This is a genomic window from Bradyrhizobium sp. SRL28 (genome assembly GCF_018596315.1).
GTDB lineage: Bacteria > Pseudomonadota > Alphaproteobacteria > Rhizobiales > Xanthobacteraceae > Bradyrhizobium.
This window is the reverse complement of the sequence record NZ_JAHEAG010000037.1, coordinates 1-55,938: the sequence shown is the minus strand read 5'-3', so window position 1 is coordinate 55,938 and position 55,938 is coordinate 1. Positions and strand designations below refer to the sequence as shown.

Below are 55,938 nucleotides of genomic sequence, written 5' to 3'. Positions count from 1 at the left end.
GTTCGCGCGTTGATTCCGCTTGCTGTTTTTTTCCTGACATTGCCACCACTTCCCGTCGACCGGCACACCTTGCGCAGGCCGCGATCGCAATCGGGCTGGGCCTGGCGCTATCCTGCAGCGCAGCGCTTGCGCAGAGTCCCGCCAAGGGATCGCCCGAGCACATCAAGGCCGTCACCTCGGCAGTCGACGGCGCATCGATCAAGGCCAACACCGCGACCTCGAAGGACTGGCCGACCATCGGGCTCGATTACGCCGAAACCCGCTTCAGCAAGCTCAACAAGATCAACGCCGACAACGTCAAGACCCTCGGGCTGGTGTGGAGCTATCCGCTCGAATCCTCCCGCGGCGTCGAGGCGACGCCGGTCGTCGTCGACGGCATCATGTACCAGACCGCATCATGGAGCGTGGTGCATGCCATCGACGCCCGCACCGGCAAGCAGCTCTGGACGTACGATCCGAAGATTGATCGCGAGAAGGGCTATCGGGGCTGCTGCGACGTCGTCAATCGCGGCGTTGCACTGTGGAAGGGCAAGGTGTTTGTCGGCGCCTATGACGGGCGGCTGATCGCGCTCGATGCAGTCACCGGCAAGGTGGTCTGGGAGAAGGACACCATCGTCAGCAAGGAGCACTCCTACACCATCACCGGCGCGCCGCGCGTGTTCAACGGCAAGGTGGTGATTGGCAATGGCGGCGCGGAGTATGGCGTACGCGGCTATGTCACCGCCTATGACGCGGAGACCGGCAACCAGGCGTGGCGCTGGTTCACCGTGCCCGGCGATCCGTCAAAGCCATTCGAGGACGAATCGATGGCGGCCGCGGCCAAGACCTGGGACCCTGCGGGCAAATACTGGATCAACGGCGGTGGCGGCACGGCCTGGGACACCATCACCTTCGATCCCGACCTGAACCTCGTCTATATCGGCACCGGCAATGGCGCGCCGTGGAATCAGAAAGTCCGCAGTCCTTCCGGCGGCGACAATCTCTATCTGTCTTCGATCGTCGCGCTCAATGCCGACACCGGAAAATATGCCTGGCACTACCAGGAAACACCCGGCGACCACTGGGATTACACGGCTACCCAGCCGATGATCCTGGCCGACATCACGCTCGACGGCGCGCCGCGCAAGGTGATCCTGCATGCGCCGAAGAACGGCTTCTTCTTTGTCATCGACCGCACCAACGGCAAGTTCATCTCGGCGAAGAACTTCGTCGACGTGAACTGGGCGACGGGCTACGACGCCAATGGCCGCCCGATCGAGGTGAAGGAGGCGCGCGGCGACGAAGCCTATGACAGCATTCCTGGCCCGGCCGGCGCCCACAACTGGCATCCGATGTCGTTCAATCCGCAGACCGGTCTGGTTTACTTGCCGGCGCAGGGCATACCCGTCAACCTCACGCCGGAAAAAGCCTTCAAGCACAATGCCGTTGAGCCCGGCAAGTTCGCCAGCGCGACGGGCTGGAATATCGGCCACATGATGAATGCCACGCCGCCGAAAAACCCGGCGTTCGGACGCCTGCTGGCCTGGGATCCCGTCAAGCAGAAGGAAGCCTGGCGCGTCGAGCACGTGGCGCCGTGGAACGGCGGCACGCTCACCACCGCAGGCAATCTCGTGTTCCAGGGCACGGCCGACGGGCGCTTCGTCGCCTACAACGCCACGACGGGCGAAAAGCTCTGGGAAAGCCCGACCGGCACCGGCGTGGTGGCGGCGGCCTCGACCTACATGATCGACGACCAGCAATATGTGTCGATCGCGGTCGGCTGGGGCGGCGTGCTCGGCCAGTGGATCCGGGTCACCGAGTTGAGCAGCCCCGGCACCGTCTACACCTTTGCGCTCGGCGGCAAGACGCCGCTGCCCGCCTTCACGAAGTACCAGACCGAAGGCCTGTTGAAGGGCGTGAAGTATGACCCGAAGGATATTCCTGAAGGCACCGCCATCTATGTCGCCGCCTGCGCTGCCTGCCACAGCGTGCCCGGCGTCGACAACGGCGGCAACATCCGGAACCTCGGCTATGTCGCCCCGGAAACCATCACCAACCTAAAGGACATCGTGTTCAAGGGCCCGTTCCGCGACCGCGGCATGCCCGACTTCACCGGCAAGCTGAAGGAAGAGGATATCCCGAAGCTGCAGGCGTTCATCCAGGGCACGGCGGACGCGATCCGGCCGAAGTGACGAAGTCATCCCGGGCCGCACGCAAGCGCGAACCCGGAAGCACCTAGCGAAGCAGAAGGGCTGCGCGAGACGATCGCGCAGCCCTTTGTCGTCGGCGTCCCTTCGTTGACGCGACGTGCTCGTTCTCCGTCATTGCGAGCGAAGCGAAGCAATCCATAGCGCTACAAGCGGAGAGATGGATTGCTTCGTCGCTTCGCTCCCTTGCGCAAACGCTTCGCGTTTGTCGCAGGCAATGACGGAGGCGGCCTCACCACGGATCATCGCCGCAAAGGAAAAGGGCTGCGCGATCGTCTCGCGCAGCCCCTATGTCGTCAGCCGTTGCCGTTGGGAGTCAGCCGCTCCCTCAGAACATCAGGCCTTCCTTGACCAGCACCCAGCGGCCGTTCTTGATCTGCTGCACCTGGGTGATCGTGTTGGCCAGATGGTCGGTCTTGGAGAACTTGGTCGGCGGCGAGTTGAAGATGTCCATGAACTTCTCGCCGGACTCGAGCGAGGTCATCATCTTCTGGCCGGTCAGGTCCTTGCCGGCCTTCTCGGCGTAGAACGCAAACGTCATCATGGCGTTGTAGCCGATGATCGCCTGCGTGTTGGCGTCGGTGCCGAACATCTTCTTGTAGTTGGCGAGCCAATCCTTGACCTTGCCCTTCGCCGTGTCCTCGTACGGAATTTCGAAGCCGGAGGCCGCATAAAGGCCTTCGACCGCGTCCTTGCCGAGTGCCGGCACTTCGAGCACGTTGGTCGGCGTGGCGCCGAGGAAGGTGACGTCCCAGCCGAGCTTCTTGGCCTCGCCCATGGCGCCGATGGTTTCGCGGATGACCGTGCCGAGCACGACCATGTCGCAGCCGTCGGACTTCATCTTGGCGATCTGCGCGCTGAAGTCGGAAGCGCCGCGCTTGTAGCTCGTGACCGAAGCCGGCGTCAGCTTCATCGCCGCGACCTGCTGGGTGAAGCCGTCAAGCACGTTCTTTCCGTACTCGTCGTCCTGATGCATGATGCAGGGCTTCTTGAAGTTCTTGCCCTCGATCATGTATTTGACCGCCGCGCGCGTGCTCTCGACGTAGGGCAGCAAATTGTTGAACTTCAGCCTCTCCTGCGGCTTGGCCGGATCGAACTTGAAGGTGAATTCGGCGGCCGTCAGCGGGAAGAGCTGCAGGACGCCGGCATCGAACAGGATGTCCTGCGCGGCGAGCACGGTGGGCGAGCCCATCGGACCGACCATCGCGAAGACCTTGTCGCGCTCGACCATCTTCTGCGACGCCAGCACGGCGCGCTTCGGATCGTAGCCGCTATCCTCCAGGATCAGCTTGATCTTGCGGCCGTGGATGCCGCCGGCGGCATTGACTTCCTCAGCCGCCATCTTCATGCCGTTGGAAACCGGAACGCCCCAGACCTTGATCGGGCCGGACAGGTCCTGATGGGTGCCGATGACGATCTCGCCCGCCGAGATGCCTTGATCGGTAACCTTGGTCTGGGCTGCGGCCGGCAGCCCGGTCAGCGCAAGGGCGCTCACCGCAAGGCCCAACGCCCTAAACGATTTCGACATTGCAATATCCTCCTTGTTGGCCCGTGTTGAGCGAAGGGTAGGGCCTTGTTGTCCTTCGCTGCTTACTCGATTCTCGCTTTCGAACTTCCGTCTTCGCTACGCTACCGCCCGCTCGCCATACATGGCGTTGATTTCGGCGGCATAACGCTTGTTCACGAAACTGCGCTTCAGCTTCATGGTCGGCGTCAGTTCCTCGTCCTCAGGCGTGAGCTGACGTTCGATCAGGTAGAACTTCTTGATGGTTTCGACGCGCGCGAAGTTGACGTTGACCGCCTCGATCTCGCGCTGGATCAGGTCCTGGATCTCGGGCGCGCGGCACAGGCTGGCGTAGTTGGTGAAGGGAATGTCGTGGTCCTGGGCGTATTTTTCGACATTCTCCTGGTCGATCATGAGCAGACACGTCAGATACGGCCGCTTGTCGCCGATCACCACCGCGTCGGAAACATAAGGCGAGAACTTCAACTGGTTCTCGATCTCCGACGGCGTGACGTTCTTGCCGCCCGACGTGATGATGATGTCCTTCATCCGGTCGGTGATCCTGACGAAGCCTTCATTGTCGATCGAACCGACATCGCCGGTGTGCAGCCATCCCTTGGCGTCGATGGTCTCCGCCGTCTTCTCCGGCTGGTTCAGGTAACCCATGAACAGGAAATCGCCGCGGATCAGTATCTCGCCCTGCGGTGAAATCGCAACCTCGCCCCAGGGCGCGGCCTTGCCGACTGAACCTAGCTTGATGCGATCGGGCGGCATCACGGTGGCGACGCCGCAATTTTCCGTCTGGCCGTAGACCTCGCGCATGTCGATGCCGAGCGCGAGATACCAGCGGATCAGATCGGGTGCGATCGGAGCCGCGCCGGTAAAGGCCAGCCGGCAACGGTCGAGACCGAGCATGCGGCGGATGTTGCGGAACACCAGATAGTAGGCAGCACTGTTGGCGAGCCGCAGCAACAATGGCGGTGTATCGCCCTGCAGCTTGTACTCCGTCATGCGATTGCCGATCGCGAGCGCGTTGCGGTACATCCACTTCTGGAAGTTGGTCGCATCCTTCAACGCGATCGTGATTCCGGAATAGAACTTTTCCCAGACCCTGGGCACTGCGAGGAAGGCTGTCGGCTGCACCTCGCGCAGATTGTCCGGCACGGTTTCCGGGCTCTCGGCGAAATTCATCACCGATCCCAGGGCCAGCGAGACATAGTAGCCGCCGATCCGCTCGGCGACGTGGCAGAGCGGCAGGAACACCAGCCGCTCTTCATTGTCGGACGATGGAAACAGATCGTTGGCGTGGCGCATCTGATGCGTCACGCTGCGATTGGAATGCATGGCGCCCTTGGGGGGGCCCGTGGTGCCGGAGGTGTAGACGAGGATGGCGAGATCGTTCGCGTTGCGGCTTCCGACCATCTCGTCCCACAGCGCCTCGTTGCCCTGCTCGTGGTTGCGGCCGAGCGCCATGAACTCGGCCAGCGACAGCACCATCGGGTCGGTAAAGCCGCTCAGGCCCTCCATGTCGAACACGACGATCTTCTGCAATGTCGGGCACCGGGAACGGCACGACAGGACCTTGTCGAGCTGCTCCTCGTCCTCGGCGAAGATCACTTTGGTCGAGGAATCGTTGATCAGATATTCGACCTGCACGGATGAGTCGGTCGGATAGATTCCGGAAGAGACGCCGCCGGCACACAGGATGCCCATGTCGGCATAGACCCATTCAGGCACCGCGTTGGCGATGATCGAAGCGACGTCGCCGGGCCGGAAGCCGCTGGCATGCAGGCCGAAGGCGATGTCCTTGGATATCTGCAGCCACTCGCGCCAACTGGTCGGCTGCCAGATGCCGAACTTCTTTTCGCGGATCGCCGGCCGGTCGCCGCGGGTTTCCACGGACTTCAGAAAACTCTTCGCGATCGTGTCGGCGACTGTCAGCACTGCCGGTCTGGCCATGCTCTCTTCCTCCCTCTGTCGCCTGCTTCGCCGGTCTTGTCAGCCGGTCTTGCTTTATTGAAGCAGGGCCTGAATTTAGCTCTAACTCGTTCTGAATGCCATGCTTTTGACTGTGACGGTTAACGCCAGGTCTTCTAACGCCAGGTCCTCTAACGCCAAGTCTTCTTCTTTTTCCAGCGCCGCTCGCCACGGGCGCCCTCTTCCTTGGCGCCGAGATAGAATTCCTGGATGTCCTTTGAATTCATCAGCCGTTCGCAGGTGTCGTTCATCACGACCCGGCCGATTTCCAGCACATAGCCGTAATGGGCGGTCTCCAGCGCAACCTTGGCGTTCTGCTCGACCAGCAGGATCGACATGCCCTGCTCCTCGTTGACGCGCTTGATGATGGTAAAGATCTCTTTCACCAGGATCGGCGACAGCCCGAGCGACGGCTCATCCAAAAGTAGCAGAGTCGGACGGTTCATCAGCGCCCGCCCGATCGCCAGCATCTGCTGCTCGCCGCCGGAAAGCTGTCCGGCCGGCTGGTTAATGCGCTCCTTCAGCCGTGGGAAATAACCGTAGACAAGTTCGATATCCTGGGCGACGCCGTCGCGGTCCTTGCGTGGATAGGCGCCCATCATCAGGTTCTCCCGCACCGAGAGGAACGGGAACACCTCACGCCCCTCCGGCACGTGGCTTAAGCCCAGCCGCACGATCTTGTCGGCCTCCATGCGCTGGATCGGCTTGCCCAGAAATTCGATCGAGCCCTTCTGGGGATCGAGAATGCCGGAGATGGTCTTGAGCACGGTGGTCTTGCCGGCGCCGTTGGCGCCGAGCAAGGTGACGATGCGGCCGCGCGGGACTTCGAGGCTGATGCCTCTGATCGCCATGATCGGCCCGTAATAGCTTTCGATATTGCTGAGCTTGAGGATGGTGTCGGAAGCGCTCATGGCATCACCCTCATGCGCCGAGATAGGCGGCAACGACGTCGGGATGGCGCTGCACCTCGGACGGCGAGCCCATCGCGAGCACGCGGCCGTAGTTGAGCGCTATCACGCGGTCGGAGACGCGATTGACCAGCGTCATGTCGTGTTCGACCATCAGCACGGTGATGCCGAGCTCGGTCTTCATGTCGCGGATCCAGAACGACATGTCGTCGGTCTCCTCGACATTCAGCCCGGATGACGGCTCGTCCAGCAGGATCAGTTTCGGCTCCGAGCACAGCGCCCGTGCGAGCTCGATCACCTTGCGGACGCCGTAAGGAAGCCCGGAGATCAGCTTGTCGCGATAGGCTTCGAGATCGAGGAATTCGATCACCTGCTCGACGCGGCGGCGATGGACCTTTTCGCCCGCGCGCACGCTCGGCAGGAACAACAATTCCTGCCAGAGCTGCGTGGCGGAGTGCCGGTGACGTCCGACCAAGAGATTGCTCAGCATGGTCGCGTTCTCGAACAGCTCGATGTTCTGGAAGGTGCGGGCGATGCCGAGGCCCGCGATGTCGTAGGCCGGCTGCTCGGTGATGTCCTGGTCTTCGAAAAAGATCCTGCCTGACGTGGGCGGATAGATCCGCGAGATCAGGTTGAAGATTGAACTCTTGCCCGCGCCGTTGGGACCGATGATCGAGAGAATCTCGCCCTTCTCCACGGCGAAGCTGACGGAATCGACCGCCTTTAGGCCGCCGAAGTGCAGGGAAAGGTTTTCAGCACGGAAATAGCTCATCGGTTCCGCTCCGATTTCACGTAGATTTTCTGACGCTTGAAGGTGGCGCGCTTGTAGAGCGGGAACAGCTGGAAGAAGAGTTTTATCTTCAGCCAGCGCCCGTACAGACCGAGCGGCTCGAACAGCACGAACAGCACGATGATCACCCCGTAGATCGCGCCCTTGAGGCCGTTGGCGGAGGCAATGGCGGCAACGTTGCTGTGAATCTTCGACGCGGTCACGCTGTCCGCGCCGAACGTTGCGAAGATGCCCGAGATGATGCCGGGCAAATCATCCTTCAGATAAGTCAGGAACGGATCGATCATGACCAGGAAGATCGCGCCGAGTACCGCGCCGTGCAGGCTGAAGGTGCCGCCGATCAGGATCACGATGATGAACTCGATCGAGAGCTGCAGCGTGAACATTTCCGGGCTGATGAAGGAGAGCTTGTGCGCGAACAGCACGCCGGCCAATCCGGTAATCGCCGCACTGATCGCAAACGACTTCACCTTGTAGAGCGAAACGTTGACGCCCATGCTGCGCGCCGCCGTTTCGCTGTCGCGGATCGCCACGAAGGCGCGGCCCGTCGGCGAGCGCAGCAGGTTGAGCGTGCCGATGATGGTGAGGATCAATACGCCGAGACAGAGGAAATAGAAGGCCGGTCCGTTCTGCGGCACCGCCTGCCCGAACAGACTCAAGGTCTTGACGCGCATGCCCTCGTTGCCGTGGGTCACGCTTTCCCAGCGGGCCAGCACTTCCTCGACGATGAAGGCAAAAGAAATGGTCGCGATGACGAGGTAGATGCCCGTCAGCCGCAGCGCCGGGAAACCGACCAGCGCACCGACCACGCCGGTCAACAGGCCGCCGGCCAGGAAGTAGACCGGAAAAGGAACGTTGTATTGCTGCAGATAGGCCGCCGTATAGGCGCCGATCGCCAGAAAGGCGGCGTGGCCGAGCGAGGCCTGCCCGGTGAAGCCGGTGAGAATCATCAAGCCTACGCCGACGGTGGCGTAAATGCAGACGAACACCAGCTGGCTGACCAGATAGCTCGACAGCACGAACGGCGCGATCGCAAGAAACGCCAGCAGGATACCGTAGGAAACGACGTAGCCGCTGTGCGGAAACAGCCGGATGTCGTCTTCGTAATCCGTCTTGAAGAGGAACCGCATTAGACCTTCTTCCGCGTATGAATACCGAACAGGCCTTCGGGCTTGAGCAACAGCACCACCAGAAGCACGATGTAGGGCGCGACGTCCTTCCAGCCCTGCGGCAGGTAGAAGCCGGCCATGCTCTCGATCACGCCAATCAGCACGCCGCCGACCACGGCGCCCGGGATGGAGCCGAAGCCGCCGAGCACCGCGGCAGGAAACGCCTTCAAGCCCAGCACAAGACCGACATTGGAGTGAATGAAAGTGATCGGCGCCAGCAGCACACCGGCAGCGGTCGCGACAGCCGCAGAGATCGCCCACACGATCGACACCACGCGCTTGACCGGAATGCCCATGTAGTAGGCAGCCAGCATGTTCTCCGAACTGGCGCGCATGGCCGTGCCGAGCGTGGTGCGGTTGAAGAACAGATAGAGCAGCGCGCACAGGATGACGGTTGCCGCGATCACGGAGAGCTTGTCGTATGCCAGCACCAGCGAGCCGATCCGCAACACGCCGTCGCTGAACGGCGTCTCGATCTTGAAATCGTCGGTGCCCCAGATCATGCCGACCACGGAGCGCAGGAAGTATCCGAGCCCGATCGTCGCCATGATGATGGAAAACTGCGGATAGCCAAGGATCGGACGCACCACGACACGTTCGGCCAGCATGCCGAATGCCGCCATGGCGATGACCGCGCCGGCGAATCCAAGCCAGTAATTGAGACCGATCATGCCGATGAAGGTGAAGGCGAAGAACCCGCCCAGCATCATCAAATCGCCCTGGGCGAAATTGACGACCTCGGTTGCCTTGTAAACGAGCACGAAACCGAGCGCGATCAAGCCGTAAACGCAGCCGAGCGCGATGCCACTCACCAGCTGCTGAACGAAGTCCAGCATCATTTCCCTCCCCGATGCCAGGCGATTCTGTCGACCGCCTTTTCCGCATCTTGTGTCTACACGCTACCCCGCATCCACGATGCCGAACAGCTGCATATGTCCCGCTGCATTGAGCCCAAAGCGCCGACCGCTGTCAACAAAGCGCTGGCCGCTGTGTCGTTAAGAATTGCGCAGAAATGCCGCAACCCGGGAAGTTGCGGGGTTCGGCACGATTTGGGCCGCTCGATTCACCGTGCCGAAAGTTCTTCGGTCCATGTTTCGACAACGACAATGCGAACCGGACCGTCCCGTCATCATGCAGTCAGATCTGTCCGCGCTCGAAGTGCGAGGGTTAACGAAGCGTTTTGACCGCCCCGCGGTCGACGCGCTCGACCTAACCATTCGTACCGGCGAGTTCTACGCCCTGCTCGGCCCCAACGGCGCCGGCAAGACCACGACGTTGCGGATGGTCGCCGGCCTGCTGCGACCTGACACCGGCTCCGTCTCCATTTTGGGCATCGATGCGCTCGCCGATCCCGTCGCCGCCAAGCAGATCATGGCATGGGTCTCCGACGAGCCGATGATCTACGACAAGCTGACGCCGCTGGAATATCTCGAATTCGTGGCCGGCCTCTGGGGCATCGATCCCATGGTTTCCGGCCCCTCGGCGCAGCAGCTTCTGATGTCGCTCGGGCTGGAGCCGCATCTGCACGAACGCTGCGAGGGATTCTCCAAGGGCATGCGCCAGAAGGTCGCGCTGGCCGGCGCGCTGGTTCACGATCCCCGGCTGATCATCCTGGACGAGCCGTTGACCGGCCTCGATGCGCTGTCGGCGCGTCACGTCAAGGGATTGCTGCAGGACCGCGTCCGTGCCGGCTGCACCGTGATCATGACGACGCATATTCTTGAAGTCGCCGAGCGGATGGCGGACCGTATCGGCGTCATCGCCGCAGGCAAACTGGTGGCCGAGGGCACGCTCACCGAGCTGCGCCAGCAGAACGGCCGCAACGACACCAGCCTCGAAGACGTGTTCATCGCGCTCGTCGACGCAGACGCGGCCGCCGCATGAGTTCGGCCACGGCGCTCAGCTGGTTTGCCCGGCACGAGATCCGTCTGGCCTGGCGCGAATGGCTGGCGATGATCGCCGGCAGCCGCGGAAAGCGAAAACGCGCGATCATCGCCCTGATCGTCTTCGTCGCCATCATGCACCTGCCGGCCTATGCGGTGATCGGCCGCTTCGCCGATTTGCAAGCCCCGCTCGGCAAGCCGGAATTGATCGTCATCACGGCGACCATCTTCCTCGCCTGGGCCCTGATGCTGTCGCAGGCCATCGAATCCGTAACGCGGGTGTTCTACGCCCGCGCCGATCTCGATCTCATCATGTCGTCGCCGGCGAACCTCGCCAACGTGTTCTCCGTGCGGATCGCGGCGATCGCGCTGTCCGTGATCGGGATGGCGCTGTTGCTGTCGACGCCCTTTGTCGACGTTCTCGTGATCGGTGGCGGCGTCCGATGGCTCTCCTCGTTCGGTGTCGTCATCGCCATCGGCCTTTCGGCCGCGGCCGTTGCGATCGCGATCACGGTCGCGCTGTTCAGGTTGATCGGTCCGCGCCGCACCCGTCTCGTCGCGCAGATCGTGGCTGCCATCATCGGCGCCGGCTTCGTCATCGCGCTCCAGGTCGCCGCCATCCTTTCCTACGGTACATTGTCTCGCTTTACGGTGCTGACCTCCGATGCCGCCTCAGCCTATGCGCCTGCTCTCGACAGCCCGCTGTGGTGGCCGGCGCGCGCGGCGATCGGCGATGGCATGGTGCTGTCGTGGCTGATGGCCGGCGGGCTCCTGCTGCTCGGCGTCGTGATGGCGGTGTTCTCGCCGAGATTTGCCGACACCATCGTCAGTGTCGCCGCAACCGCCCGCACCATCCGACGCGGACCGCGCGCGACGGCATTTCGCGGCGGTTCGCGGCAACAGGCGCTGCGTACCAAGGAATTCCTGCTGCTGCGGCGCGATCCGTGGCTATTGTCGCAAAGCCTGATGCAACTGTTGTATCTGGTGCCGCCGGCCTTGATGCTGTGGCGAAGTTTTTCCGAGAGCTCGGACGCGATCGTACTGATCACGCCCGTGATCGTGATGGCGGCAGGCCAGCTTGCCGGCGGCCTCGCCTGGCTGACGATATCAGGAGAAGACGCCGCCGACCTGGTCGCGACCGCGCCGCTACCGCCGTCGCGCGTGATCCGCGCCAAAATCGAAGTGGTGCTTCTCTCAATCGGCGCCATCTTTGCGCCGCTGATCGCAGCACTTGCGTTTGCCTCCGTGACGCAGGCAATCGTCACCGCGCTCGGCGTCATCGTCGCAACTGTCTCGGCGACTGCGATCCAGCTCTGGTTCCGCGTGCAGGCCAAACGCAGCCAGTTCCGCCGCCGCCAGACCTCGTCGCGGCTTGCGACATTCGCAGAAGCCTTCTGCTCGATCGGCTGGGCCGCGACCGCAGCGCTCGCCGTCTCGATACCGATCGCCGCCGTGATCAGCGGTGCGATGACCGCGGCGATCCTGGCCGCGACGTGGAAGATCAGCCCGCGGCGGGGGTGAGCAGCTCCCTCTCGTCATGGCCGGGCTTGTCCCGGCCATCCACGTCTTACCCGCCCAAGGGAACGAAGACGTGGATGCCCGGCACAAGGCCGGGCATGACGAACTAGATGATAAAGCGTTCGACTTACTCGCAGTCAGCAGAGCGAGAGCAGGCCAAGCCAAAACTACTGCTTCTCCAGCCCCGCCCGCTCGATCACGTCGCGCCAGCGCACGATTTCCTTCTCGATGAACGGGATCATCTCGGCCTTCTGCAGCGTCATTGGGCGGGTGCCAAGCTTCTCGAAATGCGTGCGCACGCGTTCCGACGTCAGCGCCGCATGCGCGGCCGCCGCCAGCCGGTCGACGACCGGCACGGGCGTGCCTGCGGGCACCATGATCGATGACCAGCTCTGGGTGGTCATCTCTTTCATCCCGAGTTCGGCCATGGTCGGCACATCGGGGAAGGCACGCAGCCGATCCGGCGCGGTGGTGGCCAGCACCTTCAGCTTGCCGGCCTCGACGTGCGGGCCGACCGAGACCGGGTAATCGAACATGACATCGACGCGGCCGGCGATCATGTCGTTCAGCGCCGGCGCGCTGCCCCTGTAGGGCACATGCTGCATTTCGATGCCGGCAACCGTCTTGAACAGTTCGGCGACCAGATGCGTCGCGGTGCCGACGCCCGAGGAGGAGAACGTCACCTTGCCCGGATTCTGTTTGGCGTAGGCTATGAACTCGGACACCGAACTGTATGGCGCGCCATGATAGGCCACGAAGAGGTTCGGGCTTTCGCCGACCAGATGCACCGGCAGGAAGCTCGTCAGCGGATCGTAGGACAGGTTTTTGCGCAACGTGACGTTGGCCGCCATCGTGCCCTGCGTGCCGTAGATCATCGTGTAGCCATCTGGCTTGGCGCGCGCCACCTGTTCGGTGCCGACGGCTCCGCCGCCGCCAGCACGGTTGTCGATCACGACCGACTGGCCGAGCGTTCTCGCCATTTCTTCTGCGACAATCCGGGAAGTGGTGTCGGTGATGCCGCCCGGCGCGAAGGGCACGACCCAGGTAATCGGACGGCTGGGGAATTCCTCGGCCGGGGCCGATGTGACAGAGGCAAAGGACACCAGCCAGATCGCAAGCAAGACGTGATGCTTCGCCATGGAATTCCGCCCCGTAAAATTTTGTTCTTCTTGGAGAACTTGCGCGGGCAGAATGATTGTTTCCGCATCCGCTGACCATGCGGCAAAGTCGACCTAGGCCTTGACCAACTCCATCACCGCCGCCGCAAATGCTTCCGGCGCTTCCTGCGGCAGATTGTGCCCGGCGCGCGGGATCACGCGATGGACGCGGCGGCCGGTGAATTTCGATGCACTGGCGGTGCCATCGGTTGCGGGTGCAACGCCGTCGCCTGCACCGTCCAGCGTAATTGACGGCACTGTGATGGGCGGCAGCGCTGCCAGCCTGTGCTGGATTTCAGCATATTGCGGATCGCCCTCGGCAAGGCCGAAGCGATGGCGATAGCTGTGGATCACCACATCGACGTAATCGGGATTGTCGTGGGCCATTGCAGTGCGTTCGAAACAGGCATCGTCGAACGGCCAGTTCGGCGACCATTGCGCCCACAATATCCTGGCGATATCGCGCCGGTTGGCGGCCAGTCCCGCCCGGCCGCGCTCGAGCTGGAAGTAATACTGATACCACAGCGCCACCTCGCGTTCGGGACGCTGCGGCGCCATGGCGTTAGCAATATCCTGGATCAGATAGGAATTGACGCAGACGAGTCCGATGCAGCGCTCCGGCCACAACGCGGCACCGACGCAGGCCGCGCGGCCACCCCAATCGTAGCCCGAGAACACCGCGCGGCGGATGCCAAGCGCATCCATCAGCGCCATCATATCGGCGCCGACCGCAGCCTGCTCGCCCGAGCGCGGCGTGTTCGCGTCGCGAAACCGGGTCAGGCCGTAGCCGCGCAAATAGGGAACGATGACGCGGCAGCCCTGGGCGGCCAGCATCGGCGCGACATCTACATAGGAATGAATGTCATAGGGGAAGCCATGCATCAGCATGACGACCGGGCCGTCCGCAGGACCGGCCTCGTAATAGGCGATGCTGAGAACGCCGGCATCGACCTGGCGCAACGGCTCCAGCCGCTTCGATGACGGGGCACGCGGGGCCGAGGCGGCGGTCTTTTCAGTCACGGCGAACTCCTTGGGTGCATCTTACAATAGGGCATTTGTCCGCCCCCGATGAAGCAAATCCGGCACGCTGCCGTGCGCGAATGCCATCATGACGTTTCCAAAATTCGGCGATACAGTGTCGGCAGCGGCCTTTGCCGCGGATGGGTCATGCCATGTTGCGATCGCTGAACGTATCCCTTGCCGCCGCCCTTGCCTTCCTCGGTTCGCTGATCGCCCCGGCGACCGCCCAGCAGCAGCCATTGCGCAGCGAGTGCCTCGCGATGGCAAACGCGCCGCCCCGCGCGATCCCGGTCAGCCTCAGGCGTGTCGCCGCCAAGCCGCATGAAGTCGCGATCACCTATGTCGGGCATTCCACCTATTACATTGACACGCCCGAGGGCGTGCGGATCGGGACCGATTTCAACGGTGTCTACCGGACCGGGCGGCTACCCGACGTCGTCACCATGAACCGCGCGCACTCGACGCATTACACGCTGTTTCCCGATCCAAAAATTCCGCACGTGCTGCATGGCTGGGGTGAGAACGGACAAGCGGCGCATATCTCAACGCGCGTCGGCGACGTCTATATCCGCAACGTGCCCACCGACATCCGCCGCTACTATGGCGAGGACGCCAGTGGGGCGATGCTCAAGGACGGCAACTCGATCTTCATCTTCGAGGTCGCCGGCCTGTGCATCGGCCATCTCGGACATCTGCACCACAAGCTCGACGACACGCATTTCGCGGCGATCGGCCGGCTCGACATCGTCATGGTGCCGATCGACGGCACCTATACGATGTCGCTCGACGGCGTCTCCGAGATCACCAAGCGGCTGCGCTCTGCCGTGGTGCTGCCGATGCACCGCTTCGCCACCCCGCTCGACGAGTTCATGCGCCTGATCGGCCAGCAATTCGTCATCGATCAGCGGAGCGAGCGGACGTTGAAGATTTCGCGCGACACGCTGCCGGGCACACCGACGGTGATCATTCTGGACGGGGTATGATCGCGCCGGAGTTTCGCAGCGAAGATTGTGCAAGGGAGAGAAACTTGAGCGGACCCGTGCAGCGAATCATCGAGAGCAACGGTATCCGCCTCAATATCGCCGAGCAGGGCAAGGGGCCGCCCGTGATCCTGTGTCACGGATTCCCGGAGTCCTGGTATTCCTGGCGCCATCAGCTCACCGCGCTGGCCGCCGCCGGCTTCCACGCCGTCGCTCCGGATATGCGCGGCTACGGCAAGAGCGACCGGCCGGAAGCAATCGATCAATACACGATGTTCCATCTGATCGGTGACCTGGTGGGGCTGCTCGATGCCCTCGGGGCGCCCACTGCCGTTATCGTCGGCCATGACTGGGGTGCGCATATCGCCTGGCAAGCGGCACGCCTGCGCCCCGACCGCTTCCGCGCCGTCGCAAGCCTCAGCGTACCGCTTCGGCCGCGTGGTCCGGCACGCCCGACCAGCGTGATGCCGCAGACCGCGGACGCGCAATTCTATCAATTGTATTTTCAGGAGCCCGGCGTGGCTGAAGCCGAGATGGAGCGCGATCCACGCCGCACTATCCTCAGCATGCTCTACGGCGCGTCCGGCGAAGGCGCGGCGGCATTCCGCGCTGCCGCAACCCGCGGCGAGATCACGCGCGCTCCTGGCATGGTGCCGCGCGGCGAAGGCATGTTGCCGGGACCGGGGGCGCCGCCGCCGCTGCCCGCATGGCTCAACGAAGCCGACATCAACTTCTATGCCGGCGAATTAAAGCGTAGCGGCTTTCGCGGTCCGCTCAATTATTATCGCAACTACGACCGCAATTGGGAGCTGATGGCGGCGTTTGCAGACGTCACCGTGAAGGTACCGGCGCTCTTTATCGCCGGCGACCATGACATGGTGATGGCTGCTCCCCCCGGCATGGACCAGCATCTCGCCAACCTCAGGCAGTTCGTCACGACGCTGCGTGACGTGCGAATTCTGCCCGGCTGCGGACACTGGACCCAGCAGGAGCGCCCAAGCGAAGTTAATGCCACGCTCATTGATTTCATCCGTGGCCTGCCGGACTGACAGGTTGCGGCAACGACCGCCAATAACAAAAACCAGGGAGACAAAACTCATGGCCGCCAGCACTGCACCCGCCTCCAGAAGCGGGCTCTACGCCGATCCGCGCGAAGACTGGCTGGCACAGCACACCGAGGAGATCATCGATCCCGCCCGCCCGATCGTCGATCCGCATCACCATCTCTGGGACCGTGGCGGCCTGCGCTACATGATCGAGGAGATGGCGGCCGACATCTCCTCCGGCCACAACATCATTGCCACCGTCTATGTCGACTGCCGCTCGATGTACCGTGCGCACGGCCCTCAAGCGTTTCGCCCCGTGGGTGAGGTCGAGTTTGCCAATGGCGTCGCGGCGATGGCGGCGAGCGGCGGCTATGGCAAGGCCGCGATCTGCGCCGGCATCGTCAGCCACGTCAATCTGCTGCTCGGCGACGGCGCCAGGGCGGTTCTGGAGGCGGAGATCGTTGCGGGCAACGGCCGTTTTCGCGGCATCCGGCATTCCTCCGCCTGGGATGCCGATCCCAACGTCGCCGGCATGTATGCGACGCGGCCCAAGGGGCTGTTGCTCGACAGCACCTTCCGCAAGGGTTTTGCCTGCCTTGCGCCGCTGGACTTGAGCTTCGATGCCTGGCTGTTTCACCCGCAGATCGGCGAACTCACCCACCTCGCCCACGCCTTTCCGGACACCAAAATCGTGCTCGATCATTGTGGTGGCCCTGCCGGCATCGGCAGCTATGCCGGCCGGCGCGAGGAGATTTTTCCGGTGTGGAAGGCCTCGATCCAGGAAATCGCCAAATGTGAAAACGTCGTCGTCAAGCTCGGCGGGCTCGCGATGTGCCTGCTCGGTTATGATTTTCATCTGCGGCCCAAGCCGCCGTCATCCGAAGAAGCCGCCGCCGCATGGCGTCCCTATATCGAAACCTGCATCGAGGCGTTTGGGCCCGGTCGATGCATGTTCGAAAGCAATTTTCCACCGGATAAAGGCCAGTGCAGCTATCAGGTGATCTTCAACGCCTTCAAGCGGCTGGCCGCACAATATAGGGAAGCGGAGAGGACCGCGTTGTTCTCCAAGACGGCGACGGAATTCTACAAGCTCAAACTTGAGTGAGCTCTTGAAAGCAGGGGATGCCGTGTCACCGCGGCATCCGGTCCTTCGCCTGTGCAGCGCGTCACCATCGGCGACGGCAGCTTAATTCTTGTGCTTGACGATGTCGGTGTCGATCGCAGTGACATTCAAATGGACAGCCGCGTCTGATTTCGAATCCCGGTTTGCAAGAAGAAAAACTGTAATTCTGGCGTCAGTCGCGTCCGTAGCCTTGTATTTGAGCTGATGAACGAAGCCCTCCTTCGACTCGGTCGGCAAATCGGCGATCGACGACTGGTCATTGACGCTGAACACCAGGTGAGCGTTCGCGCCCTTTTCGGCGACGGCGAAGCCCGACACGAAGAACGGGATTTCCTGTCCGGGCTCGGCGTGGGCCAGCGGGATGGAGAAGGAGAAGACGCGTGTCGCGATCGGCGGCGCCGATTTGCCATTGATAATGGCCTCGAGGCCGCCAAATGTGGCCGTGAAGGCTTTCTTGTCCGGGCTGAGGGCGATATCGAAGCCGACGTCCGTGCTGAATGTGGGCCCGGGCCCGAATGTTGCGTCACCGGCAACGGTCTGAAGCATATCAACCTCCTTGCGAATGAATCCGACAACTTGAGATTGCCTCGGAAACATATCGCAAGAGAGTGCCGTGGCGTGTGAAACGCCTCTCACACAACCAGAAATTTTCTGCTTTTTGCCGCGACGGAGTGCCGCGTGCACATTCGCGCGATCGACTGCTAAGCGGCTCCGCGGGCCTGCATTCGTCTCACGCCCACTCGCCCTTGCGGAACACCGGCACGCGGCTTCCGTCGGCGTGAATGCCGTCGATGTCGGTCTCGCTTGATCCGATCATCCAATCGATGTGAATGAGGCTCTTGTTACCGCCTTGCGCCGCGATCTGCGCCGGCGTCAGCTTGTCGCCGCCGACGAAGCATTTCGAGTAGCACTGGCCGAGCGCGATATGGGAAGCGGCGTTCTCGTCGAACAGGGTGTTGAAGAACAGCAGTCCGCTCTTGGAGATCGGCGAGGAATGCGGCACCAGCGCCACTTCGCCGAGGCGGGCCGCGCCCTCATCGGTGTCGAGCACCTTCTTGAGCACCTCTTCGCCGCGCGAGGCTTTTGCCTCGACGATGCGGCCTTCCTCGAACTTGACCGCGATGTTGTCGATCAGGGTGCCCTGATAGGATAGCGGTTTCGAGCTGACGACATGGCCGCTGACGCGCCGGCAATGCGGCGTGGTGAAGACTTCCTCGGTCGGGATGTTTGCGTTGCAGGTGATGCCGTTCTTCGCGGTCGAAGCGCCGCCTTCCCATTCGTGGCCGTCGGCAAGACCGATCGTCAGATCGGTGCCCGGGCCGGAATATTTCAGCGCGTGGAAGCGCTGGCCGTTCAGCCAGTCGGTCCGCTCGCGCAGCACGGCGTTGTGCTTTTCCCAGGCGGCGACGGCGCCGTCCTGATCGACGCGCGAGGCCGCAAAGATCGCGTCCGCCAGTTTTGCTACCGCGACGTCCTCCGGTACATCGGGGAAGACCTGCTTCGCCCAGGACGGGCTCGGATAGGCGATGATGTTCCAGTTGGTTTCGAAATTGACGATCTTCTCCAGCGCCGGCTGATAGGCGATCGAATTGGCCTTGCTCGCGCGCGCCACCTTCGCCGGGTCTTCGCCCGATAGCAGCATCGGATTGTCGCCGACGATGGCCAGCCGCGCGGTGTTGGCGCTGAACGCCTTCGCCATGCCCTCATAGAGCCATCCGGCGGAACGATCGAAACTCTCGTTGTGGCCGTGGCGATAACGCGCCAGCGTGATCTCCTCATCCGACAGGAACGGGGTCACGATTCCAGCGCCGGCCTTGTAGGCATGTTCGGCAATCCGGCGCACCAGCGGCAGCGCGACCGAAGGCGCGGTCAAGAGCAGGTCCTGTCCCGGCTGCAGCCGCAAGCCGACCTTGACCGCGACTTCGGCGAGGCGGTCGAGTTTCACGGGATCGATCGAGGCGGAAACGTTACGCTGATGTGCGGTCATGATTCTTTCGGCCAATGCTCTTGGTTTTTCCGGCCTCGCAGCCTTCGGCGGTGATCACACCATCAAGCCGAAGCGAGCGAAGCGCCTGACAGCAGCAATAGCACCAAGAATGGTCCGGCGAAACCCGGCCTCGTTGATGTTCCGGAATGCAACAATGCCGAGCTTGGAACCTGCAAACACTGCTGCTCTAGTCGAACGGTCGCAACAGTCCCGGCTGCTTCACGTCCACCGGACGGACGAATTCGGCTGGAGCGGCGATCGATGAATTCGCATGCGAGCGACCAAGCATCTCGCCACTGGCGATATCCCCCGCACACGGATCAACCCAACGCTTCGACGTCGACCATGCGACATTCAATCTGACGAGACGGCTTCTGATTCATTCGCGGAGAACGACTCGGCTTGCTGAGCCGCTCAACCCAGGCCCCTTACCGCGAGCACGATGGCCTCGGCGCCCGCCTTCCGATCCACCGAAATCTCCTGATACTCCGGCGAATTCTGAAATTCCTGCGCGGCGGCGTCATCCGGAAACTCCATGATTACGACCTTGTCGCGCGGCCACTCGCCTTCCAGCACGACCGGATGCGCGTCCGCCACCAGCAGCTTGCCATTGAACTTGCTGAACACGCCCATGAAGCGCGATTGATAGCGGTCGTAGAGTTCGCGGCGGGTGAACTTCAGTTGGGCGATGATGTAGACGCTCATGACGGCTCCTCATCTGCGTGGCAGGTGAGCGCCGGCGCTTTCAGCGGTCGCGCCGGTCAGCCACGAAACTTCTTCTTTGCCTTCTTTCCGAATACCGGCTTTGCAGACGCCCCACTTTCATGCCGCGGCTTTCCCGCGTGCGCCTGCTCGCCTCGATCCCGCCTTTTGGTATCGTAATGCGCCTTCTTGTCAAACGCCGGCTTGTCAGAGGTCTTTGCGTTTTGGCCGTGCGGCTTTGGTGTCCATTCCTTCTCGCGAACCGCCTCGCGCGACGGGGCACCCGCGAGCGCCTCGATGCGGATGCTGTCTTCCTTGTCGGGACGGCGGATTCGCGCTGCGAAACGTTCGGCGACGCGCGCGGAAATCTCGAACTCGGTGGCGGTGTCGAGAATGCGGATGGCGCCGATGTCTTCCTTCTTGATGCTGCCGCGGCGGCACAGCATCGGCAGCAGCCAGCGCGCCTCGGCGTTCTTCCGGCGCCCAATCGCGGCGCTGAACCATACGGTGTCTTCTTCCGCCATGCGGTGGCGCGGCGATGATTTTGCAGGCTTCGATCCCTGAACGGTCTCGCGATCGGTCCTCTCCCGGACGCGTTCCGCACGAGATTTGACGCGATCCGCGCCGGGATCGACGATGTCCTCGGGCGATGGCAATCGCGCGCGATAGAGCCGCGCCAGCGCCGCGGCAATGTCCTCCGCCGACCGCTCGGCGAGCAGGGCCTGCGCCAGCGCCAGATCCTCTGATGTCGTCTCCTCCGAAAACAGCGCATCTTTCAGCATGCGCTCCTGATCGAGCTTGCGAATTTCGTCCGGCTGGGGCGCCGTGCCCCAGACCGTATCGATGCCGGCCAGGTTCAGCAGCACCTCGGCGCGCCGCTTGCGCGCCGGCGGCACCAAGATGATGCTGACGCCCTTGCGGCCCGCGCGGCCGGTACGGCCGGAGCGATGCTGCATGACTTCCGGATCGTTCGGAATATCGGCGTGAATGACGAGGTCGAGGTTCGGCAGATCGATGCCGCGCGCGGCGACGTCGGTCGCCACGCAGACGCGGGCGCGGCCATCCCGCAACGCCTGCAGTGCCTGGGTTCGCTCGTTCTGGGTCAGTTCGCCTGAGAGCGCGACCACGGAGAAGCCGCGCTCCAGCAGCGTGGCCTGCAGATGCCGAACGGCTTCCCGCGTGTTGCAAAACACCAGCGCACTCGGCGATTCGTAGAATCGCAAAATGTTGACCACGGCGTGTTCGACGTCGCCGGCGGCGATCCGGATCGCGCGATACTCGATGTCGGCGTGTCCGCCCTCGTCGCCCGCGACTTCGACGCGGAAGGCCTGCTGCTGATATTCCTTGGCTAGCGCCACGATGCCGCGCGGCAACGTCGCCGAAAACAACAGCGTGCGGCGTTCGTCCGGCGTGGCCTCTAGGATGAATTCCATGTCCTCGCGAAAACCGAGATCGAGCATCTCGTCGGCCTCGTCGAGCACGATCGCCTTCAATTCCGAAACGTCGAGACGGCCGCGCCGCAAATGATCGCAGAGCCGTCCGGGCGTTCCGACCACGATATGGGCGCCCGCGGCGAGCTCACGCTGCTCACGGCGCGGATCCATGCCGCCGACGCAGGAAACCACCCGCGCATCGGCATATTGATAGAGCCAGGCGAGTTCGCGATGTACCTGAAGCGCCAGTTCGCGCGTTGGTGCAACGATCAACGCCAGCGGAGCGGCGGCCCGCTCAAACCGCTCGGCGCCATCCAGGAGGTTGTTTGCGAGCGCCAGACCATAGGCGACCGTTTTGCCGGAGCCGGTCTGCGCCGAAACCAGCAAGTCGCGGCCGGCGGCGTCGTCGGCGAGCACCGCGGTCTGGACCTGCGTAAGCCGATCGAAGTTGCGTTCCGCCAAAGCTCGGGCGAGCGGCGGATGGGTGGGCAATAATGTCACGTGATGTCAGACCCTGGTTGGCTCTATCAGCCGGAAATGTTGAATACCGCCCCGAACCGAAATGGCTCGAAGCTGCGCGTTTTACGAAGCGCAGCCGTACGGCCTGACCGATTTCACTGAGGTGGGGGTGCTTTAGGCGAAAACCAACCAATACGCCATCCATTCTTTGCAGATCAGCCGATCACTTCTGCGACGGTTAACCTTTCACGCGGCATGCACCGCGACGCTGGGAATCCCGGAATGATCGGCTAGACTGCGGTTTTGAGGCGTTTCGCGCATGTTTTTGACATCAGCCGTCGTTCAAGGGGGCCGGACACTGTGACCGCGTTCAAAAGCATTCGCGCCCGGGCCGAGAAGCGCAAGGGCGGCCCCAAGGCGCTCGCCAAGCTGCTGCCGGCCAAGCCCGACCCGAAAGCGCTCGCCAGGCTCGGCGACGACCGGATTCTCGCCGAAATGACCAAGCGGGTATTTTGCGCGGGCTTTGCCTGGAGCGTGATCGAGAGCAAATGGCCGGGCTTTGAAAAGGCGTTTCTCGGCTTCAAGCCGGGCCCGCTGTCGCTGAAGCCGGACGAGTTCTGGGACGATCTGATGAAGGACACCCGCATCGTCCGCAACGGCGCCAAGATCATGTCGGTGCGCGCCAATGCGAGCTTCGTCCGGGACATCGCCAAGGAGCATGGCAGTTTCGGCAAGTTCCTCGAGAACTGGCCCTCGTCCGACGAGGCCGGGCTGCTCGAATTGCTAGCCAAGCGCGGCAGCCGGCTCGGCGGCAATACCGGGCAGATGATGCTGCGCTTCCTCGGCTGGGACGGCTTCGTCACGTCGAGGGACGTCGTGCTGTGCCTGCGCGATGCCGGGCTCGACATTGCAGAGACCGTCACCTCGAAGCGCGACCTCGCCAAGGTGCAGGCGCAGTTCAATGCATGGGCCGAGGAGACTGGCCTGACCTATGTGCAGATCTCGCGGATCTGCGCGCTGTCGATCGGCGAGAATTATGCGGCGGAGAAGCTCGCAAGCATGATGGGCGCGAACGACGACTGATGGGTATCGCTGCGCTCCACCCATCCTACGCGACTCAAATCACGAAAAATCCATGCGTGGCGTCGCGGCGGAGTTGCTCGACGAGGCCGTATTCCCAGTCGAGATAGGCCTGCATCGCGCTTTCCTTGATATCGGTGCCCTCATAGGGACGGCGGTAGCGGTGTGACGGATCGGGCTTCGGGATCACCTGCGGCGGGCCGATCTCGAGCGTGCCGTCATAGCCGCCTTCGAGCACGTAGGTTTCCCATCCCATCTGCGCGAGCCAGGACGCGGTCATGTCGGCGCGGACGCTTCTGTTGTCCGTCAGCACGATGCGCGCGCCGCGCACCGGGGCCGCCATGTCGATCTCCTGCACCAGTTGCCCGCCCGGGTAATGGCGAAAGCCCGCGAGATGGCCGGCGGTGTATTCCTCCTCCGAGCGGACGTCGAAGCGATATAGCGTACGATTGGCCTGCGCCTGCAGCGCCGCGATTTCCTTGAACCCGATGTGACGAACGCCGGCGCGATAGGCAACATCGCGTGCATTGGCTTCGCCGCCTGCGATGACGCCGATCTCGCCGCGCCTGCCCGCGCCATGTTCGAGATCCTGTTTGGCCAGGGTCCAGCCGATCGTGCCGTTGCGCAGCGCCCGCACCTTATTGGTGACGCCGGCATTGATCAGCGACTGGGTGCCGATGATCGAGCGGGTGCGGCCGGCGCAATTGACGATGATGGTGGTCTCAGGGTCAGGCGCAGCGCGGCCCGCGCGCAGCACCAGTTCCGCGCCGGGCACGCTGACGGAGCCCGGGATATTCATGGTCGCGTATTCGTCGAACCGGCGGACGTCGAGGATTTGAATGTTGGCGCCATCAGCGATCAGCGCGCTGACTTCCTCGGCGGCCAGCGAAGGCGTACGCCGCCGATGCTCCACCAGCTCGCCAAAGGCCTTGGCGTAGGAATTGACGTCCTCGAACACTTCGTAGCCTGCCGATTTCCAGCCCTGCAGCCCGCCGTCGAGCTGGCGGACGTTGCTGTAGCCCAGCGCCGCGAGCCCTTCCGCCGCCGCGGCAACGAGACCTTCGCCGTCATCATAGAGGACGATGGGAACATCCTTGCGCGGCAGCCGCGGCTCCGCTTCGAGTGCGATCCGGCCGGCCGCCATGTTGGCGGCAAACAGGGGATGGCCGGTGGCGAAGACGGCCTCGTGCCTGACATCGAGCAGTGCGATTTCGTCGCGCAGCAGCAGCGCGGTGCGGATTTGCCGGGGCGTAATGGAAGGTACGATCATGATTGGAATTTTCTTCTTGAAGAGGTTCGTTTTCCACCAATAGCAGCATCACGAGCGATGCGTCACGCCGTACAGAGCCATTAACTCTCATGTCATCGAACATTGAACTGATTGCACCGACGTCCCGGAAACGGCGTATGATGCCCGCTGAATAAGCACCTAGGCATCCGATGGACCTCAAACAATTGCGCACCTTCCGCGCGGTGGCCGAGCTGGGCAGCCTCAGCAAGGCGGCGGACCGGCTGCGCGCTGCCCAGCCCGCGCTGAGCCGGCACATCAAGCTGCTGGAGCACGAGCTTCGCGTCGAGCTGTTCGTCCGCAACGGCCGCGGCATGCTCCTGACCAGCGCCGGCCGGATGCTGCTCGACCGCACCACCGGGCTGATCCGCCAGATCGAACAGGTCAGCGACGACCTCAAATCGGCGAACGGCAATCCGTCGGGCCGCGTCATCCTCGGGTTGGTGCCGACGGTGAGCGCGGTGCTGTCCGGCCGGTTTGCTCGTCGTGTCATCAACGAATTTCCCGACGTCTCGCTGCGCATCGTGGAGAGCTATGGCGGGCATCTGGTCGAGTGGCTGCACCGCGGTGAAATGGATCTCGCGATCATCTACGGCCCCGCGGTCGATCTGCATCTTCAGGTTCAGTCGATCGGCCGCGAGGATATCGTGGCCGTCGGGCCGCCGGGGTCGGGCCTCGGCAAGCGGAAGCAGGTCGACCTCAAATGGCTGGTGAAGCAGAAGCTGATCCTGCCCAGCGTCTCGCACGGCTTGCGGGCGCTCTTAGAGAAGGCGCTGGCGCGCGAGAAGCTGAAGCTCGACGCGATGATCGAGGTCGATTCCTATCGCGCGCAGATCAGCCTGATGGAGGAAGGGCTCGGCTACACGCTGCTGCCGCCCTCAGCCATCCGCACTGAAGTGGCGGCGAAACGCCTGGAGATGGCCGCCGTCAGCCCCTCGGTGTCGCGCGAACTGATCCTCGCTTCGCCGATCGCCCATCCGCCGTCGATCGCAACGACGACGATCGCGACGCTGATCGTGTCGGAGATTCAGCAGCTCTCGAAGGAAGGGCTCTGGAAGATCAACATGATGGCGTAGCGGAGCACGCTCCCTCATCGTCATGGCCGGGCTAAAGCGCGAAGCGCGTCTTCGCGCTTTTGCCCGGGCATGACGACGTGCGGGTAGCGCTTCTCAATTAAACAGCGCCTCGTCTCCCAGCACCGATTGCCGGAAGCGCGTCGTCAGGATGACGCCGTCCGCCGGCGGCATCACGAACACCAGCGCTTCGGGATTGATCTTGATCTGCGCGAAGACCGTTCCCCTTCCCTCATGGGCGAAGTCGCGGAGCTCGGTGACTTCGGCCATCGTGCGGACGATGCGCGAGGTGCGAATGCCGCAAGCGGTTGCGATGGCCGCGAGATCGACGCCGGAAGCGGTCGGGGTTTTCTGCATGCCGGTCTCGCCAAAACGCTCATTGTCGAGGACGGCGATCGTCAGATTCTTCGGCGCTTCCACCGCGATTGACGCGAGCGAGCCGATATTCATCAGCATCTCGCCGTCGCCGGTGATGACGAGCACCTTGCGCTTCGGTTGCGCCAGCGCCAGCCCAAACCCGATCATGGCGGCAGCACCCATCGCGCCCCAGAGCGGAAAATTGTTGGGGTGATCGCCGGCGGCGGAGACATCCCAGTTCGGTGCGCCGAGGCCGGCGATGACGAGGAGATCGGCGCGGTCACGCAACAATTCGTTGACGACGTCCCGGCGGTGCAGAAGTGCGTTGGGATTGGTCATTTGCGGGCAAGCTCCTTGAAGTTCTTGGCGCCGAGCACGCGCTGCCCGAGCAGGACCGCCACCGGCTTCCAGGTATTGAAGGCGAGATGCGCCGCGCCCTGCACGGTGGAGGCGACGAGATCAGGCTCGTCCACCTTGTTCACGATCACACCCATGGCTTCCAGCGAGGGGCGCGTCCCCTGCCCCATCGGGATCTGCCACGGATTGAACTCGCCCCAATCGCCGCGCATGGTGACGATCATCAACAGCGGCATGTGGCAGATGACAGGCAGCGACAGCATGTTGATACAGTTGCCGACGCCGCTCGACTGCAGCAGCAAAACGCCGCGCTCGCCGCCGAGCCACGCGCCGGCCAGCATAGCCACGCCTTCCTCTTCCGTCGTCAGCGTCACGACGCGGGTTTCGGGATCGGCCTCAAAGGAACGGATCAGACGGCTGTGGCCGGCGTCCGGCACCATCGCGACCTGGCGAATGCCCGCGTCCTTCAGCACGTGATAGATCTCGTCCGGCCACGTCGGCAGCGCGGCCGGCGCCTCGCTTCGTGATTTTGCTGCTTCCGCCATCGGGCTCAATTTCCTCTGCGCTTCCCAGGGTGATTGGGCCGGACCATAGATCGCCGCCGCGGCTTAAGGAATTTGAATGTGAGCATGGCTTGTATCGCGAAATTGAAAGGCTGGGGTGGCCCCGCCTCTCCGCGTCATTGCGAGCGCAGCGAAGCAATCCATAGCGCGGCTTGCGGAGCCGTGAATTGCTTCGCTGCGCACGCAATGACGGCGAAAATGCAAAGCCAACGGGTCACGCAAATGCGCGCCCGATGACAGGCTCCGCGTGCCGACGATTACTGGCGAGCGTGAAATGGTGGGCACGTCGCTAGCGCGCCTTTGCCCACCCTACGCACTTGTTACTTCGGCTTGGAATCCGGCGGGCAGTCCGGGCTGACCTTCAGCGGCTTGCCACCGCTCTGCACCGTCGGCGCAGCGGAATTTGCGCCGCCGGCATCGGGCAGCACCGCGCTCTTTTCGACGGCCATCGAATTGGCGGTCTTCTCCTCGCCCTTGCCGGTCGTTGCTGCCGGCGACGTGGTGCAAGCCGTTTCCGGCTTATCGCCCGATGCCCCGGTGGACTGGGCGGCTGCGCCACTCACGCTCAACAGCCCGGCGAGGATCGCTGCCGCGACGCGCGTCATTGTGATCTCCAATCGTTGAATTGGCTTGCCAGGAGCAAACGTCCTGCCGCAACGATGGTTCCGGGACTGCCATCGCGACATTTGCGACAACCGGCGGTCAGGCCGTATGCTGGGCCTTGGCAGCGAACAGATCGGCGCGAAATTTGCTTCGCTCAACCGGTCCTTAAAGGGAGCCTTCATGACCATCGACTTGACGAGGCGTACGCTGCTTCATCTCGCCGGCGCCTCGTCGCTGACTGCGGCCGCCATTGCGGCCGCGCAAGCCGAGGGGACCGCTGGCGGCACGGGCGGGCCGACCTTTGCCAACCGGACGCCGATGCGGATCGGCATGGTGACGCTGCGGGTGCGCGATCTCGACAAGGTCGCCGACTATTATCGTGACGCGATCGGACTCACCGTCATGCAGCGCTCGGCCACAAGCGCGCGTCTCGGCTCGGGCGGTGTGGCGCTGCTCGACCTCGAACGGCGCGAGGGCGCCGCGCGCGAGGCGCGGAACGCAGCCGGGCTCTATCACACCGCGTTCCTGATGCCGACGCGCAAGGACCTCGCGCGCTGGCTGGTGCATGCGGCGAAAAACAGGATTCCGCTATCCGGTTTCGCCGACCACCTCGTCAGCGAGTCCGTCTATCTCGACGACCCCGAAGGCAACGGCATCGAGGTCTACGCCGATCGCGCGCCCGAAACCTGGAAATGGGATGGCGGCTCGGTTGCGATGGCAACCGACCAGCTCGACATCGACGGCCTGCTGGCGCTGACGGATACGGGCACGACCAACTATGCCAAGGCACCCGATGACCTGCGCATCGGCCACATGCACCTGCGCGTCGGCGACATCGAACAGGCCGACCGCTTCTATGGCGGCGCCATCGGCTTCGACCCGACCCGCAAGCGAAGCGGCGCCGCGTTCCTTTCCTCGGGGCGCTACCACCATCACCTTGCGATCAACGTCTGGCAGAGCGCCGGCGCCGGTCCGCGCGACGACTCAGCCACGGGGCTTGCGTGGTTTTCGCTGGAGGTCGCGGGGCAGGAGATCCTGCAGGCGCAGGAACAGCGGCTGCGGCAGGCGGGCGCGCCGGCTGCAGCGATCGCGAACGGAATCGAAACCGCCGACCCCTGGGGCACGAAGCTGCAGCTGATCAAAGTCTGACACTGTCAGCGATTAACCCTGCTCAGCAGGCCCCGATAGACCATGCGAGCGCGGGGCGGAAAATGATCCGTCCCGGCCAGGGGGCATCGAACATTATTTCTTCTTGCCGGAACCCAAAGTCGGCTGCCAGCCTCCGGTCTTCTGACTTGGTGCTGCGGCAATTACCTTAATCTTCTCTTTCTTCGGTTTCTTGGTTTCCCGATTGCCTCTTTGCTCGCCTTTGGCCATGTCGATCTCCCTGGGTTGATGGTGACGTCGGAACTAAATGCAGATTCGGCCAGATATCGTCGATTAGAAGCGAGGCGCGTCCAGATCATATCTGACCTTCAACGTCCTGATCAGATCGAGCGCGCAGGTGCGATAGAAATTGTCGGCTTCCGACATGGGCCGACTGATGCTCGCGCTCCATCCGTAAGCATCGTCGAAAACAAACATCGTCATCCCCGAAGGCCAGGGACCATGGAGGACTTTTGCCTGCTCGACAATCATATCCTGGAGCTCATCGGCGGTCTTGAAGGCCCTGACGCTCATGGCTTGCCTCCCGGAGCTCTTGTGGGCGCTCCGCTATCCTTCAAGCTGATCGAACTCATCGGACAGCAGGATCCGGCCCCGAGGCGTAGATATCCTCACGTCCAGATAACCTTCCTGCAAAAGCTCCTTCGCCTTCTTGACGGCGGCACCTGCCGCCACTCGGCTAAGATTGACCCGGCCAAATTGATTGTTGCCGCTGATCAGGTAAGGCAGTTCCGTCGCCCTATTCATGCAGGAAAATGCCACGGCCACCACCGACAAAGGAAGAAACTGCGGGACGATTAGCGGCGCGACGATCCGGTCGGCCAAGCAAAACTGGGACAACAAAAGCTCCGTCCGTCGCGGCGGGAGCGTTCCTGACCCTCAGTCACCGATAGACGCCGTGGGAAACGCGGTGATGATCAACCCTAGGCTCGCGTCCTGGGAATAGCGAGCGTTATAACGCCGCGGAGACGATCGAGAGCTCCCTTCTGGAGGTAACGCTCGCACCTAACCTATCCCAACCTCCATCGCGACTATGGAAGGACCGCTGACGCAATCCTGTCGCTTCCAACTCGAAGCAGGTCGAAATGTTCGGTCCGACAGCCGGCCCGATCCACGGAAAGTTGCCGGGCCTGTCTCAATCGAAGGCCGATGGCAGCTCTCCCTTGCGGAAGATGACCGTCGGTTCGTCATCATAGTCGCCCATCTCCGGATCGCCGGTGGATGAGAAGGCAACGACCCCGAGCTTGCTCAAGGCCAGCCGCTCCGCGGTGCGAAGCGCGCCCGTTGCCGTTTTGCAGGCGATCGGAGCGTCGGCCTTCAGGTTTCCTCCCCGGCCGGCATTGAATGCCTGAACGAAGTAGCTTGTTTCGCGAGCCATGGCGCTCTCCCTTGAGGATACAAGCCGCACCGCGCGATTTCGGATTCAGGACATCGATCGCATCAGCGCGGAAATCTGGATCGTTGCAAAGTTGGAGTACGTATCCGATACGGCATAGGGCAAAATGAGCTGATCATTGTGCGTCATCGCCCCGCAGGTATAGACGACGTTGGGAACGTAGCCTTCGCGTTCGGACGGTTCGGGTCGCAACAACGGTTCGCTCGAACGCGCCAGCACCCTGGACGGATCGCGTTTGTCGAGCAGTGCTGCGCCGATCGAATATTTTCGAACCGGGCCGACACCATGCGTCAACATCAGCCAGCCTTCCTCCAGTTCGACCGGTGATCCACAGTTACCGATCTGCACGAACTCCCAGGGAAATTGCGGCTTCAGGATCGCCTGACCGCCTTCCCATCTATAGAGATCGTCCGAATAGATCAGATAGAGATTCTCGTTGTCCTGTCGCGCGATCATGGCGTACCTGCCGCCGATTTTGCGCGGGAACAGCGCCATGCCCTTGTTGCGCGCGGCTGCGCCTTGCAGCGGCGTCATCCGAAACGAGAGGAAGTCGGTGGTCTCGATCAGTTCCGATCGGATCGCAGTGCCCTTGTAGGCGGTATAGGTTGCGTAATAGGTCGTCCGGTCGCCATCGCTGAATTGGACGAAGCGCGCGTCTTCGATGCCGTTCGATTGCGACTCCGTCACCGGAAAGATCACGCGTTCGCTGATGTCCGGCGCTGGCCCGAAAACGATTTCGACTTCGTCGCCGATCGGTCCGGCCGTCCGGTGCGCGATCCGGGGGCTCGTGGCGAGGCGGGCCGTCGGATCGACTGTAATGCTGCCGTCCGCAGCGATAACGCCGGCGCGAAACGTGAGCGACGATACGTGCCCCTCGCCGACGGCTCGCAGGCTCAGGATGAAGCGCAGGCTGCCCTTTGAGATTCCTGATTGGTCGGGGTGCGGCACGATGCTTGGATTGAACAGTGCCGACGCCTCGAAGGAATATTCGTGCAGGAAGTAGGCACCGATCAGCTGGCGCTGCACTTCGGAAAACCTACAGTGCGCCAGCAGCGCCTCCTCCATTTCGTCGGCCCGGCGCTCAAACGTCTCCAGCAGGTTGCGGTGCCGGCCCTGGAAATTTTCCAGCACATCGGCCAGTTGACCTGCCGCGGCCTGCGGATCGAGATTGAGAACGCGCTCGACAATATGGTTGGCGCGCGTCTTGTCGGTCGGGTTGAGATCGCGCGGTTCGGTCGTCGGTTTGAACGGACGCACGATCACGCGCGCGGGATCAGGCCGCAGATAGAGCGCCCGCCGATTGACAAAAGTGGCTTGCAACGAGATGTCCTCTGTTCGCGTTTGCGTGAGTGAACGCTTAACTCAAGCACCGATGGCGCGAAGCGCCACGGGGTTCGTCGGATTGATGTTGGCGCGCGCAAGCTGGCGCATCTCGGCCAGCGCCAGCAGATAGGACACCACCGACTCGCCGCCGCGATTTTCGTTGGCACGATCGGGATGCAGCCCATCGCGACAACTGCCGGTCTCGGCATCGACGAGCGGAACCGACAGGTCGTTGCCGCCGAAGAACCAGAAGAAAACCTCGGCCGCGATGGCCTTCCATTCGGCATCGCCGTCAGCGCGCCACGCGGTCAGGCACGCCGCAATCGTGGCGGTGGCTTCCACCGGCTGCTGATCGAAGGCCCCGGGGGGCTTTCGAAGTTCGCCGAAGCTCGTCGTACCCACCGGGCGGAAATGCCCGGTCGACGTCGTTTGCAGCGTCATCAACCAACGCAGCGTTCTCAAGCCGGCATCGACATAGGCGGACGTTTGCGTTGCGAGGCCTGTCGCAATCAGGGCCTGCGGCAGGCGCGCATTGTCATACGCCAGGCCTTCCTCGAACCACACCCAGTCCGGCGTCTCGACCAAAGCGAGGGCGGACATCAGCGTGTCGGCAAGAGAATGCCTGATCTCACGGGCGCGCTGATCATCCGGAGCTACGGCGCAATAGGCGTCCAGGCCAAGAAGCGTGAAGGCCATTGCGCGAGGCGAACGAAAGGCCGCTGCGGTCGACAGGGCTTCGGCAAACAAGGCCGCCGCCCAGCGACGCCGTGACCGGCTGGCATCCTTCCGCGCGCATTCACCCAGGGCCCACAGCGTTCGCCCGTGACTGTCCTCGGAGCCTTCATCTTCGAGCCAGGTCCGGTTGAAACCCATGAAGTTGCGAAAGCGCCTGGTATCGGGATTCCACGCATGCTGCACAAAGGCGGCAAACCGGCCAGTCTGGCTTTCCGAAAGCGGATGCTCGCCCGGCTCATTAAGCGCGCAAGCCAACAGCAACGCGCGGGCGTTGTCGTCCACGCAGTAACCGTGCGCGCGATCAGGCACCGAATGCACGGCGTGCTGGAACAGGCCGGTATCGTCGCACATCGACAGGAAATGGCCCAGTTGCATATCGGGTACAGCGGGGCCGTGCGGCGCGATCGCGTCCGGCGCGGCACGCGCGATCACCTTCAGCCGGTGGCCGTGCCGTGCATTTTCAAAGGCGGTCATGTAACGCTCGGCTGTGCGCTCCCATGTCATCGACCGGCTGGCAGCGTAGGCGCGCTCGCGCATCGCCTGCCGGCGAGGCCCGTCGGTAAGCAGGCCCGCTATTTCGTTGCCGGTCTCTATCGGGTCACCAAAGGCAACGAGAACGCCGCGGCCGTCGGCCAGCAGCTCGCGCGCATGCCAGTAAGGCGTCGAGACCACCGGCTTGCCGAGACCGAAGCTGTAGGCCAGCGTGCCCGACGTCATCTGCGCCTCGTTGAGATAGGGCGTGACATAGGCGTCGCACATTGAGATGAATTCGAGCAGCGTCGCCTGATCCACGAACTGGTCGAGGAAGACGACGTGGTCCTCGACGCCAAGTTTGCGCACGCGCGCCATCAAGCTGCCGCGATAGGCTTCGCCCTGGTCGCGAACCAGATTGGGATGCGTCGCACCGAGTACCACATATACCGCGTCCGGCCGCCTTTGCAGGATCGAGGGCATGGCGTCGATCATGACCTCGATGCCCTTGCTGGGGGACAGCAGGCCGAACGTCAGAATGACCGACCGGTTGCTGAAGCCGAGTTTGGCCTTTGCCGCGTCCGGCGCGACAAACGGAAAGTCGGGAATGCCATGGGCGATGACCTCGATCTTGTCGTCCGGCACGCGATAGACGTTGCGCAGCAGTTCACGGCCCTTGCTGGCCATCACGACAACCTTCGAGGACATCTCGACGATGCGCTCCATCACCGCGCGCTGCGCCGCCGTCGGCGCGGCCAGCACCGTGTGCAGCGTAGTGACGACCGGCATGGTCAGGCGCGACAGCAACTCCAGGACATGAGCCCCGGCGTCGCCGCCGAAAATTCCGAATTCGTGCTGCAGACAGACGATGTCGAACCGCCCGGCGTTGAGAAACGCGGCGGCGCCGACATACTCCTCGATGCTGCCGTCCTTGATCTGCAATGCGACCGAAGCAGGATAGTCATAGGTCTGGTCGTGGTCGGTCATCGCCACAATGCAGGTTTGCAGGTTTGGCCGTGAATTGGAGATCGCGCGTTGCAGGTCGGTCGAGAATGTTGCGATTCCGCAGCGACGAGGCAACGAGTTGCCGATCACCGCGATCTTGCGGAGCGGCGTCATGCGAGCACCCCGGCCAGGGCGGTGAGTTCCGCCAGGTCGGCAGCAACGGCCTGAACAGGTCTGGTCGACTGCCCGGAGAGCCTGTGCAAAAGGGAGCCGATCGGAGCGCTTGCGGGATACGCGACCAGGGCGGTCAATCCGTTGGCACCGACTTCGATGCTGGCGCGACCGCCGCCGACGAAGATCGCCTGCCCGATGGATAGGGCGGCCAATCCGATCGCCGCATGGCCGTCGAGCGCGAGAACCCAGGTTTCCGAATCGGCGAGCAGCGCCCAGCTCGAACCCGCGGGCAGATCAAGCCGCTCGAGCACAAAATGTTGGCTGGCGACCAGAACGGTTCGCTCAAGCGTGAGGCTGACGGGATGACGTGGCGGCCGAAGCGGAAAGACGTCGGCGACGGCTACGCCATTGTCGATGTGCAGTTCACGCTCTCGGCCGTAGTCGAACAGGCGGAATGTCGTGTCGCTGCGCTGCTGAATCTCGGCGAGCACGATGCCGGCGCCCAGGGCATGGATGGTGCCGGCCGGAATGAAGATGACATCGCCCTTCGCAACCGGACGCCATTGAACCAGATCAACGATCGAGCCATTGGTGATCGCCGCGCGCAACTCCTGTGGCGTGATCCGTCGAGTAAGACCGACGCCGATCTGCGCGCCCGGTTCCGCCGAGATGACGTACCATGCTTCGCTCTTGCCGTTCGGCATCCCCATCGCGCGCGCAAACGTATCGTCGGGATGGACCTGAATCGACAACGGCGCGCTGGTGAACAGCAGCTTGAGAAGCAAAGCAGGAATAGGCGCACCGCTGTCGGCGCGCTCGAACCAGAGCTCTCCCACCGCATCCACGGCACCGTCGACGCTGCTCCATGGCTGGAGATCGCGGACACCCCAGGGCTTGGGCATGGCCCGCACAGACGCGTGTTCGATAGACATAGCGTCTCCTGACCCGTAACGCGCACGCCGAAGCGACATGCCGCTGGTCGATATCGTCCGCAGATATTTTGGCTAAGCGTCGCGTCTGCCGGACACGCCTTGTTGCGAACCGGGTACGCTGTTGCTCATATGGATACTGCCGTGCCCAATAGCAACCATTTTGCTTCGCGCGATCGATATGGTGCAAAACAGCACGCCTGGTACGGCCGGAGATCGACCACGGCCCCACATCACGTTGCTATCGCGATCGGATAAGATGCGGCATGAACGCCCACCATTGCCTTCGTTTTGGGGATTTCCCTCGACATCGTGACGAAAGGAGCGTCTGCTGTACGCACCACCGCCCCTCATTGGCTGCTATTGGTGACGGAGAGTGTTATACTCCCCACCACACGGCGGGCGGTTAATATGTCCACCAGCCAACCATTCTATCTGCGAGATTGGCTGGTACCTCCAATTCTGGTGCCAGTTGTTCTTGGTCTCCTGATCGCAGCAGCCGTTACCGTCCAGTGGTAACTCCACGGAGACGCGCATCACGATGCGCCGGCCGCGGCTTTTGAAACCAGCTTCCATGCAGATCGAATAATCGCGGTGAACGCGAAAGGAATGACGATGAAGAAACCCCTGCTATCCATTGAAGAGCCGGAGCCGAAGAAGGCGGTGCGGGCCGACAGGCCTCCGACCGAAGGGTTCGCGACGATCGTCGACGGCCATTTCAAGTCGGAGTTTGACACGGCCGAAGCTGCTGAAGTCTCCGGCCGAAAGCTGAAGACCGCTTATCCGATGCTTCAGGTCCAGGTCTACGATGCCGTCATGAAGGTGCGCACCTTGTTGAGCTAGCAAGGCTGGTTGTCGCGCCAATATCGTCCGGTCGGAGAAGCCGCCCTACCAGCCGGGCGCCTCGATCTCAGCAACCGCGGCAGATATTCTTCAGCCTGGCGTTGGTCCTGGCGTCTTCCGCGCTGAAGGGATCCTTGTGGGCGGCCCGCGACGGGTCTCTTTCGGAGACTGCGGTCTTTTCCATTTTCGGAGGGTACACGGCGTCGTAGCACGACAGGCGCGCATTGGCGTTTTCGATCACGCGGCACTCCGGCGCCGCGGCAAGCGCGCCCGTCGCACACACGCACAATGCCAGCACGGCGAGAGTCGTCTTCATCCGAAGTTCCTTCCCGGTTGGTCGCAGTTTCAAATCAAGCAGTCGACGCGGAACGGTTCCGTCGTCACGCGACCTCGTCGGTCCAGACCTTGAAGCCGGCCAATGTGTTTGGCCCAAAAGTCTGGGTGATCGGCACATCGGAGGCATCGCGGCCCTGCGCGATCAGGATGCGGCCGATCCTCGGCACGTTGTTGCGCGGATCGAAGGTGCGCCAGTGGCCGCCGATATAGGCCTCGAACCAGCCGGCGAAATCGCCTGCGGCCCAGGGCTTTGGCGTGCCGATGTCGCTGAGATAGCCCGTGCAATATCGCGCGGGAATGTTCATGCAGCGGCAGAACGCAATGGCCAGATGGGCATAGTCGCGGCAGACGCCCTTGCCTTCTTCATAGGCCTCCCACGCCGTCTTGCTGGCGCGGGCGTGCTCATATCCGAAGGCGATGTGACGGTGGACGAAATCGCAGATCGCCTGGACCCGCGCCCAGCCCGGCGGGGTTTTCTCGAACAATTGCCAGGCGATTTCCGAAAGCCGGTCGGTCTCGCAATAACGGCTGCCGAGCAGATAGACCAAGGTGTCCGCGGGCAGATCCTCGACCGCATGCTGAACCGCGGAAGCAAACACCGGATCGGGCAGGCCGCTGTCGCGAACGACACCATCACCGGCAAGGCGCACGCGGCCGGCCGGCGCGACCATGCGGCTGCACCAATTGCCGAACATGTCGCGATAGGGCGTGATCTCGACGACCGGGTCGGTGGTGAGGAAATCCGGCACGATGACATCGGACGCACGGGTGAAGTGTGTGCCCAGCACCATGATCATCGGCGTCGGCTGCGGAAAATCGTAGAGCATTTCGAATCCGACGCGAAGCTTCACTCGAAACGCCTTTCCGGCTGATGAGTGCTCGAAGTGGCTACGAAACCGGCGAATACAAGGCGCCAGCTGCCTCATTCAACCAAATGCGGCCGTCAGCGGAGAAAACGATAGCTAATTGCCGCAAAAGCGCGCACGCTGCGACGATGTCCGCAAAACCTCATGACTTCGTGCGCCGATTCGCCGGGCGGCCGGCATGACCACGCGCACGCGACGGGAAACGGTTCATTTCAGGCACCCGTTCCGCATCAAGGGGATCGACCGGCAGCTCGCACCTGGGGCTTACGAAATCGTCACCGACGAGGAGATGATCGAGGGCCTTTCGTTTCCCTGCTTCCGGCGTGTCGCCACCATGATCATGGTGCCCGGTGCGCCGCCGCAACGTTCCGCGATGGAAATGATCTCGATCAGTTCGATCGATCTGTCCGACGCGCAACGCATCGATGCGAGCGCGCCACGTGACTGAAACCCCGATCGAGCTCGACAAACATCGCGGCATGGCGGCACAGAAGGCAACCGATATCCGTCGCGTGATCGCCGAAGTCGAGGCCAACGCAAAACTGCTGCGCGACAAGCAGGGCGTTGTCGAAATCGAGATCCTCGGTGCGCCAGCCACCTCGTGGCCCGAAGCGGTGGCCAAGGCGCGTTACGTGCTCAACCTGTATTCCGCTGGTCTGCCGGCGACCGATACGCATCACCGCGACCTCGTGGCCGCGGTGCTTGCGGACCTCACCCGGCTCTCGGAAGAAACGACCTGAACAAACCAATGTTCAGCTGCAACAACCGCCCCCTTCATCCAGCCGTCCCGACCACGATCGAACGGCGCAAACCGAAAGCACCTGATGCAAAATCTCTCGCCACGTCATGTCATGACGGAAGAATCGCTCCGTCTTGGGGTGGAGTCCGGCTGGTACTCGACCAAGGTCAGTGGAACCTTCGTCTCGGGCCCGCATTCTTCCGAAGCGGACTGCCTGCGCAGGATCGCAGAAATCAATCCGCCGCCGGTAACAAAAAAGAGGGTAGCCGGATGAGAGGATCGTTTCGCTCCGGGAGAAATGCCTGATGACGTTCTCGCGCGGCAACATCCGGGGGTATGACGACGACCGGATGGTCCTGCTGTTTTCCATGATGGACGGCGGCAGGGAGGTACCCTGCGCCGTCAGCGCTGCAGCGATGGATGAACTGGAACACGTGCCGCGGACGCCGGCCCACCGGCGCGAGGAGCAATTCGCGCGGTTGCGGGACCAGATCGAGGCGTGCGCGTCCCGCAAATTCCAGGCGCGGGAGTTCGAAGGCTCTCCCCCCGGCATCATCGTGCGGGGCATAGATTTCCGGTCCTGAAAGACGCTGCCGCTCGGCGGCCGTCACGAAGGCCGCGATGAACCGGTCTCGCGGACCGGTGAAAAAAAGTTCCGCCTTTTCCCCGATCATGTTTTAAGGTCCCGAGCTATTTTCCGAGGGGACCGATTGCATGAACTTGCCGATGAGCTGGGACGAATGGGCCGACCATGACGGCGTTGCGCTGGCGGCGCGGGTCAGCAAAGGCGAGTTGACGGCCGCGGAGCTGGCCGCGCAGGCCGCCGCCGGCATCGCCAAGGTCGATCCCGCGCTTTCAGCCGTCGTCGAAATCTTCGAGGATGCAGTCACAGACCCCGGCATCGACGGCACCAATCTCGATGGGCCGTTTGCCGGACTTCCGTTCCTGATGAAGGACCTCGGCCCGACGCTGAAGGGCCGCCTGCAGGAAATGGGCTCGCGCTACATGCGCGGCAACCGCGCCTCGGCCGACACGTTCATGACGACGAAGATGCGCGGCGCCGGGCTCAACCTGATCGGCCGCACCACCACGCCGGAATTCGGGGTCTGCAGCTCGGCGGACAATCCCGCCGTCTACGTCACGCGCAATCCCTGGAATACCGACTACACCACCTGCGGCTCGTCGGCCGGCAGCGCCGCGATGGTCGCCGCCGGCACGGTTCCGATCGCGCATGCCACCGATGGCGGCGGCTCGATCCGAATCCCCGCCGGGGTCAACGGCAATATCGGGCTGAAGGTCTCGCGCGGCGTGTTCTCGCTGTCGCCGCTTCTGTCCGACCTCAGCGGGCTGGTCTCGATCCAGGGCTGCCAGTCGCGCACGGTGCGTGACACCGCGGCTTTCGTCGACGCCTGCCGCGGTCCGGCGCCCGGCGAATTCATGCCGTTCTGGAGTTCGCCCGAGCCCTACACCAGAATGATCATGCGCGATCCGGCGCGGCTGAAAATCGCGCTGTCGTACCAGTGGGGCGAGTACCGCGCGACGCCGCACATCGCGGCCGAACTGCAGAGGATCGGACGCTTCCTCGAAGGCCTCGGCCATCACGTCGACTACGCTCTTCCGGAGCTGGACTACCGCGAAGCCTTTGCGGCGCAGACCACCTGCTACATCAGCAATTTTGCCGTCGTGATCTCCAACATGCTGGCCGCGCGCGGGCTGGAGAAACCGCCGGAAGACCTGATCGAGCCCATCAACGTCAGGATCTGGGAGCACGGCCGGAACACGAGCTATGCCGACCGGGCACGGATGCAGGCGGCCTTCAACACGACCTCGCGCGGCTTCGGCGCGTTCTTCGAGGATTGGGACATCATCCTGACGCCGATCACGGCATTGCCGACGCCGAAGGTCGGCACCACGGAGTATCTGACCATCAGCGACAATCCCGACGTGCTGGATTGGTTCGGCAATCTCTGGCGCAATTTCGCCTTTACGCCGCTCGCCAACCTCTGCGGCATCCCCGCGATCTCGCTGCCGCTCGCCACCCACGAGCACGGCCTGCCGCTCGGCATCCAGGCGATCGCCAAGCAGGCCAATGACGGACTGCTGCTGCAACTGGCGGCGCAGATCGAGCGTGCCATCGACGGCAAGTGGAATGCGGGCGAGAGGCCCGGCGTGCACATGACGAACGGTTGATCTCAACCGTCATTGCGAGCCACCGGCTCGGCGCGACGCGCCGCCCGATGACAGGCCCAGACATAAAATCGCGAAAACAACCCCATGCAAAGTAGAATGGGCCCCGGCTCGCAGCACTCACGCCGCTTGCGTCCGAGGCACGAGATGATCCGTCGTCACGGCCCGACCTAATCTGATCCTACTTTAGGAACTTCGTGAGATTGAGCCCCCCGCGACTTCACTTCCCCTGCCAAGCAGCGCGTCACGGGCTTCCTTCAGGCGCTTCAAACTCGCCACATTGGTCTCGCGTCTTTGGTCCAGACGATTGAGATAGGACAGTTCGGCCTTGACCTGGGTGAGGTTCAGGACATCGTCCATGCTGTTCGGTCCTTGCTCTGCGGGCTGATCGGCTTCTTTGAAGGCCTGGTCGTGGGCGGGGCGAATTGATTTTAGCATGCAGATACCGGTCCGATTGTGAAATTCACCACACATAGCGCACGAAGCCCTTGCCGGCGTGGCTGCGGGTGACATCTTCCGCCCCCGACCTCAGAGGTCCGCGCGCCTGTCCGGCATCGCAGTCCCCATTCGGCACGACTCCCCACACCAGCCTCGCCCATTCCTGTCATTTCGCGTCAGGAAGGTCCTGAAATTGGGGCTGAGACATTCTGAAATTTTTCTGATATTCGGCGCGCCTGTGCGTTTCGGCACATTTTTGAGGTCGATCCGCGGACTAAATGGGGACAGTTGCCGGTTTGGAGGGGACGGTGCTGCGCTTTTCTGGTTTTGAGCTCGATTCCGAGCGCGCCGAGCTGCTCGCCCCCGATGGCAGGACGATCAGACTCCGGCCCAAGACCCTGGAGATATTGCGACTGCTCGCCGGGAATGCCGGCCGCGTCTTAAGCAAGCAGCAGTTGATGGAAGCGGCCTGGCCGAACGTCCATGTCGGCGAGGACAGCCTGTTTCAGTGCATCCGCGAAATCCGTACCGCGCTCGGCGACGACAAGCGCCAGGTGGTCCGGGCCATCTCCGGCCGCGGCTACCTGTTCCAGGCCGAGGTGACGGGGGCCCAAGTGACCGAGGCCAGCGTGACCGAGGTCGCCGCTCCGGTCGCGCCGGAAATTGCGCCCCTCGGCCAGCCCGAGCCGGCCGCCCCAGACACGACGGCGGCGGTCGCAACGACCAGTGAACCTGCGAAGCGCTTTTTCGACTTCAGCCGGCGTCGCATCGCGTTCGCTTCTGTCGCGGGGCTCGTCATCCTGTGCACGGCGGTCGCCGTGTGGATGCTGCGCCCCGGCCTGATGTTTGCGCGCGGGCCGACAAGCATCGCCGTGATGCCGATCGCGGATGCAAGCAACGATCCCATCGTCGCCCAGATGGCCGCTGACGTGAGCGGCCGCCTGACCGACGGGCTGGCGAAGATCGAAAACATCCGCGTGCTGGCTCCGGAAACAGCCGCACCGAAGGCCGATTTCGTGGTGAAAGGCGAACTGCAGAAGAGCGAGCAGGCCTGGACGATACGAACGCGCATGACCAACCCGGCCACCGGCGAGGTGACGTGGACCGCGTCATATCAGGTCAACCCCGCGGATACGGACCTGCAGATGCAGCAGTCCCGGCTCGCGGCGGGCGTCGGTCACGCGCTGGCGCTGCGCATCAACGAATTGCTGAATGGCGACACGCGATCCGCTGCGAAGAACAAGGTCGTGATCGAACAGGCGACCGCCCATATCAACCAGACCTCGCCGGAACGTTTTCAGGCGGCGCAGGCCATGCTGGAAAAAGCGCTCGCCGAAGACCCTGGCAATGTCGAGGTTCAGGTCGCGCTGGCCGCGCTGCTGATGCGCGGCGTGCAGATGGTCTGGTTGAACCCGGCCGAGCGCGAGGTGTCGGAAAGCAAGGCCGAGGCGCTGCTGCAGCAGACGCTGCGCGCGAAGCCGAATTATATTCCGGCGCACGAGGCCTATTGCCGCTTCCTCAACGCCACCAACCAGTTCAGCGCCAGCCTCGTGGCCTGCGCGAGGGCCTTGAGCCTCGATCCGTGGAACGGGATCGCGCTGTATCATGTCGGCCTTGCCCAAATCCAGACCGGACGCTTCGAGGACGCACTGGCAACGTTCAAGCAGGCCGACCGGTTCGATACCCCGCAAGTCTCGCGCTGGACATGGATGATCGGCGCAGGCTGGGCCAATATGCTGATGGGCCGCGCCGAAGACGCCGTGCCGTGGCTGCAGAAGTCGATCGCGATCACGGCAGCCAGTGGCCGCACGCATATGTTGCTGGCAGCGGCCTATCAGCAACTGGGGAAGATTGACGAAGCCAGAGCGGCGATGCAAAAGGGCCGCGAATTGCGGCCCGGCTCGACCGTGCGCAACGTCCCGACGCCCACGAAGAATTCCAGCCCGACCTATATCGAGGCGGCCGAGCGGATCATGCAGTTGATGGCGGCGGCGGGCTTGCCGGAGAGCTGACGCTCCACCACTGAATTAATCCGTCACCTGGACCGGCAACGTGCCGGCCTGACCGCGGCCCGCTTCAGTCGCGTCCCACCAGCTACCGAGCGCGTCAAGCAGCGGCACGAGCTTGAGACCAGCCGGCGTCAGATCATATTCCACGCGCAACGGATATCCCTCGAATTCAGTGCGCGCGACAATGCCGGCGTCCTCCAGCTTGCGGAGCTCCAGAGTGAGCATCCTGTGCGAGATGGTGGGGTTGTCCCTGCGCAGGTCGCTGAAGCGTTTCGTGCCCTGCTTCAGATAGTAGATCAGCAGACCGGGCCAGCGGCCGCTGATGACCTGCATCACTTCTTCGATGGGACAGCGGGAGACGAGATCTTTCATCCGAATACTCGTGGTTACAAAAAGGTGCGTAATTTACTTGGGCAGCGCGATCCGTAGTTTCCAGTCACGCTGCGCAGCGTGATCAGCAGAAATCACGGAGAACATACCAGTGGAACCGATTCTTGTTTATGGCTTCCCGGCCGGAAGCTCGATGGGGCTTGTCGCCGCGCTCGAATGGCTTGGCAAACCCTATTCGCTTTGCCGGGTCGATATGCTCGGCGAAATGCGTGACCCTTCCTATGCCCGCATCAATGCCCGGCATGAAACGCCGGTCTTGATTACGGATGCAGGGCGGGTGCTGACCGAGACGATGGCGATCGCCGGATGGTTCGAGGCAAGAGACAGCGAGCGGCGCATCAGCTTTGCGCCGCTTTCGCCGGAAGCAGACCGCATGCACCAGCTGATGGGCTTTGTTAACACGGGCTTCACCGGCGCATTCTCGCCGCTATGGGTCGCGATGGAGATGGCGAAACCGAACCCGCAAATGCAGGCATCGCTGCGTGAGTTCGGCGCCGCGCGGGTGATCGAGCGGCATGACAGACTCGAGGCCATGATCGGAGATCAGTCCTTTCTCATGGGCGAGCGTCCGACGCTGGCCGATGGCCTTCTGGTCGGCGTCGCGCGATGGCTCGACTTCCATCAGGTCGCCGATGCCTCACGCTGGCCCAAACTCGCCGCCCTGCGCCGGCGCGTCGAGGCCGACCCGGCCGTCACCTACGCAACGGCGCTGGAGAATGGCGACATCGGTTCGGGAACAGGTGCTTGTGTCGGCCATATCCCACTCGCGGATGTGATCGAGCGGTTCGGGTTTCCGCAAGAATCGTAGGGTGGGCAAAGGAGCGTTAGCGACGTGCCCACCATCTTTATCGGAAATACTCGGTGAGAATGGTGGGCACGCGGAGCCTGTCATCGGGCGCGCATTCGCGCGACCCGTTGGCTTTGCCCACCCTACGAAGTTCTTACGCCACTAGTCGAATGCTACGCCGACCCTGTACTCCCTGCGCCAAACGACATGGCAAGGCAGCTTCAATCCGTCCTCAGGGAGGATCAATGTGAATTCATTGGGAATACGGATCAGGTCCGGAAAATCCAGCGCTGCGCCCGTGGCGGATAGATCGCGAACGGTGCAAGGATATTTGTCGCCGCCATACTCGATTTTGGCGGCCTTCATGACACGGACACGTGGTGCAATCCGGGTTTCGACCATCGCGAAAAATTCCGGCGGACATTAAAGGAGACGGTATCAAAAAAGCTACTATGCAGCCGAAAGATTAAATATTCGGGAATTTCCGGCATGCCGGCCCGGCTGGTCACGCAAAAATAGTCCTGCTCTATGTGACGCAAATCGCGAGCGCAGGCCGGGATTTTTCGTGGCGTTAGTTCCGCATTCGGTCGCGGGGCCTAAGCCCCGCGCAGTGCACATAAGGAACCACCGCAAGTGACGTCCGGCCCTACTTCCACTTCGCCAAGTAGAAGCGCGGCAGCTCATCCGGATACGGTGTGAAATCGAGCTGCTTGGAGTGACCGTAGGTCGTCACATAGGTGTGCAGCGGTGCCCAGTAGGCCTGCTCGGTGATCTTCTTGATCGCCGCCGAATAGGCTTCCTTGCGCACCTCCGGATTAATGGTCGATCCGCCCTGGAGCAGCCCCTTCTGCACGTCGGGATCGCGCGCATAGTCGTCGGCGCCGCCATCGAAGAAATTGGGCATGATGGCCGAGACGTCATTGATCGAGTAGCTGCCCCAGCTTCCGAGATAGGCGCGCAACTCACCCGCCTTGGCGCGCTGGATCAGCGCCGCCGTCTGGAGCTGATTGAGCTTGGCGCGGATGCCGACCGCATGCAGGTAGTTCTGGACGGAGGAACCCCATTGCGGCAGCACGTAGCTCGCAAGCTCGACCTCGAAGCCGTCGGGATAGCCGGCTTCTGTGAGAAGCTGCTTCGCCTTGGCCGGATCGTAGTCGTAGGCTATTGCTGCTTCGGCATCGCAGCCGAACTGCGACGGGAAGCATGGCGCTGAAGGAACGCGGCTGCCACCGGTGACGAGCTTGTCGGCGATCGCCTTGCGGTCGATCGCATGCCAGATCGCCTGACGCACCTTGAGCTTGGTCAGGGGATTGTCGGCACCGGTGCGGCCGGCCGCATCGAGCGAGAGATAGCCGATCCGCATCGACTCCTTGCGCACGGCCTGCAGATGCGGCATCCGGTTCACGGGCTCGAGCTGGTCCGGGTTCATGTTCCAGATCCAGTCGGCGCGGCCGGCGAGCAATTCTGTCATCTCGGTGCTGGCATCCGGCACGAAGCGCACGCTCATCTTCTTGATCGCGGGCTTACCCTTGGGGCTGCCGGCCCAGTAATCCTCGAACCGCTCGAAGTCGATGGAGACGCCGGGCTCGACCTTGGTGATCTTGTACGGACCCGCCCCGACCGGCGCCTTGGCGTAGCCTTCCGCGCCCACCTTCTCGCGATAGGCCTTGGGATAGATCGGCAGAACCAGCGCAAAATATTCCAGCGCCGCGGGGTTCGGCCGCTTGAGCTTGACGCGCACCGAAAGATCGCCGGTCTTCTCGGCCTTGTCGATCCAGTTGTAGTTGGATGGGGTCGAGACGCGGCTCGCAGGATCGGCCACGATGTTGATCGTGTAGACGACGTCGTCGGCCGTCAACGAGCTGCCGTCGTGGAATTTAACGCCCGGCCGCAGGGTGAATTCGATGGTGGTCGGATCCGGAAACTTCCACTCGGTTGCGAGCAGCGGCTCCAGCTTGAAGGTATCCGGATTGCGGTAAACCAGCGCGTCCCAGCCCTGATGGTGCATTACAACGCCGGTGCGCAGATTGTTGTAATAGGGATCGATGTTGGGAAGCGCATCGCGCATCACGATCCGCAGCGTGTCGGCAGATTTCTGAGCTGTCGCGGGCACCGCACCGGCGCCCAACAGAACCGCGGTCAGAATTGCCGCGCCGAGCTTGTTTTGCATACGCATATCGCCCTCCAATTATTGGTGTTTTGTGAAGTGGCGTGAAGCACGCCTTATGCCAGATGACACTCTACCATTCCCTGCGGCGGCCGGACCATGCGTGTTGGTGCCTCATGGCGGCAGCGTTCGACCGCGATGCGGCAGCGCGGGTTGAACCGGCAGCCCGGCGGAATATTGGCCGGATCCGGCATGACGTCGCCGAGGCCGATGTCCGGCACGCCACGGCCCGGCTCCGGTGTCAGCACGCTTTCCAGAAGCGCCTTCGTATAGGGATGGCCGGGCTCGCGAAACAGCGCGTCGGTTTCGTTGCGCTCGACGATCCGGCCGAGATACATCACCGCGACTTCGCTCGCGACGTGCTCCACGACGGCGAGATTGTGGCTGATGAAGAGGTAGGTGAGCCCGAGGTCGCGGCGCAGATCGGCCAGCAGGTTGAGGATTTGCGCCTGCACCGAGACGTCGAGCGCGCTGGTCGGCTCGTCGCAGATCACGATCCTGGGCTCCAGCACCAGCGCCCGCGCAATCGCCGCGCGCTGGCGTTGCCCGCCGGACAATTGCGACGGCATGCGCTCGCCCATCGCGGCCGAGAGGCCGACGCGCTCGAGAATGCCTGCGACCCGGCGATCGATCTCGCCGCGCGTGAACGTGCCCTGGGCTTCCAGCGGTAGCGCCACGATGTCCTTGATACGCCGGCGCGGATTGAGGGAAGCGAACGGATCCTGGAACACGGGCTGGATCAGCCGGGCACGCGCCTTGCGGTCGAGGTCGAACAGGCGCTTGCCGTCGACCAGCACGGTCCCTGCCGTCGGCTTGAGCAATCCGAGGATCATGCGCGCGAGCGTGGATTTGCCACAGCCGGATTCACCGACAATGCCGAGCACGCTGCCGGCCGGTACGCTGAAGGTGACATCGTCGACCGCGATCACGCGCTTTTCCGCCGACATCAACCCGGTGTGGACGCGGAATTCGCACCGCAGGTTCTCAACCTCGATCGCGGCGGTCATGCGGGTTGCAGCTCCGCCCAGTCCGGCGCGAGCCGGCAAAGATAGTCGTGCGCATCGCCCGCCGGCCGCCGCGGAATTGCGCGCGTGCAGGTCTCGTCGGCGTGGGCGCAGCGCGAGCGAAAGGCGCAGCCGGCAAAGCCTGCCCCGATTGCCGGCACCACGCCGGGGATCGATCCAAGCGGCTTGTCACGCTGCACGCGGCCCGGCACCGGCACGCAGGACAAGAGACCGCGGGTGTAAGGGTGTTGCGGCGCGCGGAACAGTTCCGCGGTCGTCGCGCGCTCCACCACCTCGCCGGCATACATGACAGACACATGGTCGGCGACGCGCGCGACGATGCCGAGGTCGTGGGTAATCAAAAGAATGGACAGGCCGAACTCACGCTTGAGGTTGGCGAGCAGCCGCAGGATCTGCGCCTGCACGGTGACGTCGAGCGCGGTGGTCGGCTCATCGGCGATCAGCAGTTCGGGATCGCACATCAGCGCCATCGCGATCATGACGCGCTGGCGCAGACCGCCCGAGAGCTGGTGCGGGAACTGGCCGAGCCGCATGCCCGGCGCGGTGATGCCGACACGGCCCATCAGTTCGGCAGCGCGGTCCAGCGCCGCGGCGCGCGAGCCGCCCTTGTGGCGCGTCAGCACCTCCGCCATCTGCGAGCCGATGGTGAAGGCCGGGTTGAGGCTGGTCATCGGCTCCTGGAAGATCATCGCCATGCGATTGCCGCGCAGCCGCGCCATCTCGCGATCCGACAGCGAGGTGAGATCGGTGCCGGCAAAGCTCATCCGTTTTGCCGAACGGTGGCCGCCGCGCGCGAGCAGGCTCATGACAGCCAGCGCGGTGACCGACTTGCCGCAGCCGGACTCGCCGACCAGGCAATGAGTCTCGCCCTTCTCAACCCGGAACGAGGCGCCGCGCACCGCCGCGGTGCGGCCGCCGAACGTCACCTGAAGCTCCTCGACCTCCAACAGCGCGCTCATCGCAGCCGCTCCGCGCCGAGGAGGTTACGCAGTCCGTCGCCGACCAGATTGATGCCGAGCACCAGAACAGCCAGCGCGACGCCGGGGATCATGATCACCCAGGGCGAAAAGAACATGTAGTCCTTGCCCTCGGCGATCATCAGCCCCCAGGACGGCAGCGGCGGCGGCACGCCGAGGCCGAGGAACGACAGGGCAGCTTCGAGCAGGATCGCCAGCGCCATCTCGAGCGTTGCCACGACGGCGAGATGGCTGGCGATGTTCGGCAGGATCTCCTTGATGAGGATATGCGACGTCGAGGCGCCGGCGCACCAGGCGGCGCTGACATAGTCGTGGTTGCGAACCTGCATGGTGGTCGCGCGCGCGACAACTGCAAACCGATCCCACAACAGGAGTCCAAGTGTCGCCACGACGAGCCCGAGGCCCGATCCCATCAGCCCGACGACCGCGAGCGCGACCAGCACGACGGGGATAGACAATCGTGTCGTGATGGCGAACAGCACGACATCATCGACGCGGCCGCCGAAGAAGCCGCCGAGCACGCCGAGCGTGATGCCGATCACCCCCGACGTGATTACCGTCATGATGCCGATCAGCAGCGAAATGCGCGCGCCATAGACCAGCCGCGCCAGATAGTCTCGCCCGAGCTGATCAGTGCCGAGCAGGTGCCCGGCCTGGCTGCCCTCCATCCAGAACGGCGGCTTGAGGCGGTTGCCGAGATCCTGAATGAACGGGTCCTGCGGCACCAGCGCATTGCCGATGACCGCGGCCACCACGACCAGCCCGACGATGGCGATCCCGATCGCAAAGCCGGCGGTGCCGATGCGCGAGCTACCTGTGCTCGAAGGCTGCGGCGCCTGAATGGCAATCGGCTCGCTCATCCCGTGCGCAGCCTCGGATCGAGCAGTGCATTGAGGATGTCGGCCAGCAAAGTGAGGCCGATGTAGAACACGGCGAGCACCAGAACCACCGCCTGCACGACGGGGAAATCATTCTTGGCGATGCTCTCCCAGCCGAGATAGCCGACGCCATGCAGCGCGAACACTGTCTCGATGACGATCGAGCCGCCGAGCATGAAGCCGAGCTGGACCGCGGCAATCGACACGACCGGAATGGCGGCGTTGCGCAGCGCGTGCTTGAAGATGATGCGCGCCCGCGACAGACCTTTTGCGCGCGCGGTGCGGATGTAATCCGAGGCCATCGCCTCGATCATCCCCGAGCGCGTCAGCCGCGTCAGCGCCGGGATCGCCGTGAAGGCGAGCACGATCCCCGGCATCACGAAATGCTGCCAGGTGCCGGTGCCCGAGATCGGCAGCACGCCGAGCTGCAGGCCGAGCACGATCATCAGGATCAATGCCAGCCAGAAGCTCGGCACCGCCTGCCCGACCATCGTGAACAGGGTGACGCTGCGATCGATCCAGGTGTTTTCGCGCAGCGCCGCCAGGATGCCGAGTGGAATCGAGATGACCAAAGCAAGGCTCAGGCCGACGAGGCCGAGCGTGAGCGTGATCGGCAGGCGCTTCTGGATCAGGTTCGCCACGCTGTCCTTGAAGAAATAGCTCTGGCCGAAATCGCCGACCATGGCGCGGCCGGTCCAGGCGAAGAACTGCACATAGAGCGGGCGATCGAGGCCATAGGCCTTGCGCACGATTTCGACGTCGGCTTGCGTTGCCGACGGGCCGGCGATCGAAATGGCGAGGTCGCCAGACAGCCGCGTCAGCAGGAATGCAAGCGTCATGACGGTGAACGCGACCAGCACACCGATAGCAAGACGCCGGGCAATCAGACGCAACATCACCAAAACCCCAGGACCGACGAGCGCGCCCCCACATTCTCGGGCCGGCCAAGCAAACGCAACGGTGTCACCAAACTGTCGTCCCATGCAAGAGCGAGTTGACGATTGCCACGATTGCCCACCGCGATAATCCCCATTGCGACGATTGCAATGTGCGTGCCACGGCACCCCGCCGGTCTCACGACAGGCACCGCGTCCAGGCGGCCGAAAAAAGTTCGAGCGAATTCAATGCCCCTGGTTCCAGAATACGGGCCACGCGCGGACCGCGCTCGGGACACCGAGGTCCGCCGCCTCCAAGCCCGCGCCCATTTTTCGAGCGATCTGAGCCGAGATGGGTCCACACGGCCGCCGGTTGCGCGGCTTCAAGGCTCATCGGCAGCGAACCAGTCCGAGCCGGCGTCTTGCTTGCGCCGCTCGCGATGCTGCTCGGCAGCCTTGCCCGCCCCCGATGCGGGGATCTTCGCTTGCGCCGTTCGATGCCGCGCTCGGCCTCATGCCGCCGGGCTGGTGCGGCCGATCATTTTTCGCGGAAGCCCCCAGGGAAAACTGCGCAAGTCATCCGCTTTATTCCGCGACATCCACAAAATTTGCCCCAGTCCGCACCGCAGGATTGACGCAATCCCGACCGACCGTCGCGGCCCTCGCATTTGCAGCCGAGGCGCCGTTGGGGGAATGATGAAGTCCGTCCTGAAGTGGGTCATTTGGCTCTACGTCGCGGCGGTCTGCGCTTATGCTTTCTACGAGTGGTACGCTTACACAGGGCTCTATCGGCTGGCCGCCGAGTGGCAACTGGAGCAGCACGGCTCCTACCGGGCGAGGCTTACCCTGCTCTTTCCGCTCCTGGTCCTGGGCAGTCCGGCCGCCGTGCTTGTCACGCTTACCGGTATGCAGGACCAGATGCGCAATGCCGGCTCGGGCGCCGGATCGACCGCGATTTTCGTCTTGCTGGGTGTCGTGGCCCTGGCGGTCGCGACCGGTGCCGGCTGGTACGGCTATGTGAAGTCGATGGAGACATTCAACGTCGAGAGCCTCGACCTGTCGAAGGGCGACACGCCGCGATCAACCCATGTGACAATCACCGGCATCGCGCGAACCGAATACATCATCGAGTTCGGGACCAAAAGGGATAGCACGACGATACTCGACCGCTACATTCCATTGACGCCGGCGAGCTGGCGCCCGGGCCAGCCTCTCGTCTATTTCATGAAGACCAACACGACGGCCTATGTGCCGCCCGGTGGCGGCAGCATGTTGATGCTTTCGCAGAGGACGCCGGCCTTCCAGATAACGACGCAACCGGGCGTTCTGGCGCGTGATGGTCTTCCCGGGCCTGTCGCCGAGCACTACCGCAAGAACAACATCACGGTCGCATCGCCGCCGATCCTGCTCGACCTCAGCCCCGGCGCGGACCTGAAGCCGTTCTTCGTCACCGCCGGGGTGAGCGGAATATTCGGCTTCGTCATGCTGGTCTCGGCCGGGGCAGCGGCGCTGCGCCAGCGGCGTCAGGAAACATAGCGGTCCGGCGCAAACGGCGTGACATCGTAGGGCGGCGGCGCACCGCCGATCATGGCGGCAATGGCGGCGCCGGTGGCGGGACCTGTCGTAAAACCGATGTGCTGGTTACCGAAAGCAAGCCACAGTCCGGCATGCCGGGGCACTGGGCCGATCATCGGCAGACTGTCGGGCAGCGTCGGGCGCGAGCCTCGCCATGTTTCGCCGACAGCGTCGCCAAATTCGACCACGCCGCGCGCAAGCGGAATCACCTGATCGAGCTGGGCGAACGAGGACGGCGCATCGCGGCCGGTCAGTTCGACGCCCGAGGTGACGCGGATGCCCTGCTCCATCGGCGTCATGATGAAGCCGCCGTCGATGTCATAGATCGGACGCCGCAACGGTCGCGCCGGGTTCGGCTTGAACTCGCGATGGTAGCCGCGCTCGAAGGCGAGCGGAACGCGGTAACCGAGCGGCCGCAAGATATCAGCGGACCACGGTCCCAGCGCGACCACCACATGTCGTGCCGAAATCTCGCCTCCGGCCAGCACCACGCGCCAATGATCGCCGTCGGGCACGATCGCCTTGACGTCCGCCTGCCTGATATCGCCGCCGGCACGAGCGAACATCCGCGCATAGGCCTTGACCACTGCGCCCGGCGAGTCGACAGAAGCGGTCTCTGTGTGCAGCAGGCCCACCTTGTAGAGGGGCACGATATCAGGCTCGAGTGCGGAGATGCCCTGGCGGTCGAGCAATTCGCTTGCGATGCCGTATTCGGCCAGCAGGGCCTGCTCCTGCTTCGCCGACGCGACCGCATCGCCGCGCCACGCTTTCAGCCAGCCGGTCTCGCGGATGCGATGCCCCGCCTCCGCTTTCACGATCCATTCCCGGTGCAGTTTTGCGGATACACCGATCAACCCATGCAGGGCGGTCGCCCGCGGCCTGAAACGCGACGCAGCCGTATCGGCCAGAAAACGCGCGATCCATCCGGCGTTCTGAATCGCCCACAGCGGATTCCAGCGCAATGCGGCGTGGCGGTTGGTCAGGTATTTCGGCAGCGCCTTCCATAGCGACGGATTATTGAGCGGCGTGATCGAGCCGCTGCTGATGATGCCGGCATTGCCATAGGAGGTTTCGCTGCCCGGCTCGCGCCGGTCGACGAGAACGACCGACATCCCGCGCTCTCGCGCGGCATAGGCTGTTGATACGCCGACGACGCCCGCGCCGAGCACCACGACATCTACTTTTTCTTCCGACATCGACTTTCCAAACACTGTCACGGGACGCTGCAGCCGCGGGACCGCTATCGCTCGCTGCGACAGATTGCGAAATCGCACTACACAATGAGCAAGGCCCAGGTCAACGCCTGGGCACCACACGCTCCTCGGCAACATCCGGAACGCGCGCGGCTCGTTTGAATTAACCTCCAGTTCCAGACGGCAAAACGGAATCTTGACATGGGACTGCCCGCCCAACGCCGAATGTGTCTCTCCGGCGGAACCGAGCTTGCCTACGTCACTGCGGGCGATCCCTCCAACCCCGCTTTGCTCCTCCTGCACGGCTTCCCAAGCTCATCGCGAACATTTCGCGATGTAATCCCTGGCTTGGCGCGCGTCGCCTATGTGGTCGCGCCCGACCTTCCCGGCCATGGCCAGTCCGACGTTCCGCCGACGCCCTCCTTTGCAGCGTTCAGCGATGCAATTTCCGAATTGCTGGCCCACCTCGCGATTGGTCGCCGCTTCATCTACATACATGACTGGGGCGCCGCTATGGGCCTGCAGATCGCCATGCAAGCGCCCGAGCTGGTTTCTGGCTTCATCATCCAGAACGCAAACGTGCATCGAACGGGCTTCGGCCCCCTATGGGACGCCACATTAAAGTTCTGGTCAGAACCGAAAAAAGAGAACGAAGCGGCCGCAACGCCCCACCTGACCTTCGAATTCACGCGCGAGCAATACACCGGCGGGCTGCCGGAGGGTGTTGCCGCCACGATCAGAGGCGAACCCTGGGTCGAGGACTGGAAGGTGATGAATCTTCCCGGCCGCATGGAGACCCAACGCGCGCTCATCGCCGATTATGCAAGCCACGCCGCGCGTTTCGATGCGATCGCCGGCTATTTAAAAAAATGGCAACCGCCTGCGCTCATGCTGTGGGGCCGTCACGACCCATTCTTCGATATCGCCGAAACGCTGTCCTGGATGCAGGATCTGCCGCGCATGGAGGCTCATATTTTCGACGGCGGACATTTCCTGCTTGAGACGCACGCCGAACCAGCACTCAGCCTCATGCTGGAATTCATCAAGCGAACGCAGGAAAAGCCAACTTCTCTGAGAGAGCGCCTGCGAGCAGTAACTCTAGGCTCGACTGCGCGGTGAAGAGCCGAGAATGCTGATCGTAGTTTTGAGAAGGTTGGGAGCTATAACGTTGGTCTGGCGTAGAACAGCGAATTGGCGCCTGCCCTAGTTGGCCTTTGTGTAGACTAGTGCACTTACACTTGAGGTAGGACCGCTTACCCTTTCTTTATCACGCGCGGTCCGCGACTTTGTAATGTTCGTAAAGTTCACGCCAGCGGCGCTTGAGCTATTAGACTGGGCGAACTTGGAAGAATGAGTCAGCCGGGAAACTTGAACAGATTGTCTTTCGTATTTGATTGGGGCGGAGCCGGACTATTAGTATGGAGTAGCATGTCATGTCGAAACAACTGATGTTGCTGACCTGCATCCTGTTCATTAGCTCAATTGGAGCCTCCCAGGCTGCGCCGCTTGATTCACCCGGTACCGTGTATATTGACGGGCTGCCATGCAACAATGCTTGCCAGTCATACATGGCTTGGTCCCGACAGTTGTCTATGTCGAGGCAAGTACCTCCCGCTTCTGCGCAGCCGGTGTCCTCGCGGTCTGATAAACAGTCGTTGAAGGACAAATCCCAACACACAACAAGAATACGAGCGAGCACCCCGAAAGCGCCGGCTCGTGTGGCGAAGAAAACAGCACCAATCCGCATTGAGGCACCGCCGGCCAGACAGGCCGATCTGCAGTCCGCAGAGCGTGCAGAAAAGAAGCCCACCTCCCCTGAAAGAATAGCTGTTCCGTTGCCGGCACCAAATGCCACCTCTCCGCCTGAAGCTGGAACGACACCGGAGCAGGCTGCGACTGCCACGGCGGTTGATGACCTGACCACCGCGACCGTCACTCCGGCACCGGAGATGAAGGCGGACCGCATTGCTAATCCCTCTGATTCCGCGCCAGCCATTCCCCCTTCTGATGAAACGATCGCGGCTGCGCCGCCAACCAACGCCAACCAACGGGTTGCCGTTCTGGTCGTTCGCCCTGAAATCATGTCCGCATCCGACCTAACCAATAAAATCGTTGCGATCGATGTCCTGCCATCTGATTCTATCCTTGGGGTAAGGACTGCGATCGTGGCAGCGGGCGCGGCTGATGTTCAAATGAGCGAGGGCACAACGCTGGCTATCTTGCGGGTGATCGATGGAGAGGTGCCGGCTGCAGTCGTGACTGTTGGGTCTCTGGAAGCGGCGGAGGTATGGTCTGAGATTCCAGGCTTCAAAATACTTCGTATCCCGCTCTTGCCTTCGTCAGCTAAGGCGGGACGCGGGTAGTCGGGCGCCCCCACAGGCAAGTGCATATCTTAAATGGCGCGCCCGAAGAGATTCGAACTCCTGCCCCCCAGATTCGTAGACTGGCGTTCTATCCAGCTGAGCTACGGGCGGTTCGCGGCTCGCGATGATGTTTCGCGCATCGCCTGAAACCATCGAGCATTTTTGCCACAGTTAGCGAGACGACTGGACGTATGTGATGCCGGTTTCGATGCCTTGAGCGAACGTATTTCTATCTCGATATGCCGCATTGAAGCCAGCAACGATTGCCGCAGCCCGCTCATCAGGCGTGCCATGGTGATTGCGGTCGGTGAACATGTAATCGCCAATTGAATGAGCCTTCGTGGCGTACACGGCAGCCGGATATTCCGGTTTCTGCAGTTTGCGGGCACCTGCGAAAAAGCCCGCCAAGTAATCCGCGTGAAGTTCAACACGCTTTACGGTTGACTGACCGGCTAGTAGGCGGCCTATTAGGCCCTTCTTGTATTGAAGGATGTGCGCATATTCGTGCGCACAAACGGCCGACACGGCCACATCCGGATGATCACGTTCTGCCAACGTCGCTCTCAAAAGACTCCGGCCGAATAGTACGGTGCCATCAGCCGACCGCATCCTCACAGCTGGCGTTGCATATGCGTTCGGAGAATTCCCGTCATCGTAATACCCAAAGCCCGGCAGGACCTCGAATACATCTGTCATCCTTGAGAGCGTGTGCGCCAATGCGTAGTCGAAGTCCCGATTGCCCGAGGTTGGGACCACAGGTTCGGTTCCAGTTGCTGTCAGGATTTCTGAATTTGCTCTTTCGAAAAACCGTGGCGCCTCGTCTGCATCCACGGTGCAGCCGGGTCTTCTTTTGGCGACTGTCTGTGCATGACATGCACAATTGGCTGCGCCCCACAAGATGGTGAGCGCGCCACCGAGAATAACCTCGCGACGTAGCATAGCGCCCTCCGATTAGCAGAGATTTGGATAGCGCTGACACGCACTACCGCCGCCGCCACCTCCTCCGCTTCCTCCACCTCCTCCGCCGTCGCCACCGGGACCTTTAGGCAGGCCGGGACCGCCTCCGCCGGGTCCAGGCGGTGTTCCGGGGCCGCCTCCGCCGGGTCCAGGTGGTGTTCCGGGGCCGCCTGCAGGATTGACGTTCATGTATTCGATGCGATTCGTAAGCGAACTAATGCCCAAATTCCAATTGTAGGCTGTCCCGTTCTGATGTTGCGATCTGAGTATATAGACGATGCCTTGCGGAAGAGGCTGTTGTCCGTTGACCTGGATGTTGACCGGCGGACCCGCCATTGCCAATTGAGGGTAGTAGCCGCTGTTGCCTGTCTGCATGGCGATGGTTTGCCATAAAGCGGGCCCATACCATGAGGGGTCGGGAGTGCCGGTACTCAGCTGCTGAATTACCCCTTGCAAGATTGCTTGCGGATTGTGTTGGGCCAGCGCGTATGAAGAATACATTGTTAAAGTGAAAGCCACGCAAAGTTGGCGCACGGCAAATCTATAAATCAGCTTTGTCATCAAATGCCCCCCTAGCTGCAAATACCCCCTAACTGCCTAGACTGAAGCTACTTTAGATCGAGCCAACACGAAAGTACTTCCCTTCGTAAATTCTCTCTCGAAGTTCAGCGCGATGGCGGGTAGCGTGCCCGACAGATGCTTCTGGCAGTAATGGAAGCGCTCCAATCTTTATCTGCACAATGATGTTTTGCATTTCATTCAAGAGTATGCCTGCAAATGCAGACCTTCTTCCGTCACAGGAAAGATGTTTCCTTAAATGCGGTCCTCGATTTCATGTCGCGGGGTGCAGAAAATGCCTACCGCTGATCGATTGGGACTCTTGGTATTTTCAATTTTGTGCCTGCGGTTAGACGCTCGTCAGGCGTCCCGTGCTTCTCATGTGGCGGAAGGGAGAAGCGTGAATGGCGCGCTCGGGAGGATGAAACTGGGCACTGCTATGTGATTGCAGGGCCTTTGTCATTTCCGAAAGACT

General features: G+C 62.7%; 55 protein-coding genes (1 of these 55 only partly in view). 20 read left to right on the top strand and 35 right to left on the bottom strand.

Annotation, left to right across the window (positions count from 1 at the left end):
- On the top strand, positions 1–2,171 hold the 3' portion of the coding sequence (locus KIP88_RS37495) for a PQQ-dependent dehydrogenase, methanol/ethanol family (RefSeq protein WP_214493190.1). Its footprint begins 7 nt before the window's first position; the window shows 2,171 of its 2,178 coding nt (coding positions 8–2,178); its start codon lies off the left edge, out of view; its stop codon occupies positions 2,169–2,171.
- A gap of 343 nt (positions 2,172–2,514) precedes the next feature.
- Here KIP88_RS37495 and KIP88_RS37490 read toward each other — a convergent pair whose 3' ends face one another.
- The 6 genes from KIP88_RS37490 to KIP88_RS37465 all read right to left on the bottom strand — a co-directional run bounded on the left by KIP88_RS37490 (position 2,515) and on the right by KIP88_RS37465 (position 9,370).
- On the bottom strand, positions 2,515–3,714 hold the full coding sequence (locus KIP88_RS37490; RefSeq protein ID WP_214493189.1) for an ABC transporter substrate-binding protein: 1,200 nt from the start codon (positions 3,712–3,714) through the stop codon (positions 2,515–2,517).
- A gap of 96 nt (positions 3,715–3,810) precedes the next feature.
- Positions 3,811–5,649: a long-chain fatty acid--CoA ligase gene (locus tag KIP88_RS37485; protein WP_214493188.1), complete on the bottom strand. Its 1,839-nt coding sequence runs from the start codon at positions 5,647–5,649 to the stop codon at positions 3,811–3,813.
- Positions 5,650–5,798: 149 nt separating this feature from the next.
- A complete protein-coding gene (locus KIP88_RS37480) occupies positions 5,799–6,578 on the bottom strand; it encodes an ABC transporter ATP-binding protein (protein WP_214493187.1) in 780 nt (259 codons plus the stop codon).
- Positions 6,579–6,588: 10 nt separating this feature from the next.
- Positions 6,589–7,347 (bottom strand): ABC transporter ATP-binding protein, encoded by a 759-nt coding sequence (locus tag KIP88_RS37475; protein ID WP_212421193.1) that lies wholly within the window; start codon positions 7,345–7,347, stop codon positions 6,589–6,591.
- The gene (locus KIP88_RS37470) at positions 7,344–8,495 is read right to left on the bottom strand and encodes a branched-chain amino acid ABC transporter permease (RefSeq protein WP_214493186.1); all 1,152 of its coding nucleotides are present in this window, start codon (positions 8,493–8,495) and stop codon (positions 7,344–7,346) included. The genes KIP88_RS37475 and KIP88_RS37470 overlap by 4 nt, the downstream gene beginning before the upstream one ends.
- A complete protein-coding gene (locus KIP88_RS37465; protein ID WP_214493185.1) occupies positions 8,495–9,370 on the bottom strand; it encodes a branched-chain amino acid ABC transporter permease in 876 nt (291 codons plus the stop codon). Before KIP88_RS37465 ends, KIP88_RS37470 begins: the two co-directional genes overlap by 1 nt.
- 295 nt (positions 9,371–9,665) lie before the next feature.
- Here KIP88_RS37465 and KIP88_RS37460 point away from each other — a divergent pair, with 295 nt between their 5' ends.
- Positions 9,666–10,418, top strand: a complete 753-nt coding sequence (locus KIP88_RS37460) for an ABC transporter ATP-binding protein (RefSeq protein WP_214493184.1) — start codon at positions 9,666–9,668, stop codon at positions 10,416–10,418.
- Positions 10,415–11,938 (top strand): permease, encoded by a 1,524-nt coding sequence (locus tag KIP88_RS37455; protein ID WP_214493183.1) that lies wholly within the window; start codon positions 10,415–10,417, stop codon positions 11,936–11,938. Before KIP88_RS37460 ends, KIP88_RS37455 begins: the two co-directional genes overlap by 4 nt.
- Positions 11,939–12,102: 164 nt before the next feature.
- Here the strand turns inward: KIP88_RS37455 and KIP88_RS37450 are convergent, their stop codons facing one another.
- Positions 12,103–13,074: a tripartite tricarboxylate transporter substrate binding protein gene (locus KIP88_RS37450; RefSeq protein WP_214493182.1), complete on the bottom strand. Its 972-nt coding sequence runs from the start codon at positions 13,072–13,074 to the stop codon at positions 12,103–12,105.
- A 93-nt stretch (positions 13,075–13,167) separates the two neighbouring features.
- Positions 13,168–14,052: an alpha/beta fold hydrolase gene (locus KIP88_RS37445; RefSeq protein WP_214493200.1), complete on the bottom strand. Its 885-nt coding sequence runs from the start codon at positions 14,050–14,052 to the stop codon at positions 13,168–13,170.
- 212 nt (positions 14,053–14,264) lie between these two features.
- On the opposite strand from KIP88_RS37445, the gene KIP88_RS37440 reads away from it, so the two are divergent.
- Genes KIP88_RS37440 through KIP88_RS37430 form a run of 3 tightly spaced genes read left to right on the top strand, consistent with a single transcriptional unit; the run spans position 14,265 to position 17,243 of the window.
- Positions 14,265–15,095: an MBL fold metallo-hydrolase gene (locus KIP88_RS37440; RefSeq protein ID WP_214493181.1), complete on the top strand. Its 831-nt coding sequence runs from the start codon at positions 14,265–14,267 to the stop codon at positions 15,093–15,095.
- A gap of 44 nt (positions 15,096–15,139) precedes the next feature.
- The gene (locus KIP88_RS37435; protein ID WP_214493180.1) at positions 15,140–16,141 is read left to right on the top strand and encodes an alpha/beta fold hydrolase; all 1,002 of its coding nucleotides are present in this window, start codon (positions 15,140–15,142) and stop codon (positions 16,139–16,141) included.
- Between the two features lie 49 nt (positions 16,142–16,190).
- On the top strand, positions 16,191–17,243 hold the full coding sequence (locus KIP88_RS37430; protein WP_214493179.1) for an amidohydrolase: 1,053 nt from the start codon (positions 16,191–16,193) through the stop codon (positions 17,241–17,243).
- 81 nt (positions 17,244–17,324) lie between these two features.
- Here the strand turns inward: KIP88_RS37430 and KIP88_RS37425 are convergent, their stop codons facing one another.
- From KIP88_RS37425 to KIP88_RS37410, 4 genes are all read right to left on the bottom strand, one after another.
- On the bottom strand, positions 17,325–17,945 hold the full coding sequence (locus KIP88_RS37425) for a hypothetical protein (RefSeq protein ID WP_214493178.1): 621 nt from the start codon (positions 17,943–17,945) through the stop codon (positions 17,325–17,327).
- A gap of 46 nt (positions 17,946–17,991) precedes the next feature.
- On the bottom strand, positions 17,992–19,248 hold the full coding sequence (locus KIP88_RS37420; protein ID WP_214493177.1) for an aminopeptidase: 1,257 nt from the start codon (positions 19,246–19,248) through the stop codon (positions 17,992–17,994).
- A 414-nt stretch (positions 19,249–19,662) separates the two neighbouring features.
- Positions 19,663–19,953 (bottom strand): DUF1330 domain-containing protein, encoded by a 291-nt coding sequence (locus tag KIP88_RS37415; RefSeq protein WP_214493176.1) that lies wholly within the window; start codon positions 19,951–19,953, stop codon positions 19,663–19,665.
- A 56-nt stretch (positions 19,954–20,009) separates the two neighbouring features.
- The gene (locus KIP88_RS37410; RefSeq protein WP_214493175.1) at positions 20,010–21,884 is read right to left on the bottom strand and encodes a DEAD/DEAH box helicase; all 1,875 of its coding nucleotides are present in this window, start codon (positions 21,882–21,884) and stop codon (positions 20,010–20,012) included.
- Positions 21,885–22,202: 318 nt separating this feature from the next.
- Between KIP88_RS37410 and KIP88_RS37405 the strand changes: the two genes are divergently transcribed.
- The gene (locus tag KIP88_RS37405; protein ID WP_214493174.1) at positions 22,203–22,925 is read left to right on the top strand and encodes a DNA-3-methyladenine glycosylase I; all 723 of its coding nucleotides are present in this window, start codon (positions 22,203–22,205) and stop codon (positions 22,923–22,925) included.
- A 34-nt stretch (positions 22,926–22,959) separates the two neighbouring features.
- On the opposite strand, the gene KIP88_RS37400 is transcribed toward KIP88_RS37405, so the two are convergent.
- A complete protein-coding gene (locus tag KIP88_RS37400; RefSeq protein ID WP_214493173.1) occupies positions 22,960–24,192 on the bottom strand; it encodes a rhodanese-like domain-containing protein in 1,233 nt (410 codons plus the stop codon).
- A 170-nt stretch (positions 24,193–24,362) separates the two neighbouring features.
- On the opposite strand from KIP88_RS37400, the gene KIP88_RS37395 reads away from it, so the two are divergent.
- On the top strand, positions 24,363–25,286 hold the full coding sequence (locus KIP88_RS37395; protein ID WP_214493172.1) for a LysR substrate-binding domain-containing protein: 924 nt from the start codon (positions 24,363–24,365) through the stop codon (positions 25,284–25,286).
- A 93-nt stretch (positions 25,287–25,379) separates the two neighbouring features.
- On the opposite strand, the gene KIP88_RS37390 is transcribed toward KIP88_RS37395, so the two are convergent.
- The 3 genes from KIP88_RS37390 to KIP88_RS37380 all read right to left on the bottom strand — a co-directional run bounded on the left by KIP88_RS37390 (position 25,380) and on the right by KIP88_RS37380 (position 27,165).
- Complete coding sequence (locus KIP88_RS37390) at positions 25,380–25,979, bottom strand: thiamine pyrophosphate-dependent enzyme (RefSeq protein ID WP_214493171.1); 600 nt, start codon at positions 25,977–25,979, stop codon at positions 25,380–25,382.
- Positions 25,976–26,542, bottom strand: coding sequence for a thiamine pyrophosphate-binding protein (locus KIP88_RS37385; RefSeq protein WP_214493170.1), 567 nt, complete (start codon positions 26,540–26,542; stop codon positions 25,976–25,978). The genes KIP88_RS37390 and KIP88_RS37385 overlap by 4 nt, the downstream gene beginning before the upstream one ends.
- Positions 26,543–26,880: 338 nt before the next feature.
- Positions 26,881–27,165, bottom strand: a complete 285-nt coding sequence (locus tag KIP88_RS37380; RefSeq protein ID WP_214493169.1) for a hypothetical protein — start codon at positions 27,163–27,165, stop codon at positions 26,881–26,883.
- A 178-nt stretch (positions 27,166–27,343) separates the two neighbouring features.
- On the opposite strand from KIP88_RS37380, the gene KIP88_RS37375 reads away from it, so the two are divergent.
- The gene (locus KIP88_RS37375; protein WP_214493168.1) at positions 27,344–28,312 is read left to right on the top strand and encodes a VOC family protein; all 969 of its coding nucleotides are present in this window, start codon (positions 27,344–27,346) and stop codon (positions 28,310–28,312) included.
- A gap of 93 nt (positions 28,313–28,405) precedes the next feature.
- Here KIP88_RS37375 and KIP88_RS47940 read toward each other — a convergent pair whose 3' ends face one another.
- The 7 genes from KIP88_RS47940 to KIP88_RS37345 all read right to left on the bottom strand — a co-directional run bounded on the left by KIP88_RS47940 (position 28,406) and on the right by KIP88_RS37345 (position 34,303).
- Positions 28,406–28,540 carry a hypothetical protein gene (locus KIP88_RS47940; protein WP_274542254.1) on the bottom strand — a complete coding sequence of 45 codons (135 nt, stop codon included), beginning with the start codon at positions 28,538–28,540 and terminating at the stop codon, positions 28,406–28,408.
- 63 nt (positions 28,541–28,603) lie between these two features.
- Positions 28,604–28,843 carry a hypothetical protein gene (locus KIP88_RS37370; protein ID WP_214493167.1) on the bottom strand — a complete coding sequence of 80 codons (240 nt, stop codon included), beginning with the start codon at positions 28,841–28,843 and terminating at the stop codon, positions 28,604–28,606.
- A gap of 33 nt (positions 28,844–28,876) precedes the next feature.
- Positions 28,877–29,167, bottom strand: a complete 291-nt coding sequence (locus tag KIP88_RS46950) for a hypothetical protein (RefSeq protein ID WP_249791313.1) — start codon at positions 29,165–29,167, stop codon at positions 28,877–28,879.
- A 295-nt stretch (positions 29,168–29,462) separates the two neighbouring features.
- Positions 29,463–29,705 (bottom strand): hypothetical protein, encoded by a 243-nt coding sequence (locus KIP88_RS37360; RefSeq protein WP_214493166.1) that lies wholly within the window; start codon positions 29,703–29,705, stop codon positions 29,463–29,465.
- Positions 29,706–29,750: 45 nt separating this feature from the next.
- The gene (locus KIP88_RS37355) at positions 29,751–31,043 is read right to left on the bottom strand and encodes a glycoside hydrolase family 130 protein (RefSeq protein WP_214493165.1); all 1,293 of its coding nucleotides are present in this window, start codon (positions 31,041–31,043) and stop codon (positions 29,751–29,753) included.
- A gap of 42 nt (positions 31,044–31,085) precedes the next feature.
- Positions 31,086–33,371, bottom strand: a complete 2,286-nt coding sequence (locus KIP88_RS37350; RefSeq protein WP_214493164.1) for a glycosyltransferase family 4 protein — start codon at positions 33,369–33,371, stop codon at positions 31,086–31,088.
- Positions 33,368–34,303 carry a class I mannose-6-phosphate isomerase gene (locus KIP88_RS37345; RefSeq protein ID WP_214493163.1) on the bottom strand — a complete coding sequence of 312 codons (936 nt, stop codon included), beginning with the start codon at positions 34,301–34,303 and terminating at the stop codon, positions 33,368–33,370. The genes KIP88_RS37350 and KIP88_RS37345 overlap by 4 nt, the downstream gene beginning before the upstream one ends.
- Positions 34,304–34,915: 612 nt before the next feature.
- On the opposite strand from KIP88_RS37345, the gene KIP88_RS37340 reads away from it, so the two are divergent.
- A complete protein-coding gene (locus KIP88_RS37340) occupies positions 34,916–35,143 on the top strand; it encodes a hypothetical protein (RefSeq protein ID WP_214493162.1) in 228 nt (75 codons plus the stop codon).
- Between the two features lie 67 nt (positions 35,144–35,210).
- Here KIP88_RS37340 and KIP88_RS37335 read toward each other — a convergent pair whose 3' ends face one another.
- Both KIP88_RS37335 and KIP88_RS37330 read right to left on the bottom strand, forming a co-directional pair.
- On the bottom strand, positions 35,211–35,459 hold the full coding sequence (locus tag KIP88_RS37335) for a type VI secretion protein (protein ID WP_214493161.1): 249 nt from the start codon (positions 35,457–35,459) through the stop codon (positions 35,211–35,213).
- Between the two features lie 64 nt (positions 35,460–35,523).
- On the bottom strand, positions 35,524–36,330 hold the full coding sequence (locus tag KIP88_RS37330; RefSeq protein WP_214493160.1) for a transglutaminase family protein: 807 nt from the start codon (positions 36,328–36,330) through the stop codon (positions 35,524–35,526).
- 193 nt (positions 36,331–36,523) lie between these two features.
- Between KIP88_RS37330 and KIP88_RS37325 the strand changes: the two genes are divergently transcribed.
- The 5 genes from KIP88_RS37325 to KIP88_RS37310 all read left to right on the top strand — a co-directional run bounded on the left by KIP88_RS37325 (position 36,524) and on the right by KIP88_RS37310 (position 39,274).
- Positions 36,524–36,793 (top strand): hypothetical protein, encoded by a 270-nt coding sequence (locus KIP88_RS37325; RefSeq protein WP_214493159.1) that lies wholly within the window; start codon positions 36,524–36,526, stop codon positions 36,791–36,793.
- Entirely contained in the window at positions 36,786–37,085 is a 300-nt protein-coding gene (locus tag KIP88_RS37320) for a hypothetical protein (RefSeq protein WP_214493158.1), read from the top strand. Before KIP88_RS37325 ends, KIP88_RS37320 begins: the two co-directional genes overlap by 8 nt.
- 84 nt (positions 37,086–37,169) lie before the next feature.
- Entirely contained in the window at positions 37,170–37,358 is a 189-nt protein-coding gene (locus KIP88_RS46945; RefSeq protein ID WP_247781612.1) for a hypothetical protein, read from the top strand.
- Positions 37,359–37,389: 31 nt separating this feature from the next.
- Positions 37,390–37,668 (top strand): DUF1488 domain-containing protein, encoded by a 279-nt coding sequence (locus tag KIP88_RS37315; RefSeq protein WP_214493157.1) that lies wholly within the window; start codon positions 37,390–37,392, stop codon positions 37,666–37,668.
- Between the two features lie 130 nt (positions 37,669–37,798).
- A complete protein-coding gene (locus tag KIP88_RS37310; RefSeq protein ID WP_214493156.1) occupies positions 37,799–39,274 on the top strand; it encodes an amidase in 1,476 nt (491 codons plus the stop codon).
- Positions 39,275–39,457: 183 nt separating this feature from the next.
- On the opposite strand, the gene KIP88_RS37305 is transcribed toward KIP88_RS37310, so the two are convergent.
- Positions 39,458–39,709: a hypothetical protein gene (locus KIP88_RS37305; RefSeq protein WP_214493155.1), complete on the bottom strand. Its 252-nt coding sequence runs from the start codon at positions 39,707–39,709 to the stop codon at positions 39,458–39,460.
- Positions 39,710–40,017: 308 nt separating this feature from the next.
- Between KIP88_RS37305 and KIP88_RS37300 the strand changes: the two genes are divergently transcribed.
- Positions 40,018–41,721, top strand: coding sequence for a tetratricopeptide repeat protein (locus KIP88_RS37300; RefSeq protein WP_308163724.1), 1,704 nt, complete (start codon positions 40,018–40,020; stop codon positions 41,719–41,721).
- A gap of 15 nt (positions 41,722–41,736) precedes the next feature.
- On the opposite strand, the gene KIP88_RS37295 is transcribed toward KIP88_RS37300, so the two are convergent.
- Positions 41,737–42,090: a helix-turn-helix domain-containing protein gene (locus KIP88_RS37295; protein WP_214493153.1), complete on the bottom strand. Its 354-nt coding sequence runs from the start codon at positions 42,088–42,090 to the stop codon at positions 41,737–41,739.
- 109 nt (positions 42,091–42,199) lie between these two features.
- On the opposite strand from KIP88_RS37295, the gene KIP88_RS37290 reads away from it, so the two are divergent.
- A complete protein-coding gene (locus KIP88_RS37290) occupies positions 42,200–42,916 on the top strand; it encodes a glutathione S-transferase family protein (protein ID WP_214493152.1) in 717 nt (238 codons plus the stop codon).
- A gap of 141 nt (positions 42,917–43,057) precedes the next feature.
- Here the strand turns inward: KIP88_RS37290 and KIP88_RS37285 are convergent, their stop codons facing one another.
- The 6 genes from KIP88_RS37285 to KIP88_RS37260 form a co-directional block, all read right to left on the bottom strand.
- Entirely contained in the window at positions 43,058–43,297 is a 240-nt protein-coding gene (locus KIP88_RS37285) for a PilZ domain-containing protein (RefSeq protein ID WP_214493151.1), read from the bottom strand.
- Between the two features lie 244 nt (positions 43,298–43,541).
- The gene (locus tag KIP88_RS37280; RefSeq protein WP_214493150.1) at positions 43,542–45,071 is read right to left on the bottom strand and encodes an ABC transporter substrate-binding protein; all 1,530 of its coding nucleotides are present in this window, start codon (positions 45,069–45,071) and stop codon (positions 43,542–43,544) included.
- A 47-nt stretch (positions 45,072–45,118) separates the two neighbouring features.
- Complete coding sequence (locus tag KIP88_RS37275; protein WP_214493149.1) at positions 45,119–46,069, bottom strand: ABC transporter ATP-binding protein; 951 nt, start codon at positions 46,067–46,069, stop codon at positions 45,119–45,121.
- A complete protein-coding gene (locus KIP88_RS37270) occupies positions 46,066–47,046 on the bottom strand; it encodes an ABC transporter ATP-binding protein (RefSeq protein ID WP_214493148.1) in 981 nt (326 codons plus the stop codon). Before KIP88_RS37270 ends, KIP88_RS37275 begins: the two co-directional genes overlap by 4 nt.
- A complete protein-coding gene (locus tag KIP88_RS37265; protein WP_214493147.1) occupies positions 47,043–47,924 on the bottom strand; it encodes an ABC transporter permease in 882 nt (293 codons plus the stop codon). The genes KIP88_RS37270 and KIP88_RS37265 overlap by 4 nt, the downstream gene beginning before the upstream one ends.
- Positions 47,921–48,838: an ABC transporter permease gene (locus tag KIP88_RS37260; protein ID WP_214493146.1), complete on the bottom strand. Its 918-nt coding sequence runs from the start codon at positions 48,836–48,838 to the stop codon at positions 47,921–47,923. The genes KIP88_RS37265 and KIP88_RS37260 overlap by 4 nt, the downstream gene beginning before the upstream one ends.
- A gap of 672 nt (positions 48,839–49,510) precedes the next feature.
- Here KIP88_RS37260 and KIP88_RS37255 point away from each other — a divergent pair.
- The gene (locus KIP88_RS37255; protein WP_214493145.1) at positions 49,511–50,353 is read left to right on the top strand and encodes a hypothetical protein; all 843 of its coding nucleotides are present in this window, start codon (positions 49,511–49,513) and stop codon (positions 50,351–50,353) included.
- Here the strand turns inward: KIP88_RS37255 and KIP88_RS37250 are convergent.
- Positions 50,341–51,588, bottom strand: a complete 1,248-nt coding sequence (locus KIP88_RS37250; protein WP_214493144.1) for an FAD-binding oxidoreductase — start codon at positions 51,586–51,588, stop codon at positions 50,341–50,343. The two genes, KIP88_RS37255 and KIP88_RS37250, sit on opposite strands and share 13 nt — an antisense overlap.
- A gap of 198 nt (positions 51,589–51,786) precedes the next feature.
- On the opposite strand from KIP88_RS37250, the gene KIP88_RS37245 reads away from it, so the two are divergent.
- Positions 51,787–52,704 carry an alpha/beta fold hydrolase gene (locus KIP88_RS37245; RefSeq protein ID WP_214493143.1) on the top strand — a complete coding sequence of 306 codons (918 nt, stop codon included), beginning with the start codon at positions 51,787–51,789 and terminating at the stop codon, positions 52,702–52,704.
- 314 nt (positions 52,705–53,018) lie between these two features.
- Positions 53,019–53,948, top strand: a complete 930-nt coding sequence (locus KIP88_RS37240) for a hypothetical protein (RefSeq protein WP_214493142.1) — start codon at positions 53,019–53,021, stop codon at positions 53,946–53,948.
- A 171-nt stretch (positions 53,949–54,119) separates the two neighbouring features.
- Here the strand turns inward: KIP88_RS37240 and KIP88_RS37235 are convergent, their stop codons facing one another.
- The gene (locus KIP88_RS37235) at positions 54,120–54,887 is read right to left on the bottom strand and encodes a metalloprotease (protein ID WP_249791312.1); all 768 of its coding nucleotides are present in this window, start codon (positions 54,885–54,887) and stop codon (positions 54,120–54,122) included.
- Positions 54,888–55,938: the final 1,051 nt, after the last annotated feature.

Excerpts from the sequence above, each read along its gene's own strand:
- KIP88_RS37490 (WP_214493189.1), bottom strand. The coding sequence starts at position 3,714 with ATGTCGAAATCGTTTAGGGCGTTGGGCCTTGCGGTGAGCGCCCTTGCG.
- KIP88_RS37485 (WP_214493188.1), bottom strand. The coding sequence starts at position 5,649 with ATGGCCAGACCGGCAGTGCTGACAGTCGCCGACACGATCGCGAAGAGT.
- KIP88_RS37480 (WP_214493187.1), bottom strand. The coding sequence starts at position 6,578 with ATGAGCGCTTCCGACACCATCCTCAAGCTCAGCAATATCGAAAGCTAT.
- KIP88_RS37475 (WP_212421193.1), bottom strand. The coding sequence starts at position 7,347 with ATGAGCTATTTCCGTGCTGAAAACCTTTCCCTGCACTTCGGCGGCCTA.
- KIP88_RS37470 (WP_214493186.1), bottom strand. The coding sequence starts at position 8,495 with ATGCGGTTCCTCTTCAAGACGGATTACGAAGACGACATCCGGCTGTTT.
- KIP88_RS37465 (WP_214493185.1), bottom strand. The coding sequence starts at position 9,370 with ATGCTGGACTTCGTTCAGCAGCTGGTGAGTGGCATCGCGCTCGGCTGC.
- KIP88_RS37460 (WP_214493184.1), top strand. The coding sequence starts at position 9,666 with ATGCAGTCAGATCTGTCCGCGCTCGAAGTGCGAGGGTTAACGAAGCGT.
- KIP88_RS37455 (WP_214493183.1), top strand. The coding sequence starts at position 10,415 with ATGAGTTCGGCCACGGCGCTCAGCTGGTTTGCCCGGCACGAGATCCGT.
- KIP88_RS37450 (WP_214493182.1), bottom strand. The coding sequence starts at position 13,074 with ATGGCGAAGCATCACGTCTTGCTTGCGATCTGGCTGGTGTCCTTTGCC.
- KIP88_RS37440 (WP_214493181.1), top strand. The coding sequence starts at position 14,265 with ATGTTGCGATCGCTGAACGTATCCCTTGCCGCCGCCCTTGCCTTCCTC.
- KIP88_RS37430 (WP_214493179.1), top strand. The coding sequence starts at position 16,191 with ATGGCCGCCAGCACTGCACCCGCCTCCAGAAGCGGGCTCTACGCCGAT.
- KIP88_RS37420 (WP_214493177.1), bottom strand. The coding sequence starts at position 19,248 with ATGACCGCACATCAGCGTAACGTTTCCGCCTCGATCGATCCCGTGAAA.
- KIP88_RS37415 (WP_214493176.1), bottom strand. The coding sequence starts at position 19,953 with ATGAGCGTCTACATCATCGCCCAACTGAAGTTCACCCGCCGCGAACTC.
- KIP88_RS37400 (WP_214493173.1), bottom strand. The coding sequence starts at position 24,192 with ATGATCGTACCTTCCATTACGCCCCGGCAAATCCGCACCGCGCTGCTG.
- KIP88_RS37395 (WP_214493172.1), top strand. The coding sequence starts at position 24,363 with ATGGACCTCAAACAATTGCGCACCTTCCGCGCGGTGGCCGAGCTGGGC.
- KIP88_RS37390 (WP_214493171.1), bottom strand. The coding sequence starts at position 25,979 with ATGACCAATCCCAACGCACTTCTGCACCGCCGGGACGTCGTCAACGAA.
- KIP88_RS37385 (WP_214493170.1), bottom strand. The coding sequence starts at position 26,542 with ATGGCGGAAGCAGCAAAATCACGAAGCGAGGCGCCGGCCGCGCTGCCG.
- KIP88_RS37380 (WP_214493169.1), bottom strand. The coding sequence starts at position 27,165 with ATGACGCGCGTCGCGGCAGCGATCCTCGCCGGGCTGTTGAGCGTGAGT.
- KIP88_RS37375 (WP_214493168.1), top strand. The coding sequence starts at position 27,344 with ATGACCATCGACTTGACGAGGCGTACGCTGCTTCATCTCGCCGGCGCC.
- KIP88_RS47940 (WP_274542254.1), bottom strand. The coding sequence starts at position 28,540 with ATGGCCAAAGGCGAGCAAAGAGGCAATCGGGAAACCAAGAAACCGAAG.
- KIP88_RS37370 (WP_214493167.1), bottom strand. The coding sequence starts at position 28,843 with ATGAGCGTCAGGGCCTTCAAGACCGCCGATGAGCTCCAGGATATGATT.
- KIP88_RS37360 (WP_214493166.1), bottom strand. The coding sequence starts at position 29,705 with ATGGCTCGCGAAACAAGCTACTTCGTTCAGGCATTCAATGCCGGCCGG.
- KIP88_RS37350 (WP_214493164.1), bottom strand. The coding sequence starts at position 33,371 with ATGACGCCGCTCCGCAAGATCGCGGTGATCGGCAACTCGTTGCCTCGT.
- KIP88_RS37345 (WP_214493163.1), bottom strand. The coding sequence starts at position 34,303 with ATGTCTATCGAACACGCGTCTGTGCGGGCCATGCCCAAGCCCTGGGGT.
- KIP88_RS37340 (WP_214493162.1), top strand. The coding sequence starts at position 34,916 with ATGAAGAAACCCCTGCTATCCATTGAAGAGCCGGAGCCGAAGAAGGCG.
- KIP88_RS37335 (WP_214493161.1), bottom strand. The coding sequence starts at position 35,459 with ATGAAGACGACTCTCGCCGTGCTGGCATTGTGCGTGTGTGCGACGGGC.
- KIP88_RS37325 (WP_214493159.1), top strand. The coding sequence starts at position 36,524 with ATGACCACGCGCACGCGACGGGAAACGGTTCATTTCAGGCACCCGTTC.
- KIP88_RS46945 (WP_247781612.1), top strand. The coding sequence starts at position 37,170 with ATGCAAAATCTCTCGCCACGTCATGTCATGACGGAAGAATCGCTCCGT.
- KIP88_RS37315 (WP_214493157.1), top strand. The coding sequence starts at position 37,390 with ATGACGTTCTCGCGCGGCAACATCCGGGGGTATGACGACGACCGGATG.
- KIP88_RS37310 (WP_214493156.1), top strand. The coding sequence starts at position 37,799 with ATGAACTTGCCGATGAGCTGGGACGAATGGGCCGACCATGACGGCGTT.
- KIP88_RS37305 (WP_214493155.1), bottom strand. The coding sequence starts at position 39,709 with ATGCTAAAATCAATTCGCCCCGCCCACGACCAGGCCTTCAAAGAAGCC.
- KIP88_RS37295 (WP_214493153.1), bottom strand. The coding sequence starts at position 42,090 with ATGAAAGATCTCGTCTCCCGCTGTCCCATCGAAGAAGTGATGCAGGTC.
- KIP88_RS37285 (WP_214493151.1), bottom strand. The coding sequence starts at position 43,297 with ATGGTCGAAACCCGGATTGCACCACGTGTCCGTGTCATGAAGGCCGCC.
- KIP88_RS37280 (WP_214493150.1), bottom strand. The coding sequence starts at position 45,071 with ATGCGTATGCAAAACAAGCTCGGCGCGGCAATTCTGACCGCGGTTCTG.
- KIP88_RS37275 (WP_214493149.1), bottom strand. The coding sequence starts at position 46,069 with ATGACCGCCGCGATCGAGGTTGAGAACCTGCGGTGCGAATTCCGCGTC.
- KIP88_RS37270 (WP_214493148.1), bottom strand. The coding sequence starts at position 47,046 with ATGAGCGCGCTGTTGGAGGTCGAGGAGCTTCAGGTGACGTTCGGCGGC.
- KIP88_RS37265 (WP_214493147.1), bottom strand. The coding sequence starts at position 47,924 with ATGAGCGAGCCGATTGCCATTCAGGCGCCGCAGCCTTCGAGCACAGGT.
- KIP88_RS37260 (WP_214493146.1), bottom strand. The coding sequence starts at position 48,838 with ATGTTGCGTCTGATTGCCCGGCGTCTTGCTATCGGTGTGCTGGTCGCG.
- KIP88_RS37255 (WP_214493145.1), top strand. The coding sequence starts at position 49,511 with ATGATGAAGTCCGTCCTGAAGTGGGTCATTTGGCTCTACGTCGCGGCG.
- KIP88_RS37250 (WP_214493144.1), bottom strand. The coding sequence starts at position 51,588 with ATGTCGGAAGAAAAAGTAGATGTCGTGGTGCTCGGCGCGGGCGTCGTC.
- KIP88_RS37245 (WP_214493143.1), top strand. The coding sequence starts at position 51,787 with ATGGGACTGCCCGCCCAACGCCGAATGTGTCTCTCCGGCGGAACCGAG.
- KIP88_RS37240 (WP_214493142.1), top strand. The coding sequence starts at position 53,019 with ATGTCGAAACAACTGATGTTGCTGACCTGCATCCTGTTCATTAGCTCA.
- KIP88_RS37235 (WP_249791312.1), bottom strand. The coding sequence starts at position 54,887 with ATGCTACGTCGCGAGGTTATTCTCGGTGGCGCGCTCACCATCTTGTGG.